Source organism: Acinetobacter pittii (assembly GCF_034064985.1).
In the GTDB taxonomy this organism is placed as follows: Bacteria; Pseudomonadota; Gammaproteobacteria; order Pseudomonadales; family Moraxellaceae; genus Acinetobacter; species Acinetobacter pittii_H.
This window is the reverse complement of the sequence record NZ_CP139249.1, coordinates 3,278,395-3,336,065: the sequence shown is the minus strand read 5'-3', so window position 1 is coordinate 3,336,065 and position 57,671 is coordinate 3,278,395. Positions and strand designations below refer to the sequence as shown.

General features: G+C 39.5%; 55 protein-coding genes (2 of these 55 only partly in view). 38 read left to right on the top strand and 17 right to left on the bottom strand.

Going from position 1 to position 57,671, the window contains the following annotated elements:
• From bamB to ffp, 22 genes are all read left to right on the top strand, one after another.
• Positions 1-1,102 carry the 3' portion of an outer membrane protein assembly factor BamB gene (bamB, locus tag SOI76_RS15995; protein WP_104080354.1) on the top strand. It extends 44 nt beyond the left edge of the window, so 1,102 of the gene's 1,146 nt are visible here — the last part of the coding sequence; the start codon falls outside the window, past its left edge; it ends in the stop codon at positions 1,100-1,102.
• 189 nt (positions 1,103-1,291) lie between these two features.
• Positions 1,292-2,701 (top strand): ribosome biogenesis GTPase Der, encoded by a 1,410-nt coding sequence (der, locus tag SOI76_RS15990; protein ID WP_104080355.1) that lies wholly within the window; start codon positions 1,292-1,294, stop codon positions 2,699-2,701.
• Between the two features lie 196 nt (positions 2,702-2,897).
• The gene (locus SOI76_RS15985; protein ID WP_104080356.1) at positions 2,898-3,512 is read left to right on the top strand and encodes a beta-ketoacyl synthase chain length factor; all 615 of its coding nucleotides are present in this window, start codon (positions 2,898-2,900) and stop codon (positions 3,510-3,512) included.
• Positions 3,497-4,300, top strand: a complete 804-nt coding sequence (locus SOI76_RS15980; RefSeq protein ID WP_104080357.1) for a lysophospholipid acyltransferase family protein — start codon at positions 3,497-3,499, stop codon at positions 4,298-4,300. The genes SOI76_RS15985 and SOI76_RS15980 overlap by 16 nt, the downstream gene beginning before the upstream one ends.
• Before the next feature lies 1 nt (position 4,301).
• On the top strand, positions 4,302-4,562 hold the full coding sequence (locus tag SOI76_RS15975) for a phosphopantetheine-binding protein (RefSeq protein WP_104075001.1): 261 nt from the start codon (positions 4,302-4,304) through the stop codon (positions 4,560-4,562).
• 5 nt (positions 4,563-4,567) lie between these two features.
• Positions 4,568-4,822, top strand: coding sequence for an acyl carrier protein (locus SOI76_RS15970; RefSeq protein WP_001987856.1), 255 nt, complete (start codon positions 4,568-4,570; stop codon positions 4,820-4,822).
• Entirely contained in the window at positions 4,819-5,373 is a 555-nt protein-coding gene (locus SOI76_RS15965; RefSeq protein WP_032054397.1) for a septation protein IspZ, read from the top strand. The genes SOI76_RS15970 and SOI76_RS15965 overlap by 4 nt, the downstream gene beginning before the upstream one ends.
• A gap of 9 nt (positions 5,374-5,382) precedes the next feature.
• Positions 5,383-7,041, top strand: coding sequence for an AMP-binding protein (gene vraA, locus SOI76_RS15960; protein ID WP_104080358.1), 1,659 nt, complete (start codon positions 5,383-5,385; stop codon positions 7,039-7,041).
• A gap of 2 nt (positions 7,042-7,043) precedes the next feature.
• On the top strand, positions 7,044-7,784 hold the full coding sequence (locus SOI76_RS15955) for a glycosyltransferase family 2 protein (protein WP_104080359.1): 741 nt from the start codon (positions 7,044-7,046) through the stop codon (positions 7,782-7,784).
• Between the two features lie 2 nt (positions 7,785-7,786).
• A complete protein-coding gene (locus SOI76_RS15950) occupies positions 7,787-8,713 on the top strand; it encodes an acyltransferase (RefSeq protein ID WP_104080360.1) in 927 nt (308 codons plus the stop codon).
• A 1-nt stretch (position 8,714) separates the two neighbouring features.
• Positions 8,715-10,250 (top strand): HAL/PAL/TAL family ammonia-lyase, encoded by a 1,536-nt coding sequence (locus SOI76_RS15945; RefSeq protein ID WP_104080361.1) that lies wholly within the window; start codon positions 8,715-8,717, stop codon positions 10,248-10,250.
• A 9-nt stretch (positions 10,251-10,259) separates the two neighbouring features.
• Positions 10,260-10,688 (top strand): acyl-CoA thioesterase, encoded by a 429-nt coding sequence (locus SOI76_RS15940; protein ID WP_000542808.1) that lies wholly within the window; start codon positions 10,260-10,262, stop codon positions 10,686-10,688.
• Positions 10,688-11,317, top strand: coding sequence for a LolA family protein (locus tag SOI76_RS15935; RefSeq protein ID WP_104080362.1), 630 nt, complete (start codon positions 10,688-10,690; stop codon positions 11,315-11,317). The genes SOI76_RS15940 and SOI76_RS15935 overlap by 1 nt, the downstream gene beginning before the upstream one ends.
• Positions 11,292-13,607, top strand: a complete 2,316-nt coding sequence (locus tag SOI76_RS15930) for an MMPL family transporter (RefSeq protein ID WP_250621814.1) — start codon at positions 11,292-11,294, stop codon at positions 13,605-13,607. Before SOI76_RS15935 ends, SOI76_RS15930 begins: the two co-directional genes overlap by 26 nt.
• Before the next feature lie 29 nt (positions 13,608-13,636).
• Entirely contained in the window at positions 13,637-14,932 is a 1,296-nt protein-coding gene (locus SOI76_RS15925) for an NAD(P)/FAD-dependent oxidoreductase (protein ID WP_104080363.1), read from the top strand.
• Positions 14,933-14,934: 2 nt separating this feature from the next.
• Positions 14,935-15,480: a DUF3261 domain-containing protein gene (locus SOI76_RS15920; protein WP_104080364.1), complete on the top strand. Its 546-nt coding sequence runs from the start codon at positions 14,935-14,937 to the stop codon at positions 15,478-15,480.
• The gene (gene oxsM, locus SOI76_RS15915) at positions 15,477-16,679 is read left to right on the top strand and encodes a beta-ketoacyl-[acyl-carrier-protein] synthase family protein (RefSeq protein ID WP_104080365.1); all 1,203 of its coding nucleotides are present in this window, start codon (positions 15,477-15,479) and stop codon (positions 16,677-16,679) included. The genes SOI76_RS15920 and oxsM overlap by 4 nt, the downstream gene beginning before the upstream one ends.
• On the top strand, positions 16,679-17,104 hold the full coding sequence (locus SOI76_RS15910; protein WP_104080366.1) for a 3-hydroxylacyl-ACP dehydratase: 426 nt from the start codon (positions 16,679-16,681) through the stop codon (positions 17,102-17,104). Before oxsM ends, SOI76_RS15910 begins: the two co-directional genes overlap by 1 nt.
• A 23-nt stretch (positions 17,105-17,127) precedes the next feature.
• On the top strand, positions 17,128-17,853 hold the full coding sequence (gene fabG / locus SOI76_RS15905) for a 3-ketoacyl-ACP reductase FabG2 (RefSeq protein ID WP_014208360.1): 726 nt from the start codon (positions 17,128-17,130) through the stop codon (positions 17,851-17,853).
• The gene (gene fabF, locus SOI76_RS15900) at positions 17,853-19,079 is read left to right on the top strand and encodes a beta-ketoacyl-ACP synthase (RefSeq protein WP_104080367.1); all 1,227 of its coding nucleotides are present in this window, start codon (positions 17,853-17,855) and stop codon (positions 19,077-19,079) included. The genes fabG and fabF overlap by 1 nt, the downstream gene beginning before the upstream one ends.
• Before the next feature lie 11 nt (positions 19,080-19,090).
• Positions 19,091-19,525 carry a hypothetical protein gene (locus SOI76_RS15895; RefSeq protein ID WP_016144319.1) on the top strand — a complete coding sequence of 145 codons (435 nt, stop codon included), beginning with the start codon at positions 19,091-19,093 and terminating at the stop codon, positions 19,523-19,525.
• A gap of 25 nt (positions 19,526-19,550) precedes the next feature.
• The gene (gene ffp, locus SOI76_RS15890; protein WP_104080368.1) at positions 19,551-20,207 is read left to right on the top strand and encodes a 4'-phosphopantetheinyl transferase family protein; all 657 of its coding nucleotides are present in this window, start codon (positions 19,551-19,553) and stop codon (positions 20,205-20,207) included.
• Between the two features lie 70 nt (positions 20,208-20,277).
• On the opposite strand, the gene secB is transcribed toward ffp, so the two are convergent.
• The 4 genes from secB to rsgA form a co-directional block, all read right to left on the bottom strand.
• Positions 20,278-20,736, bottom strand: a complete 459-nt coding sequence (gene secB, locus SOI76_RS15885) for a protein-export chaperone SecB (RefSeq protein ID WP_002115005.1) — start codon at positions 20,734-20,736, stop codon at positions 20,278-20,280.
• A 27-nt stretch (positions 20,737-20,763) separates the two neighbouring features.
• On the bottom strand, positions 20,764-21,021 hold the full coding sequence (gene grxC, locus SOI76_RS15880) for a glutaredoxin 3 (protein WP_002114715.1): 258 nt from the start codon (positions 21,019-21,021) through the stop codon (positions 20,764-20,766).
• An 11-nt stretch (positions 21,022-21,032) separates the two neighbouring features.
• Positions 21,033-21,449, bottom strand: coding sequence for a rhodanese-like domain-containing protein (gene yibN, locus SOI76_RS15875; RefSeq protein ID WP_000443006.1), 417 nt, complete (start codon positions 21,447-21,449; stop codon positions 21,033-21,035).
• 98 nt (positions 21,450-21,547) lie between these two features.
• Complete coding sequence (gene rsgA, locus SOI76_RS15870; RefSeq protein WP_104080369.1) at positions 21,548-22,609, bottom strand: ribosome small subunit-dependent GTPase A; 1,062 nt, start codon at positions 22,607-22,609, stop codon at positions 21,548-21,550.
• A 125-nt stretch (positions 22,610-22,734) separates the two neighbouring features.
• Between rsgA and orn the strand changes: the two genes are divergently transcribed.
• From orn to fabI, 3 genes are all read left to right on the top strand, one after another.
• A complete protein-coding gene (orn, locus tag SOI76_RS15865; protein WP_000099436.1) occupies positions 22,735-23,301 on the top strand; it encodes an oligoribonuclease in 567 nt (188 codons plus the stop codon).
• 154 nt (positions 23,302-23,455) lie between these two features.
• Positions 23,456-24,187, top strand: a complete 732-nt coding sequence (locus SOI76_RS15860; RefSeq protein WP_004794670.1) for a Bax inhibitor-1/YccA family membrane protein — start codon at positions 23,456-23,458, stop codon at positions 24,185-24,187.
• Between the two features lie 137 nt (positions 24,188-24,324).
• The gene (gene fabI / locus SOI76_RS15855) at positions 24,325-25,128 is read left to right on the top strand and encodes an enoyl-ACP reductase (protein WP_031944198.1); all 804 of its coding nucleotides are present in this window, start codon (positions 24,325-24,327) and stop codon (positions 25,126-25,128) included.
• 68 nt (positions 25,129-25,196) lie between these two features.
• Here the strand turns inward: fabI and cmeC are convergent, their stop codons facing one another.
• The 6 genes from cmeC to leuS form a co-directional block, all read right to left on the bottom strand.
• Positions 25,197-26,585: an efflux transporter outer membrane subunit gene (cmeC, locus tag SOI76_RS15850; protein WP_104080388.1), complete on the bottom strand. Its 1,389-nt coding sequence runs from the start codon at positions 26,583-26,585 to the stop codon at positions 25,197-25,199.
• Between the two features lie 22 nt (positions 26,586-26,607).
• Positions 26,608-28,602 carry a MacB family efflux pump subunit gene (gene macB, locus SOI76_RS15845; RefSeq protein ID WP_032054410.1) on the bottom strand — a complete coding sequence of 665 codons (1,995 nt, stop codon included), beginning with the start codon at positions 28,600-28,602 and terminating at the stop codon, positions 26,608-26,610.
• 2 nt (positions 28,603-28,604) lie between these two features.
• Positions 28,605-29,942: a MacA family efflux pump subunit gene (macA, locus tag SOI76_RS15840; protein WP_104080370.1), complete on the bottom strand. Its 1,338-nt coding sequence runs from the start codon at positions 29,940-29,942 to the stop codon at positions 28,605-28,607.
• Between the two features lie 107 nt (positions 29,943-30,049).
• Entirely contained in the window at positions 30,050-31,039 is a 990-nt protein-coding gene (gene holA, locus SOI76_RS15835; RefSeq protein WP_104080371.1) for a DNA polymerase III subunit delta, read from the bottom strand.
• Between the two features lie 18 nt (positions 31,040-31,057).
• Positions 31,058-31,567 (bottom strand): LPS assembly lipoprotein LptE, encoded by a 510-nt coding sequence (lptE, locus tag SOI76_RS15830; RefSeq protein ID WP_016142215.1) that lies wholly within the window; start codon positions 31,565-31,567, stop codon positions 31,058-31,060.
• Positions 31,568-31,594: 27 nt separating this feature from the next.
• Positions 31,595-34,219 carry a leucine--tRNA ligase gene (leuS, locus tag SOI76_RS15825; RefSeq protein WP_104080372.1) on the bottom strand — a complete coding sequence of 875 codons (2,625 nt, stop codon included), beginning with the start codon at positions 34,217-34,219 and terminating at the stop codon, positions 31,595-31,597.
• Positions 34,220-34,753: 534 nt separating this feature from the next.
• Here leuS and ilvI point away from each other — a divergent pair.
• From ilvI to SOI76_RS15805, 4 genes are all read left to right on the top strand, one after another.
• A complete protein-coding gene (gene ilvI / locus SOI76_RS15820; protein ID WP_016142213.1) occupies positions 34,754-36,478 on the top strand; it encodes an acetolactate synthase 3 large subunit in 1,725 nt (574 codons plus the stop codon).
• On the top strand, positions 36,478-36,969 hold the full coding sequence (ilvN, locus tag SOI76_RS15815) for an acetolactate synthase small subunit (RefSeq protein ID WP_001215920.1): 492 nt from the start codon (positions 36,478-36,480) through the stop codon (positions 36,967-36,969). Before ilvI ends, ilvN begins: the two co-directional genes overlap by 1 nt.
• A gap of 32 nt (positions 36,970-37,001) precedes the next feature.
• Entirely contained in the window at positions 37,002-38,018 is a 1,017-nt protein-coding gene (gene ilvC, locus SOI76_RS15810) for a ketol-acid reductoisomerase (protein WP_016142212.1), read from the top strand.
• A gap of 327 nt (positions 38,019-38,345) precedes the next feature.
• A complete protein-coding gene (locus tag SOI76_RS15805) occupies positions 38,346-40,400 on the top strand; it encodes a GGDEF domain-containing phosphodiesterase (protein WP_104080373.1) in 2,055 nt (684 codons plus the stop codon).
• A gap of 441 nt (positions 40,401-40,841) precedes the next feature.
• On the opposite strand, the gene SOI76_RS15800 is transcribed toward SOI76_RS15805, so the two are convergent.
• Positions 40,842-41,414 carry a TetR/AcrR family transcriptional regulator gene (locus tag SOI76_RS15800; RefSeq protein WP_104080374.1) on the bottom strand — a complete coding sequence of 191 codons (573 nt, stop codon included), beginning with the start codon at positions 41,412-41,414 and terminating at the stop codon, positions 40,842-40,844.
• A 326-nt stretch (positions 41,415-41,740) separates the two neighbouring features.
• Here SOI76_RS15800 and SOI76_RS15795 point away from each other — a divergent pair, with 326 nt between their 5' ends.
• From SOI76_RS15795 to SOI76_RS15765, 7 genes are all read left to right on the top strand, one after another.
• Positions 41,741-42,604, top strand: a complete 864-nt coding sequence (locus tag SOI76_RS15795; RefSeq protein WP_019767990.1) for a hypothetical protein — start codon at positions 41,741-41,743, stop codon at positions 42,602-42,604.
• A gap of 231 nt (positions 42,605-42,835) precedes the next feature.
• Entirely contained in the window at positions 42,836-44,428 is a 1,593-nt protein-coding gene (prfC, locus tag SOI76_RS15790; RefSeq protein ID WP_002117155.1) for a peptide chain release factor 3, read from the top strand.
• A gap of 69 nt (positions 44,429-44,497) precedes the next feature.
• Positions 44,498-45,340, top strand: coding sequence for a hypothetical protein (locus tag SOI76_RS15785; RefSeq protein ID WP_104080375.1), 843 nt, complete (start codon positions 44,498-44,500; stop codon positions 45,338-45,340).
• Between the two features lie 90 nt (positions 45,341-45,430).
• Complete coding sequence (locus SOI76_RS15780) at positions 45,431-46,372, top strand: RsiV family protein (RefSeq protein WP_104080376.1); 942 nt, start codon at positions 45,431-45,433, stop codon at positions 46,370-46,372.
• Positions 46,372-47,184: a TatD family hydrolase gene (locus SOI76_RS15775; RefSeq protein WP_057075701.1), complete on the top strand. Its 813-nt coding sequence runs from the start codon at positions 46,372-46,374 to the stop codon at positions 47,182-47,184. The genes SOI76_RS15780 and SOI76_RS15775 overlap by 1 nt, the downstream gene beginning before the upstream one ends.
• 124 nt (positions 47,185-47,308) lie before the next feature.
• A complete protein-coding gene (gene acnA / locus SOI76_RS15770; protein WP_104080377.1) occupies positions 47,309-50,065 on the top strand; it encodes an aconitate hydratase AcnA in 2,757 nt (918 codons plus the stop codon).
• A gap of 332 nt (positions 50,066-50,397) precedes the next feature.
• A complete protein-coding gene (locus SOI76_RS15765; protein WP_104080378.1) occupies positions 50,398-51,159 on the top strand; it encodes a ThiF family adenylyltransferase in 762 nt (253 codons plus the stop codon).
• A 64-nt stretch (positions 51,160-51,223) separates the two neighbouring features.
• Here the strand turns inward: SOI76_RS15765 and SOI76_RS15760 are convergent, their stop codons facing one another.
• Entirely contained in the window at positions 51,224-51,346 is a 123-nt protein-coding gene (locus SOI76_RS15760) for a hypothetical protein (RefSeq protein WP_104080379.1), read from the bottom strand.
• A 96-nt stretch (positions 51,347-51,442) separates the two neighbouring features.
• Here SOI76_RS15760 and SOI76_RS15755 point away from each other — a divergent pair, with 96 nt between their 5' ends.
• On the top strand, positions 51,443-52,354 hold the full coding sequence (locus SOI76_RS15755; protein WP_104080380.1) for a LysR family transcriptional regulator: 912 nt from the start codon (positions 51,443-51,445) through the stop codon (positions 52,352-52,354).
• On the opposite strand, the gene SOI76_RS15750 is transcribed toward SOI76_RS15755, so the two are convergent.
• Entirely contained in the window at positions 52,351-52,863 is a 513-nt protein-coding gene (locus SOI76_RS15750) for a hypothetical protein (protein ID WP_104080381.1), read from the bottom strand. The genes SOI76_RS15755 and SOI76_RS15750 overlap by 4 nt on opposite strands.
• A 333-nt stretch (positions 52,864-53,196) precedes the next feature.
• Positions 53,197-54,213 (bottom strand): tRNA dihydrouridine(20/20a) synthase DusA, encoded by a 1,017-nt coding sequence (gene dusA / locus SOI76_RS15745; protein ID WP_414017393.1) that lies wholly within the window; start codon positions 54,211-54,213, stop codon positions 53,197-53,199.
• 134 nt (positions 54,214-54,347) lie between these two features.
• Here dusA and SOI76_RS15740 point away from each other — a divergent pair, with 134 nt between their 5' ends.
• Positions 54,348-55,496 carry a tyrosine-type recombinase/integrase gene (locus SOI76_RS15740; protein WP_000534873.1) on the top strand — a complete coding sequence of 383 codons (1,149 nt, stop codon included), beginning with the start codon at positions 54,348-54,350 and terminating at the stop codon, positions 55,494-55,496.
• On the opposite strand, the gene SOI76_RS15735 is transcribed toward SOI76_RS15740, so the two are convergent.
• The 3 genes in view from SOI76_RS15735 to SOI76_RS15725 are tightly spaced (at most 18 nt apart) and all read right to left on the bottom strand, a layout consistent with a single transcriptional unit that may run on beyond the window.
• On the bottom strand, positions 55,480-55,752 hold the full coding sequence (locus SOI76_RS15735; protein WP_000500676.1) for a pyocin activator PrtN family protein: 273 nt from the start codon (positions 55,750-55,752) through the stop codon (positions 55,480-55,482). The genes SOI76_RS15740 and SOI76_RS15735 overlap by 17 nt on opposite strands.
• 18 nt (positions 55,753-55,770) lie before the next feature.
• Positions 55,771-56,751 carry a hypothetical protein gene (locus SOI76_RS15730; protein WP_000170392.1) on the bottom strand — a complete coding sequence of 327 codons (981 nt, stop codon included), beginning with the start codon at positions 56,749-56,751 and terminating at the stop codon, positions 55,771-55,773.
• Position 56,752: 1 nt separating this feature from the next.
• Positions 56,753-57,671, bottom strand: partial view of an inovirus-type Gp2 protein gene (locus SOI76_RS15725; protein ID WP_000834699.1) — the 3' portion only. 317 nt of this gene lie beyond the right edge of the window; only the last 919 of its 1,236 coding nucleotides appear in the window; the start codon falls outside the window, past its right edge — the gene reads right to left on this strand; the stop codon is at positions 56,753-56,755.

Here is a 57,671-nt window from a genome sequence, read left to right as displayed (position 1 = left end):
AGCTGTACTGGTGGGATGTTCTAGCAACAAAGTAAAAGAAGCAAAACCAAATCCACTACCGAAATTGACTGAGTCGAAAAAGACTCTAGTACCCGTGTTTTCGCGCAGTGTTTCTTCTACTGATAAGGCAGATCCGTTACGTTTGCAGCTTGATGCAAGTGAGGGCGTGGTCTTTACGCTTGACCCAAAAGGTGAAGTCGCTGCATATCGTGGCAAGCAACGCCTTTGGGAGAAAAAAGTCAGCAAATTAGGCTTAAGCTCTGGTGTTGAAGCTGCTGAAGGAATTGTTGTTGTTGGTAATAGTAAAGGTCAACTTTTTGCTTTAGATCAGGCAACAGGTGAACAAAAGTGGACTGCACAGTTATCTGGTGCACTATTAAGTCCTTCTTTAGTTCAGTCTGGACGTGTTATTACCATTGCGAATGATGGTACTGTATTTGCGCATGATGCTGCTTCAGGCCAACAGGTTTGGGCTTATAAATTACCAAATGTCCAATTTAGTTTACGTGGACAGGCGTCACCGGTGAGTCTTGACCCGCGTACCGTATTAATCGCATCTGCGAATGCGTATGTTTATGCAATTGATACGATTAGTGGTATTCCACGTTTCCAACGTCGTGTTGCGGTAAGTGAAGGTCGTTCTGATATTCAACGTTTGATTGATATCGATGGCGATCCTACTGTTGCTGGACAGTTTATGGTAACTACTAGTTTCCAAGGGCAAGTGACTGTAACTGATCTAGCTTCGCAACGTGTAGTTTGGAGTGAAGACTCAAGCAGCACCAAGCGTCCAGAAGTTTATGACAATAAAGTATTTGTTTCTTCTGCGGATGGCAAGTTAACTGCTTATGATTTAACGACAGGTGAACAAGTTTGGCAAAATGATAGTTTATTAAACCGTCATTTAAGTAACCCTGTTGTGTTGGGATCGGACCTTATTGTTGGTGATTTAGATGGCGTATTACATCTGGTTGATCCTGCAACAGGTAAGTTGATTGGTCGTTCAAAAACAAGTGGTGAGGTCAATACATTACGTGTTATTGAGAACCAACTTTACGTTTCGACCAGAAAAGGCGATTTAAGTATTTGGCAGAATCGTTAATTTCGTTTGCTTGTGCTAAAATAGCCGCTTAACAAATTACGCTGTTAAAAAAATATCGGGGTGTTTGAATTAAATCAGTTCAAAGCCCCGTCTTTTATTATGGTCATATCTGACCTTAAAATATATCTCCTGTATTGTTTCTAATGCTCATGCCATGAGATATGGCTGGTCTTGAATTAAGGTTATTGTATGAAACCCGTTATTGCGCTCATTGGTCGTCCGAATGTCGGAAAATCAACGTTATTTAACCAGATTACCAAGAGTCGTGATGCACTTGTAGCCGACTTCGCGGGTCTGACTCGTGACCGTAAATATGGTGATGCGACTTATCAAAATAAGTCTTTCATTGTTGTTGATACTGGTGGTATCGGTGAGGGCGAAGGCGGTATTGATAACTACATGGCCGAGCAGTCAAAAACAGCGATCAATGAAGCAGATATTATTATTTTTGTGGTTGATGCTCGTGCTGGATTGTTAGCTTCTGATGAGCAAATTGCTCGTGAACTACGTACTTTAGGCAAGAAAATTTATCTTGTTGCGAACAAGGTAGATGGTGTTCATGCTGAAGCAGCTTTAGTTGAGTTCTATAAACTTGGTATGGGTGAACCATTACAAGTTGCCGCTAGCCATGGTCGTGGCGTACAGCAAATGCTGGAAGATGTACTTGCGGAAGTTCCAGAAGATGAAAACCCTGAAGAACATGACAAAGATACTGGCTTACGTTTAGCAATTATTGGTCGTCCTAACGTTGGTAAGTCAACACTGGTCAACCGTTTGCTTGGTGAAGACCGTGTAGTGGCATTTGACCAACCAGGTACAACGCGTGACTCGATTTACATTCCTTTTGAGCGTGAAGGCCGTAAATACACCTTAATTGATACAGCAGGTGTGCGTCGTAAAGGTAAGGTTGATGAAATGATTGAGAAGTTCTCAATTGTTAAAACTTTGCAAGCAATGAAAGATGCACATGTTGTCGTAGTTGTAGTCGATGCGCGTGAAGGTATTGTTGAGCAAGACTTGCATTTAATTGGCTATGCGCTTGAAGCTGGTCGTGCCATGGTTATTGCCATCAATAAATGGGATAATATGTCTGAATATGACCGCAAGCAATGTAAGCTTGATGTTGAACGCCGTTTTGACTTTATTCCATGGGCAAAAATCCATTTAATTTCTGCTTTACATGGAACTGGGGTAGGTGATTTATATCCTTCTATCCACCGTGCTTATGAGTCTGCGAACTTAAAAGTATCACCAGCTAAATTGACTCAAATTTTGAGTGACGCGACAGAAGCTCATCAACCGCCAATGATTAGCGGTCGTCGTATTAAAATGCGTTATGCACATATGGGTGGACAGAACCCACCGACTATCGTCATCCATGGTAATAAAGTTGATAAGACACCTGCCGATTATCGCCGTTATTTAGAAAACGTGTTCCGTAAAGTGTATAAACTTGAAGGTACACCAGTTCGTATTGACTTTAAAACTTCTGAAAACCCGTTTGAAGGTCGTAAGAGTCAGGTTGATGAACGTACTGCTGCACGTCGCCGTCGTTATATTCAGAAATTTAAGAAAGCAGAGAAAAAATTTAACCGTTAAGTTTTTTACTGTTCAAAAACCCAAAGTTTTCTTTGGGTTTTTTTTGCAAATAAATGAGCTACTCCGAAGAGTTATGAAAAAGTGTGAGTGATAAACGTAATTTTTTGTAAATTTTATAACGAATGCTATAATCAGCATCTTTATAAAATAATTTATATTTCGACAGAATAACGCGGCTTAGGGTTCATTTTTTAGCATGGTAACATTACATCTTGCTCAGCTTATATTTACACATGCTCAGCCCTCCTATACGGCGCTCGACTGCATCCCAGCTATGCAGCGTAGACGTTTATCACCATTGGCTAAACTTGCTTTAAATAGTGCGATCGGCGCATTAGAAGGTAATAAGGCCGATTATATTGTTTGGGTATCAAAATATGGTGATGAGGCCAAAACATTAAATATCTTGCAAGATGTTTTAAATGATCAAACCCCATCGCCAACACAATTTTCAACGTCTGTTCATAATGCAATTTCTGGCCTCTATTCAATTTTATGTCAGGATGATACTCCCTCTACCAGCTTAAGCTGTTCATGGACTGAAGGTTTGATTGAGGCTTATGCACTTTTAAAGTCAATGCCTGAGAGTAAGCGGGTCTTAGTCGTCGCTTATGATGAGCCATTACCTAATATTTATGCTGAGGCAATTAATTTTCCTGCCTATGCGATGGCTGCTGTCGTTACTCTAGAGCAACCTAATTTACAAATTACTGCGTGGACGCATAGAGATGAAGCAGATGCTCCTGCTTTTGCTCATTTTTGGCAGGATGCTGACCAGTTAACATCTGCATTTGGGTGGAACAAATGCTAAATCTTAAAAATCTCAAGCAAAAAAGTAATTATTGCTGGCGTGTGGCTGCTACTGGCTTTAGTTTTGCCAGTTTTGGGCTGGGTGGTATGGCAATTGCTTCAGTGATTGCCCCCGTACTCAATGCAACCACTTCTGATCCGCAAAAGCGACAGCAACGTGCGCAAAATGTGATTAAACATAGTTTTAAAGGCTTTACCGACATGATGGTCAAACTCGGCATCATGACTTATTCGGTAGAGGGGCTGGAAAAACTACAAAATAGTCGCCAAGAGCTGGTGATTGCCAATCATCCGACTTTGATTGATGTTGTAGTACTAATTGGTATGATGCAGCAGGCTAATTGTGTCGTGAAGCAGTCTCTTTGGTCGAACCCATTTACCAAAGGACCCGTACAAAGCGCAGGTTATATTTTAAATGCAGGTTCTCAGCAGTTTGTTGAAGACTGTGTAAAGCGTCTAAAAGAAAATAATGCGGCTTCTCTTTTAATTTTTCCGGAAGGAACGCGCACTGAAAAAGGGATGGCCCTAAACGAGTTTCAGCGAGGCGCAGCCAATATTGCCATTCGTGCAAATGTACCAATTCGCCCAGTAATTATTACTTGTACACCATCAACTTTAACCAAAAATGAAAAATGGTACCACGTACCATCTCAACCATTTCATATCGAGGTCAAGGTATTAGATGCTGTGCAAGTATCAGATCTGTTAGATGATTTAACAGTAGGACCTAAACAAGTTCGTCAGTTAAGTCGTAGTTTTTATAAAATTTTTGAAGAAGAGTTATCTTGAAATGAGCAATCTTGCTGATGAACTAAAGCAAATGATTATTGATGTTCTAGCACTAGAAGATATTACTATTGCCGATATTGATACAGAAGCTCCATTATTTGGAGAAGGTCTAGGATTGGACTCGATTGATGCACTTGAGTTGGGACTGGCTTTGAAAAAGCGTTACAACATTCATTTAAATGCAGAATCGGATGAAACCAAACAGTATTTTAAGTCAATCCAGAGCTTGGTTGCTTTAGTTGAAGCACAACAGAAGTCATAAGGAGCGTGATGATGTTATCTCAAGAGCAAGTACTAACTAAACTCCGCGAATGGATGGAAGATTTGTTTGAAATTGAACCAGAGACTGTTCAACTCGATTCGAACCTTTATTCTGATCTTGATGTAGACAGTATTGATGCGGTCGATTTAGTTGTAAAAATTAAAGAGTTAACAGGCAAGCAAGTAAAGCCTGAAGACTTTAAAAATGTGAGAACCGTACTTGATGTGGTGACGGTTATTCAGAACATGACTGCTGAATGAAGTTTATTCTTAAAGGGATAATGACGGCACTTTTTGTGCTGTATCCCTTTATTGTGGGCTGGAGTTTGACTCACGGCCAATTTGTCTGGGTGAGTGCTTTACTCATCGGGTTAGGTGTGATCAGACTTTTTAGCAAAGGCAACTCGTTATTATGGCCATTAACGGGTTTTGCCATCGTTTGCGGTAGCCTGAGTTTATTGTCACATGACCATGCTTGGCTAAAGCTATATCCAGTGGGTATGAGTTTAGGTGCATTAATTATTTTTGCGCTGACACTGATTAAGCCGCCGTCTATGATTGAGCGCTTTGCCCGACTTGTTGAACCTGATTTACCTGCTTCTGGCGTACAGTGGACCAGACAGGTCACCAAAGTTTGGTGTGTTTTCTTTTTTTGTAATGCACTGATTGCTTTAAGCACAGTGTTTTTTACCTCAACTCAGGTTTGGGTCATTTATAATGGCTTTATTTCTTATGTGCTGATGGGCATTTTGTTCCTTGGTGAATTTATTTTGCGTAAACGACATCAGCGTTTACATTCTTCAAATCATTAATTAAAAACTATGTATTGCCATTTTCAGAAATTCATCGATTCAGCTCAGCCACTTTGTATAGACGGTACTCTAAACTCGACCAGTTTTAATCAATTTTGGCAAGATGTGGCATTACAAGCTGCTGCAATTGCTCAAATGGAAAATCTAACTTGGGCTTTATGGGAAGCAGATAGTTATGAATTTCTGGTTTTATTCTTTGCTGCCTTGTTAGCGAAAAAGCAAATACTTTTGCCACCCAGTCGAGTGCGTGAATTAGAACAGGATTTTGCCGCACAACAGATTTATTTTTTAAAGCGTCAAGAAATTGGAGAAGTTGTTCCTTTATCTTTAACCTTAGATGATACTTTTTTAGAGCAGGCTCAACTCTATTTTTATACGTCGGGTTCAACTGGGGAACCTAAAAAAATTCCAAGAACACTTAGACAATTACTTAACGAAGTCCAAGGGTTGAGTCAGAGTTTTAGTTTTGATGAACATGCAACTGCGATTGCAACAGTTAGTCATCAACATATTTATGGATTACTGTTTAAATTATTACTACCACTTGCTACAGGTCGAAGTTTTTATAATCCTCAAATGGCATTCCCTGAAGATGTGGTACAAGCCCAAAAACAATTAGAAACAATGGGGTTAAGCAATTATTTGATCTCAAGTCCTGCTTTATTAAAACGTTGGACAACCGATGTTGTTTTACAACACTGCCAGATGGTGTTTAGTTCCGGGGGCAAACTAGAAAGTGGTGTTCGCCCTTTACTAAATCGTCCGATTATTGAAGTTTTGGGAAGTTCGGAAACTGGTGGTATTGCCCATCGTGCTAAAGATGAAGATGCTTGGACTGCATTTAGTAATGTGGCTATTCGTATTGAAGACCAACAGCTTATGGTCAAGAGTAATCATGCCTATCAGGATGATTGGATTACCACAGGTGATGGTGCGGCATGGACAGATGCAACATGTCAGACCTTTAAGCTGATGGGGCGTACAGATCGAATTGTAAAACTTGAAGAAAAGCGTTTAAGCCTAGATGCGATCGAGCAAAGCATTCAAGCTTTAGATGTCGTAAAGCAATGTCATGTATTGGTACTTGAACATGAGCAACGTCAAATATTGGGTTGTATTGTTGTTCTGAAAGAACAAGCTCGTGAGCAATTACAACAGCAAGGTAAGTCCGCTTTTGTCAGCCATTTAAAACAACAATTAAAAGACAGCTTGGAAACGATCGCAATTCCACGTCAGTGGCGTTTCCTCAGTCAGCTACCACAAAATACTCAGTCCAAACTCAATAAAAACTATTTGAAAACTCTATTTAAGCCTATGTTACAACCCGTGGTGCTGTCACAGTCTCAAAATTCAGATGACTACATTTGGGAGTTGGAATTTCCACCCGAGTTAGCTTGTTTTAAAGGGCATTTCCCAACACAACCGATTTATCCTGGGGTTGGGCAAATAGGTTTTTTACAACATTTTGCTAAATCAATTTGGTCTGATTTGAGCTGGTGTCAGGGGTATGAGCAGTTAAAATTTCAAAACCTGATTCGTCCGTATGCCGTGGTACAACTCAAGCTTGCTCGAAAAGAGCATAAAGTGAGTTTTGAACTACGTAATTCAGAACAGATTCTGGCTTCAGGGCGACTATTATTTGCCTTGCAAACAGAAGTAGAGGATTAAAAATGCAGTCCAATTACGGCTTTGTTGTTCCGGTTTATAATCATCCACATTATTTAGCAGATTTGATTTCTTATCTGGACAGTCTTCATCTACCGATTGTGTTGGTCAATGATGGTAGTGATGATGCGTGTAGCCAAATTTTAAAAGCATTGGCCGAGCAATATTCCCAAATTCACTTAATTGAACATGAGGTGAATAAAGGTAAGGGACAAGCCGTAATGACTGGTTTACGTGCAGCTTATGAGCTTAGTTTAAGCCATGCATTACAAATCGATTCAGATGGACAGCACTGCTGGGATGACATTCCAAAATTTATTGAGCAGTCTCGACAACATCCAGATGCAATGGTGATTGGGCAGCCATACTTTGATGCCTCTATTCCTAAAAAGCGCTTATATGGCCGTTACATTACTCATTTTTGGGTGTGGTTAAATAGCTTATCTTTTGAAATTAAAGATAGCATGTGTGGTTTTCGCATATATCCGCTCGAGAGCACAATCAAGGTATTGAATAGTGCTAAATTTCAGCCACGTATGGGTTTTGATAGTGAAATTTTAGTACGTTTAAAATGGGAAAATACGCCTTTTATTAATGTACCAACACCTGTGGTTTATCCAGAGCAGGGTATTTCTCATTTTCATGCTTGGCGAGATAACTTAGGGCTAAGCAAAGCGCATGCAACTTTGTTTATGGGCATGCTGATTCGCTTACCGAAGCTATTAAAACAAAAGCTGCAAGGTTGACTATGACAGATTCAGCTTCACCAAAATGGAACGATATTAAAGAGCGAGGAGGAATGCTGCCCCTCATGCTGATGTTGTGGTTTTACCGTTTTGGTGGACGTTGGTTATGCAAGTTTGTGATGTATTTCGTCATTATGTGGTACTGGTTATTTGCTGCCGCAGCAAGACAAGCCTCCTTGCTTTATTTACAAAAACTGCATCATTTTGCTGGATCGCAGTCTCCCTTTAGCCATCAACCAAATTGGACAAATAGCTATGCGCATTTCATGCAATTTGGTGAATGTATTTTAGATAAGATTGAGGGCTGGCTAGGTAATATTCCCGAGCAGGAACTGCAAGTTTTTGGACATGAAAACTTCTCTCAGCATTATCAAAAAGGTGCTCTGATTATTGTCTCTCACTTTGGCAATATTGAATTGCTACGCGCCATTAAGTCAGAGCATCCGCAGAAAATTAATGTGCTGGTTTACCAAAAGCACGCGACAAAATTTAATGAGTTTTTGAAAAAAATAAATGATAAGGCGGATGTGTGTCTTTTATCAGTTGATGAGCTGGGTATTGAAACTGCCATGCTATTGCAAGACAAAATGCAGCAAGGTGAGTGGGTCATTGTGGCGGCAGACCGAGTGCCTGTGCAGTCAGATCGTGTACAGCATGTTGATTTTTTAGGGGAGTCAGCAGCGTTCCCACAAGGTGCATGGATTTTAGCAAATTTACTCAAAGTGCCTGTTATTGCAGTGTTTTGCTATCGGGTGCAGCAGCAGTTTCAAGTGCATATTCATTCAATTGCCGAGCAGATAAATTTACCTCGCGCTAACCGTATTGAAAGTATGCAAACCATCACTAAAACATACGTTGCCGTCCTAGAACAGCATTGTCTGCGTGCGCCTTATCAATGGTTTAATTTTTATAATTTTTGGACGAAATAACATGCGTGTGTTAACCGTAGGTGAACAGCCACTGAGTATTGAAGATATCGTTTCTGTAGCAAGAGGCGAATGTCAGGTTGCTTTACCAGAAACGTCTGAGTGGCGTGAACTGATTCAAAAAGGTGCTGATTTTCTTGATCAGCTCCTTGAAGAGGAAGGGGTGATCTACGGTGTGACTACGGGTTATGGCGACTCATGTTTAGTTGAAGTGCCATTACATCAGGTTAATGAGTTGCCGCTGCATCTTTCACGTTTTCATGGTTGTGGTTTGGGTGAAAACCTGGATCTCATCACAGCACGTGCAGTGGTTGTAACGCGTCTATGTTCATTGGCACGAGGCTATTCAGGTGTGTCGTTGGCATTACTTGAGCGTTTGGTTTGGTTGCTGAACGAAAATGTAACTCCAGTCATTCCCTCTGAAGGCTCGGTAGGGGCAAGTGGTGACTTAACGCCGTTGTCTTACATCGCGGGAACTTTAGTCGGTGAGCGTGATGTTTATGTCGATGGACAAATTGTTCCAGTTGCTCAGGTGTATGCTGAAAAAGGGTTACAGCCTTTAACGCTCAGACCTAAAGAAGGTTTGGCGCTTATGAACGGTACTGCGGTGATGACGGCAATTGCTTGTCTGAACTATAAAAAAGCAGAGCAAATTGCACTTGCTAGTACTTTAATTACTGCTCTAAATGTTTTGGCCTTGGAAGGTAATCCTAGTCATTTTGACGAAGTATTGTTTGCACAGAAACCTCATCCGGGACAGCAACAGATTGCCAAGCAATTACGTGACTGGCTGAACAGTGAAGTACAAACAGCACATCAAAGCCCACGTTTGCAAGACCGTTATTCGCTTCGTTGTGCACCGCATATTATTGGTGTATTTGAAGACTCAAAAGTATGGTTGCGTCAGTTTATTGAGAATGAGCTGAATTCAAGTAATGACAATCCACTGATTGATCCAGTCGGTATGCGTGTATTACATGGCGGTCATTTTTACGGTGGACACATTGCACAGGCAATGGATAGCTTAAAAATTATGATTGCTAATATTGCTGACTTGATGGACAGACAGATTGCACAGCTAGTCGACCATAAAATGAATCATGGTTTACCGCGTAATTTAACAGGTGCAACGGCTGAACGTTTGCCACTGAATCATGGTTTTAAAGCGGTACAAATCGGAGTATCAGCGTGGACAGCTGAAGCTTTGAAAAATACTTTAGCAGCTTCAATTTTTTCACGTTCAACCGAATGCCATAACCAAGACAAAGTCAGTATGGGGACCATTGCTGCGCGTGATGCGAGCCGTGTGATTACCTTGACACAGCAAGTCATTGCAGCACTTTGCTGCGCCAGTGTACAGGCGATTCATTTAAAAGGTTTAACGGCACAGTTAAGTCCAACATTGCAAACGTTTATGCAATGGACCTTACAAGGCTTTGCATTTGTCGAAGAAGACCGACCATTACAAACCGAATTACAACAGATTGTTGATCGTTTAGACCAACTTGAATTGTTTAATCAACCAGAATTTATGGGATAAGGTGAGCCAATGCATGCAGATGTAATCATTGAAATTCCATTTCATGATGTCGATACCATGAATGTGGTTTGGCATGGACATTATTTAAAATACTTTGAGATTGCGCGCTGCAAATTACTCGATCAATTTCATTACAACTATATGCAGATGAAAGAATCAGGCTATGCATGGCCTGTGATTGAAAGCCATGTTCGCTATGCATACGGTATTGAATTTGAACAAAAGATTCGGGTTCGTGCCATTTTAAAAGAATGGGAAAACCGCTTAAAAATTGATTATTTGATTTTTGATGCTGAGTCTGGGAAACGTTTAACCAAGGGTTATACCACACAGGTGGCTGTGAATATTGAAGCTCGTGAAATGTGTTTCCAGTCGCCTCAAGTATTGTTTGATCGCTTAAATGCATGGTCTGAGTTTCAACCGAAGAGGAATGCGTGATGTCTAAATTCATCAAAACTTTAGGTTTAGGTACTGCAATCTGGATGGGTAGTTTAAGTGCAGTCTATGCAGCGCCAGCACAGATCACTCAAATTTTTCAGCAATTGTCACAGTCTCCTACGGTTCGTGCTGATTTCGAACAGCAAAAAAAATTGCCATCGTTAAATAAAACTTTTGTATCGAACGGCTCTTTATTGTTCTCAAAATCTTATGGTGTAGCGTGGCAAATCAAACGACCTGTGCAAGCAGATTTGATCGTTACCCCAACCAAATTGGTACAGAAAACGCAGCGTACATTTAGCCAAATACAAGTTGATCAATCGCCATATAGTTCGGTCGCGACTTTATTCTTACAGCTCATGTCTGGTAATGAACAGGCTTTGGCAAAGAATTTTAATGTGGTAAGTGCGAATTATAGTCCAGTGGGTTGGAGCATGAGCTTAACTCCGAAAAGTAGCTTGTTTAAAAAGTTATTTGTGCGTGTTGATGCTCAAGGTCAACAGTACGTTAACCAAATCGTGATTACCGAGAAAGCGAATAATTTAACGACCATTCGCTTTAGTCACCAGACTTCTCAACCGACGACTCTAACGGCTGCTGAGCATGCGATTTTCCAACTGGCAAAATAAGTTCACCGCGCTTTGGTTAATTGCTCTGCTGCTGATCGCGGTGGGGCTTGGCGTAACGTGGCTGAATAAAGATATTCATATTCAGACCAATATTTTTGCGTTATTGCCTAAAGTTCAGCAAGACCCAAAACTTGCACGTACTCAGCAGTACATGAATGAGCAACTCAACAATAAAGTATTTGTGGTGGTAGATGCCAAAGATGAAGCTGCGATACAACAAGCGACTCATTTCTTAATAGCGCAGGCCAAGCAAAGCCAGTTGTGGCAACCGCTGAAACCACAACTTGATTTTGATCAATTTGCAAAACAGTTGTATCAACATCGCGCAGGCTTGTTGAGTACTCAAGATCAAGCCTTATTGCAAAAAAAGGACTATGCTGCGCTGACTGAACAAAGTCTGATGCAGATGATGAGTCCAGGTATGCCTGTCACTGCTGAGTCACTTAAGCAAGATCCGCTATTATTGTTCCCTCGTTATGCCATGCAGTTGGCAACCCCGTCACAGCAAGATATTGAAATGGAGCAGGGCTTTGCCACAATTCATCATGAGCAAGGCATTTCTCGGCTTTTCGTATTACAGCTAACGCAAAGTCCATACAATATTGATTACCAAGAACAGACCTCTACTTGGATTGAACAAACTAAGCAAAAGCTAGCGGCAATGGGATTAAAATCTCATTGGACTGGAACTATTTTATTTTCAAATTTTGGTACGCAATCGGCTAAACAGGAAATCTCAACCATTGGTGTTGGCTCAACATTAGGCTTAATTTTTCTGGTTTGGTTCGGCTTTCGCTCACTGCGACCTTTGGCAACCGAGTTTATTGCAGTTTCGACTGGAAGCTTTGTGGCGTTTGCGGTCACACATTGGGTGTTTGGTGAAATTCACCTGATGACATTGGTCTTTGGTGCAAGTCTGATTGGTGTCTGTGTCGACTTTTCATTTTATTTTATGGCGATGCAATCGCAGCATAGAAAGCTTGGTGGTTTTCAAATTTTAAAACCCCTATTACCAAGTTTGTTTATGGGCTTAATGACCACATTGGTTGCTTACATCTTTTTGAGTTTTACTCCGTTTCCTGGGTTCAAGCAGATTGCGGTCTTTTCAATTGTAGGATTAACTGCGGCGTGGATCAGTAGTGTACTGCTATTACCAAGATTACCTGCGCTCAATGCTCAGCCAGCAATAAAAGCTTTATCGTGGATTGGACAAGCACGCTTATGGTTTCAACAGCGTGCCAAAGTTCGTTATGGCTTGATTGCAGTCATTTTAGCAGTAGGTACTTCGAGTCTTTTCTATCTTAAAAGTAACGATGATATTCGTAATTTACAAGGTATGGACGCGAGCTTAAAACAGCAGGACCAAGCGGTTCGTAAGCAATTTGGCCAGCAGCAAAGTAGTGATTATTTTGTGGTGCGTGCAGCATCTGCAAATGAAATGCAGCAACAAGAGCAGCAACTGATAAGGCAATTACAACAGTTGCAAACAAACGGAAAAATCAGTGCATTTCAAGCTTTAGGTCAATGGATTCCACCATTGGCAGAGCAGCAAAATAATCTACAACTATTAAGAAATATTCCAAAAGCGACTTTGCAGCAATATGCACAAAGTATGGGCTTAAATGTCACTGACGTATTGCAATGGCAACAGCAACTGGCGACACAACCGTTATTAGATTTTTCTATATTTAAGGATCACCCTTTAGCTTTTTTACAACCTCAAGCCAACGAGCGATTAGTCATGGTGACAAGGGCAAAACAGCCTGAGGCATTAAAGCAGCTTCAGAATGATCACATACATTTTCAGCAACCGATTACCGAAATGTCGCAAATGTTTACTGAACATCGAGTGCAGGCTCAGCATCTTCTGATTTATGCCTTAATTGGTCTGGCGGTTGGTTTGGCGCTTATTTATGGACTAAGTTCGATTGTGCCTTTGGTCCTGCCAGTAAGTTTGGCATTACTGAGTACTTTTGCTGTTCAGGCATGGTTAGGTGTCGAAATTAACCTGTTTAGTATTATGGCGACTTTTCTGATTATAGGGATTGGTGTCGACTATGCAATTTTCTACCGACATGGACATGATCACCCACAAGTAGTTGGAATGGCGTTATTTTTATGTATGATGTCGACCTTACTCGGCTTCGGATTACTTTCATTTAGCCATACTTACGCAATTCACTGTTTTGGGTTAACGGTTTTATTCGGGGTTATTTTCTCGTTTATCTATGCGACTTTGTTAACGCCCGCAGATGAAAAACATATCGTGAATTTACAAGACCATTCATAATTTGAATAAATTAAAAAGGAAGTTGTGCTATGAGCACTATAGAAAAAATTGACGTCGTGATTATTGGGGCTGGGCCATCAGGTAGTTCTGCTGCTGCACTTCTTCGAAAAAAGGGCTATACCGTTACGGTCATTGAAAAACAGCATTTCCCTCGTTTTTCGATTGGTGAGTCATTGCTACCGCAGTCTATGGCATTTTTAGAAGAGGCTGGTTTATTAGAAACAGTCCGTGAGCATGTTGAACAATATGCTTTTCAATTTAAAAACGGGGCGGCTTTTTTACGTGGCAAACAGCGTAGCTTCTATGACTTTACAGAAAAATTTACGGATGGACCAGGAACGACTTGGCAAGTTCGCCGTGCAGATTTTGACAACTTACTAGCAAAACAGGCTCAAGCTTATGGTGCGGATATTCGCTTTGGGCATGAGGTTTTAGATGTTGATGTTGCATCTGAACAGCCTGTACTTACAGTAATTGATGAAGAACAACAGCGTTATCAGATTCAAACTAAATTCTTGTTAGATGCGAGTGGCTTTGGACGAATTTTGCCAAAGTTATTAGATCTAGAAAGTCCATCAAATTTTCCGGTAAGACGTGCGCTGTTTACCCATATTGAAGACGGAATTACAGATGACCCAGAGTTTGATCGTAATAAAATTTTAATTACTGTTCATGAAAAAGATCATCGTGCATGGTATTGGCTGATTCCATTTGCAGATGGACGAGCTTCTTTTGGTGTTGTTGCAGAACAAGATTTTTTTGACAAATACATGGTCGAAAATGCTTCGGATAATGAACCTGAAGCAATGTTCAAACGTATTTTGGCTGATGAGCTAAGCTTGTCACATGTATTGCGCCGTGCAAAGTTTGATACACCAGTGCGGACCTTGGTGGGCTACTCAGCGAATGTAAAACACTTGGCAGACCGCAATTATGCTCTATTAGGTAATGCGGGTGAGTTTCTTGATCCAGTCTTTTCCTCAGGTGTGACAATTGCTCTTAAATCTTCAAGTTTGGCGGTTCCTTTAGTTGAACGAGTTTTACAAGGTGTGCAAGTCGACTGGTTAGAAGAATATGAAAAACCATTACGCCGCGGTATTCAGGTATTTCGTGCCTATGTTGAGTCATGGTACGAAGGCGAGTTCCAAGATGTGGTGTTTTCGCAAAATCAGAATGAAGGCATTCGCCGTATGATTTCTTCACTGTTGGCGGGTTATGCGTGGGATGAACAAAACCCGATCCATAAAAATGCTAAACGTAGACTCAGCACTTTGGCAGAATATTGTCGTGAAGGCTTGACGCAAGAACAGGTACTTGAGGGATAACCATGCAACACAAATGGGCAACGATATTACTCAGTAGCTTGATATTTTTAAATGGTTGTCAGGTCATACCACATGCCAAAGGACTGCAAAGTCCACTATGGCAGGCTCAGACTTATCAAAGGCAAGATCAGGTTGAGGTTCAGTGGAAGCAGCAAAGTTTTAGCTTCTTGTTATATCAACAGCAAAAGGGTGCTGTACTGGATATGGTCGCTTTAAGCCTGACAGGCCAGCAATTATTTAAGTTACAGTTTGATGGGCATCGGGTTCATGTTGAACAGTGTATTGATCAAATGCGTTTATTGCCTTTTGAGTTTGTGGTGCGTGACCTTTTGTTTGCGACATACCCTCAATTTTCGCATTTAGGGCAGCAAGCTGTAGAGATGAAACAACAAGCAGACAAGCAGATTGTCTATATCGAAAAGCAGCCTGTGTTACAGCTTAAACAGGGACAAGGAAGCATTGAATTGATTAATGAACAAGTCCCTTATACCATGACGCTGAGTTCGATTGAGAACACCTTGCAGACAGAAGAAAGTTCTACGCCATGAAACATTTACCTTCAGCAAATGCAGCTCCAATGGCAGTAGGCATACAATTTAGTGTTGGTTTGTCAGCTTTAGGCAGTGAACTTAATCAAATCAAACAAGCATTACAACAGCCACAGCAAACTTTGAGTTTGCGAGATGATTTAATTGCTGATCGTGATGTTTGGGTGGGGCAATATACGCATCCATTATGTTCGAGCGTACCTGATGCTTTGCGCTATGTAGATTCACGTAATCTACGTTTTGCATTAACCGCATTATCTAAAATCGAAATAGAGTTAAAAGCTTATACCGCATCCTTTGAAAATAAACGTTTGGCCATTGTGGTGGGCACATCTACCTCTGGTATTGCAGATAATGAACTCTTACTTAAGCAATATTTTCAAGGAAAAACAGATCTATCGATATCACACTATCCTCAAGAAATGAGCTGTTTAGCGAAAGCATTACAGCAGTACTTAGGATGGGAAGGGCCTGCATATACGATTTCGACAGCTTGTTCTTCAAGCGCTAAAGCATTAGCCGCAGGGCAGCGATTACTTCACGCAGATTTAGCCGATGTTGTGCTGGTTGGTGGCGTTGATACCTTGTGTAAGTTGACCCTAAATGGATTTAATAGTCTAGAAAGTTTATCTGGACATATTTGCCAACCCTGCGGTGTAAACCGTGATGGTATTAATATTGGTGAAGCCGCTGCGTTTTTTGTACTAAGTAAAGAACAAGCACCTGTCATGTTAATGGGGGCGGGTGAGTCCATGGATGCATGGCACATTTCAGCCCCGCATCCTGAAGGTAAAGGTGCCGCTTTAGCTATGCAACGTGCATTAGATATGGCAAATATTTCCGCTCAAGAGGTGGGCTATATCAACTTGCATGGAACAGCAACTCCACAAAATGATGCGATGGAAATTAAGGCTGTAAGGCAAGTTTTTGGTGATTACCAAGTTGCTTTAAGTAGTACAAAACATAAAACTGGACATTGTCTTGGTGCAGCGGGTGCCATCGAAGCTTTTATTTGTGAGCAAGTTTTAAAAGATCAAAGTTGGTTGCCTTTACATCAAAGTGTTGAGATTGATCCAAATTTGGCTGACCAAAACTATGTGCAAAATGCCGAACTAAAACAGCCCATCCGCTATGTGATGAGTAATTCTTTCGCTTTTGGGGGAAGTAATATTAGTCTTGTTTTTGGAGTGAAGCCCTGATGAAACTAGATGCAATTCAATATATTCCTCATGAGCAACCGATGGTATTTATTGACCATTTAACGGATGTTGCTGAAGGGCGGGCACAAGCAGAACTCACGATTACACCAGAGCTCATGTTTTGTGAAGCGGAAGGATTGCCGACATGGGCAAGCATTGAAATTATGGCACAAACAATTAGTGCTTATTCAGGCTGGCAAGGTCAGCAGTCAAAACAAGCACCAAAAGTCGGTTTTTTATTGGGAACACGTAAATTAAATTTACCCATCCCTTATTTCTCCTTAGGTTCACGATTGATCATCCAAATAGAGCAACAATATTTTTATGAAGGACTTGGGCAATTTTCCTGTGAAATTCAATATGCTGAGCACTGCATTCAGGCAACGTTAAGTGTATTTGAACCTACAGAAACACCATTTGAATAACCACAAAGAATTAGGAATACATTGTGACAAGACGAATTTTAGTAACGGGTTCAAGCCGAGGAATTGGGAAAGCGATTGCATTACAGCTGGCAAAGGCTGGTTTTGATGTAACTGTACATGCACGTTCTCGTCAGGCAGAGGCTGAGCAAGTCGTACAAGAGATTCAAGCCTTAGGTCAAAATAGCCATTATTTAATGTTTGATGTAAATGAGCGCCAGACGGTTCAACAAATTCTAGAACAAGACGTAGAGCAGCATGGCGCTTTTTATGGGGTTGTATTAAATGCAGGTCTTACTCATGATGGTGCTTTTCCTGCGTTAACAGATCAAGATTGGGATGAAGTAATTTCGACTTCCTTAGACGGTTTCTATAATGTTTTAAAACCACTTATCATGCCAATGATTCACTTACGCAAAGGTGGCCGTATTGTCACTTTATCTTCTGTGTCTGGAATTATGGGTAATCGTGGACAGGTCAACTACAGTGCTGCAAAAGCAGGTCTAATTGGTGCGACCAAGGCTTTGGCACTCGAATTGGCGAAGCGAAAAATTACTGTGAACTGTGTAGCCCCTGGACTGATCGAAACCGAAATGGTGACAGATGAAGTCAAAGAACATGCACTTAAAATGATTCCGTTGCAACGCATGGGGCAGGTCGATGAAGTGGCGAGCGTAGTGAAATTCTTGTGTTCAGATGAAGCCTCTTATGTAACCCGACAGGTGATCTCTGTAAATGGAGGACTCATCTGATGAAACGTGTAGTTGTGACAGGAATGGCAGGAATTACCTCTTTGGGTGAAACTGCCGATGATATCTTTACGCGATTTGAAGCTGCTAAAAGTGGCATTCGCTACATGCCGGAGTGGGAGCAATATGTTGACCTTCGGACCAAGCTTGCTGGGCCTGTTGAAACATTTCATGTTCCAAAACATTTTAACCGTAAGGTTACCCGTGGTATGGGGCGTGTAGCACTCATGTCTGTGGTTTGTGCCGAAACTGCGTTACAAAATGCTGGTTTGCTTGGACATGAAATTTTGTCTAGCGGCGAAGCGGGTGTTGCCTTTGGGTCTTCTGCGGGTAGCGTAGATGCTGTGGGTGAGTTTGCAAGTATGTTGCTTCACCAGAGCATGAGTAAGATTAATGCCACCACTTATATTCGCATGATGGCCCACACCAGTGCGGTGAACATGACCGTATATTTTGGCCTAAAAGGATTAACTTTACCTACCTCAAGCGCATGTACCTCTGGTTCCATGGCAATTGGGCAAGCGTATGAAGCAATCAAATATGGCAAACAACAGGTCATGATTGCGGGTGGTGCCGAGGAACTCAGTGCGGCAGGGGCAGCAGTTTTTGATGTATTGTTCGCGACCAGTGGCATGAATGATCAACCTGAAAAAACACCACGTCCATTTGATGCTAAACGAGATGGATTGGTGATTGGTGAAGGCGCAGGCTGTTTAATTCTCGAAGAATATGAACATGCCAAAGCCCGAGGTGCTCATATTTATGCAGAAGTGATTGGTTATGGTAGCAATACCGATGGTCAACATGTCACTCGTCCTGAATCAGAAATGATGGGGCGTTGTATGGAGTTAGCACTTAAAGATGCATCTGTAGAAGCTAAAGATATTGCTTATGTAAATGCACATGGTACTTCAACTGATCAGGGGGATGTGGCGGAGAGCCAAGCCACTGCAAAAGTTTTAGGCTATAAACCAATTAGCTCTTTAAAGAGTTATTTTGGACATACGCTGGGGGCGTGTGGGGCTATTGAAGCTTGGTTAAGCATCGAAATGATGAATCGTGGCCGTTTTATTCCAACTTTAAATCTAGATGAAATCGACCCACTATGTGGTGAACTAGATTATATCGTTCAGCAGCCGAGAAATTTGGATGCTGACATTATTATGAGCAATAACTTTGCTTTTGGCGGAATTAATACTTCGCTTATTTTTAAACTTGTTAAACAATAAGGAACACAACAATGTTAAATAAAAAACTTTTATTTGTAGCAATGCTAAGTGCGGGTTTTACTGCCACTGTTCAGGCTGGAGATGAAGTACATCAATTAAATTTTAAAGAAGCTGTAGACCGTGCAGTTGCCGATGGGACTCTGGATGGTTCTGTAAAGTTTTATTTAAAGGGGACAAAGTCTGGTGGTAAAGTTATTCAAAAAGATGCTGTGACCAATAAAAAGACCAATGGTTTTGGTAAGTCGGCAGCAACGTCTTGTGACTGGGTTTTACGTTCAGCACTGATCCAAATGCAAAACAATGCTAAAGCACAAGGGGCAAACGCCGTTACCAATATTGTGAGCTATTTTAAAGCCAATGAAACAACGAGTACGACAACTTACGATTGCTATAAAGGCACCATGATGGCGGGTGTGGCATTAAAAGGCGACGTGGTTAAATTCTAATTAATTATTTAGTAAGGTTGAGATAATGTCTAAGCGCAAAATTGAAGTCTATACGCAGGCATTATCTCAGCTTCTTTTAAAGTCTAAACAAGATTTTCCCGACTTCCGTACATTTAATTATTATAAAAAACAACAAATACAGAGTGTCAGAAATAGACTAATCGCAGAGAAACTACAACTCAATTCAACGGAATTGGAGTTTGCCAAGCATGAACATGGTAAACCTTATTTGTTAAATCATACTTTGCATTTTAATCACTCACATAGCCAACAATTCTACGCTTTAGCCATGAGTGAACATGTTAAAGATATTGGTGTAGATGTTGAGGAACTTGATCGAAATGTACGCTTAGATGCATTAGCAAAACATGCTTTTCATCCCGATGAATATGCAATGTGGCTAAGTTTGGACCAAGATAGAGAATATTGGTTCAAAGTCTGGACCATTAAAGAAGCGGTTTTAAAAGCCTCAGGACTAGGCATACGTTTAGATTTAAATACGTTAAATACTCAGGCACATCCTACTGATCATGGTGGAGTCTGTTCTCATCCACTTAATGGGACATTTGCTTATCAGAATTTTATTGTTGGCAATATGATATTAACCGTGGCATGGCGTTCAGAGTTATCTTGCCGTGGTTTTCAGTTTCCATCTATTCAGCTTCACTCACTTGATCATTAATAATATAAATAACAAATATAAAAAAACCGCGTATTACGCGGTTTTTTATTAAAAGGGAAAGCTTAAAATATTAAGCTTGACCTTCAACAGCAGCAGCTTGAGCACGTTGCATGTTAGCTTCGAACTCTGCATCAAAGTTGATTGGAGTAAGAAGTAACTGTGGGAAGCTACCTTTAGTTACTAAATCATTTACAGCTTCACGTAAGAACGGGAACAAAATATTTGGGCAGTATGCGCCTAAAATATAAGGTAAACGCTCTTCTTCAATGTTGTCGATCAAGAAAATACCTGATTGAGTTACATCTACAATGAACGCTGTTTCGTTGTCGTTATCGGCTTGTACCACAACTTTTAGAGAAACTTCAAAGTGAGTTGGGTCAATCTTTTCTGCAGCAGAAGAAAGATTGATATTAAGTTCAGGTTGCCATTGTTTAGTAAAAACCTGCGCCCCAGGAACCTCAAAAGAAATATCTTTTGTATAAATACGCTCTAAAGCTAATTGTGGTTGAACTTGTTGTTCTTCGCTCATTGTTTTTTCCTTAATATGGATGCGATGTTAAGCCAATAATTCGTCGAGTTTACCTTCACGCTCTAAAGCATAAAGTTGGTCAAAACCACCAATAAACTGATCGTTAATGAAAATTTGTGGGACAGTACGATGATTTGTGCGTTGCATTAATTCAACACGTACTTCGGGTGCTTCAACAGAAAGATTTACTTCTTTATAAGCAACACCTTTACGCTCAAGTAACTGTTTAGCACGAACGCAATACGGGCATACAGAAGTTGAGTAAACAATGACGTTTGCAGCCATGATAATTCTCCTTAAGCTTTTGGTTTGCTTTTAACAAGAGGTAAGCCTTGTGCTTTCCAGTTACTGATACCACCATCAAGACGATAGCTATCGTGGTGAGCAACTTTTTGCAAAGCACTTCCAGCAACTTGCCCCAAGTTGCAAATAAATACCAATGGACGGTCACTTGCTTTTAATTCGTCAGCATGACTTGCGATTTGGCTATACGGAATATTGCGACTGCCACTAATGTGACCTTCGCGGAAATCTTTGCTATCGCGTAAGTCAATCAAAAGAGCATTTTTCGCTTTCACTAAAATACCAAGCGACTGTGGAGAAATTTTACGACCATTACGTTGACCTTCAAAAATGAAGAACAACACGATCAAGACTCCGAGCGTACCAAACAAAATGGGGTGATTCCCCATAAACTCTAACCAGCGTTCCACAAGTCACCTAAAAAAATTAAAAAACAAAATTGACCTAGAGTATAGCGTATATAGATGGTGATCAAAATCACCACTTCAAGGGCAAATAGGGCAGAAAATCAGTTTTTTTGCTGTGCTTCTTGAATCTCGTCGATTAAACGCAAAAAGCTATCAAGACGTCGTGGCAAAATTTCACCCGCTTCAACGGCCTGTTTAAGCCCACAATTCTTTTCATGAGTATGTGTGCAATTACGGAATTGGCAAGATCCTAAATGTGCTGCAATGTCTGGAAAGCCCATACGAATTTTTTCTAAATCGAGATGCCAAAGCCCAAACTCACGAATTCCCGGAGAATCAATTAAGGCACCATTTTTACCGAAGTTGATTAAGCGCGTAGAGGTTGTCGTGTGTTGTCCAAGTGCAGAATTTTCAGAAATAACATTAGTTTTTTGCTCTGCATCTGGAATGAGCACATTAATTAAAGAGCTTTTTCCTACGCCTGATTGCCCTACAAATGCTACGGTTTCACCATCTAAACGCTCAGATAAAGCAGAGATGTCTCCCTTCTTGGACTGACAAATCATCACTTCATAACCCAAGGTTTTATATTCTTCTAATAGTGTGAGAATTGGGTCATTTTCAGTGAGTAAATCAGACTTATTGAGGACCAAAAGAGCAGGAATGTTAGCGTCTGCACAAGCAACTAAATATCGATCAATTAACGTTGGAGCTGGTTCAGGAAGCGGTGAAAATACAATCACAATCAAACTGATATTTGCTGCCACTGGTTTAACTTTGTGATAGCGGTCAGGGCGGGTAAGTAAAGATGTACGTGGATGAATGGCTGTAATAATGCCTAAACCCGTATTTGGGTCTGCCTGCCATTTAACACGATCACCAGTTACAAGTAACTCAAGATTAGTTCGAGTATGGCAACGCCAAACACTATTAAGCTCGATCGGCTTCCAGAATGGTTCTGGTTCTCCTTCGGCAACTTGTGGTTTTTCTGGGTGATGCTCAGGTACAGAGAGAGCTTGTACTTCAAGTTGACGGCCATAATGTTGTACAACGAGTCCGTCTAGATCATGTGAAGTATCGATCTCTTCTTGGCGAGTTTTATGCTGTTTTTCAATACGACGTTGCTGCTGTTCAGTTAAACGACGCTTACGAATTAAAGCCATTCATATCCCAAAAAAACCATTGTTTGAAGACCGCAAAAATAGCATGAAGCAGCTATAGAATTACAGCGCGGAAGCAAGAAATTTGCTACTATTGATGTTTTTACGGCATTTTAGAACGTACATTCATGAGCAGTACTTTAAATACACGATTAATTTGGATTGATCTGGAAATGACCGGATTAGATACCGATAATGACCAAATTATTGAAATCGCAACAATTATTACAGATGATCATTTAAATGTACTTGCCGAAGGTCCAGTTTTGGCTATTCATCAACCTGATCGTATTTTAAATGCAATGGATGAATGGAACACTCGTCAACATGGGCAGTCTGGTCTGATTGAACGAGTTCGTCGTAGTAAGTTAACAGCCCGTGATGCTGAGTTACAAACTTTAGAATTCCTAAAAAAATGGGTAAATCCAAAAGTTTCACCAATGTGCGGTAACTCAATCTGTCAGGATCGCCGTTTCTTACACCGTCTTATGCCTGAACTTGAGCAGTATTTCCATTATCGTAATCTTGATGTATCTACGGTAAAAGAGCTTTCAAAACGCTGGCGCCCTGAAATTATGAGTGGCTTGAAAAAGAATGCATCACATTTGGCAATGGATGATATTCGTGACTCAATTTCAGAGTTGAAATATTACCGCGAATATTTCTTTATCATGAATACTGATGGTAAAGATTAATAATGTTTTAGATTTGATATGAAAGGGAGGCTATTGCCTCCTTTTTTATTGCATAAAGGACATTGTTACAATAATGCCGATTGCTTAATTTGGCTTTCATATTCATTTTGCTTAAAATGATGTTTTAAATTTTTATTATAAAAAGAGAGCATTTATGCAAAGTAATAACCCGATACTGACGCGTGTTGAAACGGTCAGTGACTATAGTCAACCGATGACTGTGCAAGGTGCGATTCAAAAATCTGTTATGTTGACGGTCATTGCAGCTGCGGTGGGTGTCGCTTTATTTTTCTATGCAGCCTTTACTGCAAATGTTGGTATTGCTTACGCGGCTTCAATTGTGGGTGCAATTGGTGGCTTGGTTTTAGCTTTAATTACAACGTTTAAACCAACGACCGCGCCAACATTAGCAATTCCGTATGCCTTATTTGAAGGGGCTTTTTTAGGTGGTATTTCGTTTACTTTCCAGTTGAAATACCCAGGTGTTCCACTTCAGGCTTTATTAGCGACCTTTGTCACCACCTTGGTGATGTTTGGTCTATATAAATTCCAAATTATCCGCGCTACTGAAAAGTTCAAGTCAGTTGTAATCTCTGCATCTTTAGCGATATTTATTGTATTTATTGTGCAGATGGTCATGCGTTTAGCATTTGGTTCAAGCGTTCCTTATATTTTTGAAAGTAACTGGTTAGGTATTGGTTTTGCTGCATTTGTAGCGGTAATCGCTTCACTTAATCTGATTTTAGATTTTGATTTAATTGAAACCAACGCAGCGTATCGTGCACCAAAATTCATGGAATGGTTGTGTGGTATTGCGCTACTTGCAACTTTAGTATGGATGTATATTTCTTTCTTACGCTTACTTGGCTTATTGTCTGACGACTAAGATTGAATTCATCTAGAAGTCGCTCCTCATCAGGAGCGATTTTTTTTCGTGCGATTTTTGAAAAAAGATGCATTATGCAATTTCGAAAACCGCCGAATATTGGCATTATGCTTGAAATTGTTTTGAGTGAGATCGGCATGACACAAGGACTTTTAGCAGGTAAGCGCTTTTTGATTGCAGGCGTTGCTAGTAAATTATCAATTGCTTTTGGTATTGCCCAAGCATTACACCGTGAAGGTGCAGAGCTTGCGTTTACTTATCCAAACGAAAAATTAAAAAAACGTGTGGATGAATTTGCTGAGCAATTCGGTTCTAAGCTTGTGTTTCCATGTGATGTTGCTGTTGATGCTGAAATTGATAATGCATTTGCAGAACTTGCAAAACATTGGGATGGTGTAGACGGTGTTGTACATTCAATTGGCTTTGCACCTGCACATACACTTGACGGTGACTTCACTGACGTGACTGACCGTGAAGGTTTTAAAGTTGCTCATGACATCAGTGCATACAGCTTTGTTGCAATGGCACGTGCTGCAAAACCTCTATTACAAGCTCGTCAAGGTTGTTTATTAACTTTGACTTACCAAGGTTCTGAACGCGTTATGCCTAACTACAACGTAATGGGTATGGCAAAAGCTTCTTTAGAAGCTGGTGTTCGCTATTTAGCATCAAGCTTAGGTGTTGATGGTATTCGCGTAAATGCGATTTCTGCGGGTCCAATCCGTACTTTAGCTGCTTCTGGTATTAAATCTTTCCGTAAAATGTTAGATGCCAATGAAAAAGTTGCGCCGTTAAAGCGTAATGTAACTATTGAAGAAGTAGGTAACGCAGCATTATTCCTATGCTCACCTTGGGCTTCGGGTATTACTGGTGAAATTCTATATGTAGATGCTGGTTTCAATACTGTAGGTATGAGCCAATCTATGATGGATGACGAATAAGTTTTAAAATTTATTCAGCTATAAAAAAGCCGTAGTTGAAGGACTACGGCTTTTTTAATTGGTACAAGTTATTGCGGCAGTTCTTTTACAGGGGAACCACCTAAAGCTTGCATGAGGGTGACATACGCGTTGTATTGGCTTTGCTTGGTTTCAACGAGGCTTAAGCGAGCAGTACGTGTGGTTTGTTGTGCATCGAGAAGAGTCTTTAATGCAACAGCACCATAACGGTAGCGGACTTCAGTTAAACGTTCGGTTTTTTCTGCAAGTTCAACATTACGTTCTTGTAATGCTACTTGTTTGTCGAGTTCTGTACGACTCGATAAAGCATTTTCGACATCAGCAAAAGCCTGATATAGCGTTTGACGATATTGAATAATCGCTTTTTCATAATCTAGATTGCTAATCGCGATATCTTTTTTCATATCGTTATATTGCAAAAACGGTAAGCTTAAACTTGCACCAAGCGTCAGGGCAGGGTTGCGTAACAACTCCGTTAACGATGTGCTGCTTGAGCCTAAACTACTGGTTAAGCTAATTGATGGGTAGTAGCTTGCTTTGGTTGCATCTTTAGTTGCTAATGCTTTTCTTAAGCGGAGCTCACTTGCTTGCAAATCAGGCCGGCGCGATAAAATATCGGCAGGTAAACCAGCACCAATCACAGGTAGAGCAGTGCGTGGTAAACGCTTTGGCTCTTGAATGTTTAGTTGCTGTAATGGCTCATGCAATAACACTGCAATGGCTGTGCGTGTTTCAACCAGTTGTTGTTCAATCTGGCTTAAGCTTGCTTTTTGGCTTTGCACCGATTGTTCTGCTTGAGTCAGATCTACACCTGAAACGGCACCAGCTTTATATTGAATCTGAACCAAGTCATAAAGCTTTTGAGAGGTCGCTAGGCTTTGCTGAGCAGTCGCATAACGTTCATTTAAATAACCCAGTTGCCAATAGAGTTTGGCAGTGGTTGCAATTAAACTTTGTCCAGTAGCTTGTAAATCTTGTTCAGTTGCTAAAGCTTCCCATTTACTTGCTTCGGTTTGGCGTGCAAGCTTGCCAAATAAATCAAGCTCATAGCTTACTCCAGCGCTCATTGAAAGACCTTTAGCGCTGTCATCTCCCGAATTTAAATCGAAAGAATGTCCTGTAGAAACACTAGAACTGGTTCGTAAGCCTTGTTTGTTTGCAGTTAGATCAGCTTGTAGACGAGCTTGCTTTAAGGCAATACCTGCAACTGCTAAATCACTGTTACGCTCTAATACATTGCTTACGAGCTGATTAAGCTGCGCATCGTTAAAAAGCATCCACCAACGGTCAGAGTATTGATCGGCAGACATAGCTTTTGCTGTGTCATATTGAAAACTACCTGGAACTTGTACCGCAGGTGTTTCATAAGGGGTTTTTACTACAGCTGCGCATCCTACAAGAGAACTCGTGAGGAGAAGTGCTGTGCTGAGTTTAGTCATAGAGAAAGACATGCAATTTTCCTTATTCTCGAGATAGTGCGGCAACAGGGTCAAGTTTTGCGGCATTCTTGGCTGGTAAGAAACCAAAAACGACACCAATCAGTGTTGAACAGACAAAGGCTGCAATAATTGATGTGCTTGAATAAGCTACGCTAAAGTTACCTCCAGCAAATTTATTAATAAGTTGCCCAAGGCCAAGCGACAATAAGACGCCAAGCACACCACCAATTAAACACACTAAAATTGCTTCAATCAGGAATTGTTGCAAAATATCACTTTGACGAGCACCTACGGCCATACGTACACCAATTTCTTGAGTACGTTCAGTTACCGAAACCAACATAATATTCATTACCCCGATACCACCGACGACCAAAGAAATTACGGCAATTGCTGAAACCAGAAGCGTCATTGTGCTGGTTGTTTTCTCAATGGTTTGACGGATACTGTCACTGTTCATGGTGAAAATATCTTGTGCACCATGTCGCTGGGTTAATAAGTTAACGATGGCATTTTCTGCGGCAGCAGTTGAATATTTATCATTAATACGAACCACGATATTACGGACATTCGATTGACCCAACATACGGCTCATTACGGTTGTATAAGGCATATAGACATTTAGAGTGTCATCTGAGCCCATACCGCTTGTTTGCGGTTCTACCACACCAATAATACGCGCAGGTACACTACCGAGCAGTACCACTTGACCAATTGGGTTGGTACCGTCACTAAAGAATTGTTTTTGAGTATTGGTATCAATGACTACATCTTGTGAGCGGTCACGAACACTACGTTGGTCAAAAGTTTGCCCATCTTTAAAGACTAAACCTTTTACGTCGAAATAATCGTTACTCACACCATTAATGGTCGCATTTGCTTCATTTTGTTGGTAACGCATAGTTTTGGATGTACTGACCATTGGACTGACCGCACTGACATAAGGCTGAGTCATTAACGCATCAGCATCGGCAGGAACCAAAGTCTTAAAACTTGCAGTTTTGGAGTTGTCACCAAAACCACGGCCCTGAAATACCGTAATTGTATTTGTTCCGAGACTACTAATATTGCTTAAAATTTGCTGTTGAGAGCCTTTACCTAGAGCGACCACCGTAACAACAGATGCAATACCAATAATGATCCCCAGCATGGTTAAAAAAGTACGCATGCGGTGGGCATTCATAGACAGTAAAGCCATTTGGAAGGCTTCAGATAAACGGTCTAAAGTAGAACGCCATGCAGAAATACTTTTGCCTTTCTTCTGTTTACCTTGTAAAGCAGGAGCGGCATCAGGATCAGATTTGATCGGTTCGGCTGCATGATCTGGAACGTTAGGACGGTCACTAATAATTTCTCCGTCACTAATCTCGATAATACGAGTCGCATTTTTTGCAACTTGCATATCATGAGTGACTAAAATAATAGTGTGACCTGCGGCATTGAGTTCACGCAAAATACGCATCACCTCAACACCACTATGAGAGTCGAGTGCCCCCGTCGGTTCATCTGCCAGAATGACGTCACCGCCATTCATGAGCGCACGGGCAATAGAAACACGTTGCTGCTGACCACCAGAAAGTTGGCTTGGCCTATTGAGTGTTTTCGTGCCCAATCCTAATTCGGTCAGTAGAGCCGTTGCGCGTTGTTTACGCTCAGAAGGGGTAACCCCTGCATAAACAGCGGGAACTTCAACGTTACCTTCAGCAGATAAGTCACCAAGTAAATGGTAGCGCTGGAAAATAAAACCAAAATATTCACGGCGAAGTCGAGCGAGCTGATCGGGCTCAAGTTTACCCGTTTCTTGCCCATTAACCTTATAACTACCACTCGTAGGTCGGTCCAAACAACCCAAAATATTCATGAGGGTCGATTTACCAGAACCAGACTGGCCGACAATGGCAACCAGTTCACCTTCATAGATGGTTAGGTCTATGCCTTTTAAAATTTGTATTGTGCTTTCGCCAGCAGGGAATTCCCGGACCAGATTGCTGACTTCAAGCAATGCTTGTTTTGTCATGCTTACATTCCCATTGGGCCACGGCGACGGTTATTACCACTATTTGCAGAAGCAGCAGAAGTATCTGAACTATCTGCAATTACAACTTGGTCACCTTGTTTTAATCCAGCAAGAACTTGCGCATTTACACGGTTATTAATACCCACCAAAATTTGAGTCGGTTTGGTTGTACCATCTGCTTGTAAAATACGTACTACGTTTAGCGTTGCTTTACCTTGTTCAACCAGTTGTTTTTGTTCAGCAGTTAAATTTAAGCGTTCTAAACGAGCACCATTACCTTGATGTTTGCGTTCTGTACTTGGGGTAGAACTTGCTTTCTCAGATGACTGACCTGATTTTCTTTGACCAGAAAATTGTTTACTACTTAAAGCAGAAGATGGAACCAATAAAGCATTTTTAGCTGAGTTTAATACGATATAAACTTGTGCAGTCATATCAATACGCAATTTACCATCGGTATTTGGCACATCGAATAAAGCATTATAGTAGACAGCCGAACTGGTCGTTGAACTTGTATTACTTGTTGATTCGCTCGAAATTGAGTCAGGAGCTGGTTCAATTTGACGTAAAGTTGCATAGCGCTTGGTTTCATCACCTAAAGTTGTAAAGTAAACCTGTTGTCCTTTTTCAACTTTCATAATGTCAGCTTCACTGACTTGCGCCTTAATCGTCATGTTTTGTAATTTTGCAATTTTGACAATTGTTGGCGCGCTTTGGTTCGCGTTTACGGTTTGACCTTCTTCAGTCACAATCGCGACAACCGTACCATCAGTTGGAGCAACAATACGTGTATAACCAATATTGGTTTGCGCGGTAGATTTTGTCACTTTGGCAGATTCAATTTGTGCATCTAATGCTTTAATTTGCGCCTGAGCTGTTTTATAGCTTGCCTCAGCCGATTCTAAATCTGCACGCGGCGTTGCATCTTGTGCATACATTTGTTGTTGACGGCGGTACTCAAGTTGTTTTTCATTTAATGAAGCAACTTGTTGAAGACGTTGTGCTTCTAAATTTTTAATATTCGCATCAGAAGTTTTTAAGCTGTTTTCTTGGGTTGTTGAGTCAATTTGTGCAATAAGTTGACCTTGCTTAACCTGATCGCCCAACTGTACATACATCTTTTTAACCTGACCAGATACCTGCGCACCCACACTAATGAGTTTGGTTGCATCAAGTGTACCTGTCGCAAGTACATTATTTTCAATATCCCCACGTGTCACTTCAGCAGTAATATATTGAGGCTGCTGCTGTTTAGGTTTTAAAAACTTCCAAGCTAATACAGCAATAATTGCTATACAGACGATGATAATAACGAGTTTGATTGGCTTTATTTTTGGCATGGTGAGAGGTCGAAAAGTTTAAAATTTAATTTAGTATAAAAGCGAAATGAGGATAAAACGTGAATTTTTATGATAATTCAAGAATGAAGAAAAATGATTCCGCCGAATTATTGTATAAATAGCGTTTTCCCACATAATTCAGCAATCGCCTGCTGCATCAAATGTTGGGCATTTTCGTTCGACATACCTTTAATTGCTGCATCAACTTGCAATAGAAGGGTAGACCATCCTAAAAATTGTTGAGGATTTAATCTTCTTAATGCTTGTTGATATAAACTGACTTTAGTTTTCCAGATGCCAAGTTGTAATGCATTATGAGGCTGCTCAAATAATTGCATCAATAAACGCATTTCTTTACTTAAAGTCCATAAAATCAGACTTTCTGGTTCGCCAGCAGCAATTAAATATTGAAAAATTTTAATGGATTGAGCGAGATTACCTTCTAATAGCGCGTCGCTTAAATCGTAAGTGGTGTAACGAGATTGATCTTGTAAACAAGCATATAACTGTTCAATTTGAATCAGTTGTTGGTCTGGAAAAGTGTCTCTTACACGCATCAAGCTATTTTTAGCTGCAAGCAAATTGTGCTCATGATGTTGCATGAGCCAGTGCCAAGCGTCATTGTCGAGTTGAATTTCAAGTTTTTCTGCTTCAGCAGATAAAATTCTTTGACGGTCTTGCGGATAGTTCGCTGTTAGGGCAACGACAACACCATTTGCTTCCACAACTTGGAAAAAAGCAGACTTTAAACTACTACTATCTTGCTTAGGTAAAACAATTAAAAGTAGGTTAGTTTCATTATGCTGAATATAACTTTTAAGTTGTTTTAATCCATTTGCATCAGGTTTTATATTGCCATGTACTTCAATGGCGAGCTGCTGAGAAAATAAAGATAAGCTGTTAAGTGCATTAAAAACATTTTTCCAGTCGCTCACGCTACTAATATCGTAGCGTTGTCTTTCAACTTCTTGTTGTTGCCAACTTTTACGAAAAGCATCTAATAAATTTTGTTCCAGCAAAGGTTCTTGGCCGTGTAAAATCCACGCACCCCGTGCTTCCGGAATGCGTTTTAAGGCTTGTAAATAGTCAATTTTCATTGCTGGTAAAAATAAAGATTAAGGCTGAGCTTTTGGTAAACGGTTTGCTGAAATCTGACGAGTAATTTGCTGTGCAATGTCATCAATCACAATACGTTGTAAATAAGATTCTTGCTGATTTTCGGTATTAACCGTTGCAAGATCATATTGATAACTACGAGATGCAGTTAACGAACGTGGTTCTGTAATTTTATTACCCTGACGGTCTTCAATCTGGAAGGTTACAGTTAAACGTAATAATACTTCCGTTAATTTTCCGTTTAAAAGCTGACGACGTGGACTGTACTCTAAAACACGGAGTACGTAGGCATCGTTATCATTGCTGAGTTGAACACCATTTGCAGCTAAATATACTTTTAACTGCGTTTCCAAGTCATCAGTTTTTGCTGGTAACTCAAGGCTTAATTTTTTATAAACAAGCGGAGTTGCAGTCGGGTTGCTTCCTTTTAAATGAAAGCCACACCCGACTAAGCCTGCACTAAGGCCTAAGGTCAAAACAACAGCGGCTAAACGTTTGGCAAAGTGCATGCTTGATCCTCTCATTAATAACTTTAATTAAACCACGAGGTTAACTAATTTATTTGGAACCACAATTTCTTTCTTTGTTGGTCCTGTTAAGAATTGTTGAACTTCTGGTAAAGCTTTAGCTTGAGCTAATAGATCTTCTTTAGAAATATCAACAGAAACTTCAAGTTTACCGCGAAGTTTACCGTTAACCTGTACAACAATCGTTTGGGTATTACGAGTTAATGCAGAAGCATCGACTTCAGGGAATGTTGCCTCTGTCACATCTGTACCAAACTGAGCCAATAATGTTTGACTTAAATGTGGTGCAAATGGCGCAAGTAAAGTTAATAGTGTGGTAATCGCTTCACGTTCTACAGCAACGTCGTTGTCGTCTTTTGCTTCAAACTTATTGCTTGCATTTAACAATTCCATCAAAGCAGCAATTGCAGTATTGAATGCATGGCGACGTTCAATGTCATCACTTACTTTTTGAATAGTTTCGTGAGTCTTACGACGTAAATCTTGAGCATCTTTAGACAAGTTAGCTGCATCAATCGTAGAGGCTTGGTTACCTTTTTCAAGGAAGCTTGCTACAAGACGCCATACACGTTTCAAGAAACGATTTGCACCTTCAACACCTGCATCAGACCATTCTAAAGATTGATCTGGTGGAGCAGCAAACATCATGAATACACGTGCTGTATCTGCGCCGTATTGATCAATAATCGCTTGTGGGTCAATACCGTTATTTTTCGACTTAGACATTTTTTCTTGTCCGCCGATAATCACTTCTTGACCGTCACCTGAATATTTCGCAGAAATGATGCGACCTTTTTCGTCACGCTCTAATTCGATGTCAGCAGGGTTAAACCAAGTTTTCTTACCATTTTCTGCTTCACGGTAGAATGTATCTGCAAGCACCATGCCTTGAGTTAACAAGTTGGTAAATGGTTCATTACCTTGTACCACGCCTTCATCACGCATTAATTTGTGGAAGAAACGTGCATAAAGTAAGTGAAGAATCGCGTGCTCAACACCACCAATGTATTGGTTTACAGGAAGCCAGTTTTGAGCTGCTTCAGGTTTAACCATACCACCAGTAAAGTCTGGAGAAGCATAGCGTGCGTAGTACCAAGATGACTCTACAAATGTATCTAAAGTATCTGTTTCACGGCGTGCATCGCCACCACAACAAGGACATTTAGTTTCATAGAATTCAGGCATTTTATTTAATGGGTTACCTGAACCATCTGGAACAACGTCAGTTGGTAATACAACCGGAAGCTGGTTTTCTGGAACTGTGACTTGACCACAAGTATCACAGTTAATCATTGGAATTGGACAACCCCAGTAACGTTGACGAGAAACACCCCAGTCACGTAAACGGAATTGAACTTTAGAATTTGCTAAACCTTGTGGTTCTAATTTTGCAAGGAATGCATCGAAAGCAGCTTGGAACTCTAAACCGTCAAACTCACCAGAATTAACAAGTTTACCTTCTTTAGAACCGTACCATTCTTGCCATTCAGTTGCAGAATAGTCCGCATCGTCAGTACCTTTGGCATCAATCACTTGTTTAATTGGCAAATTGAATTTGTTGGCAAATTCAAAATCACGTTCATCATGTGCCGGTACAGCCATGACTGCGCCAGAACCATAAGACATTAATACGTAGTTTGCGATCCAGACAGGAAGCTCTTCACCAGTTACAGGGTGCTTTACAAACAAACCTGTTGCCATACCTTTTTTCTCGGCTGTTGCCAAGTCCGCTTCTGCAACTGAACCCATGCGGCATTCTTCAATAAATGCAGCCAATTCAGGGTTATTTTCAGCAGCTTTAAGCGCAAGAGGGTGTTCTGCTGCAACGGCAACATATGTCACGCCCATAAGCGTGTCAGCACGTGTTGTATAAACAGTTAAGCCATCAGCATAAATATCGGTATTGGCAGATGGGAAAGTAATTTCCATGCCTGTAGAACGACCAATCCAGTTACGTTGCATGGTCAACACTTGTTGAGGCCAGCCGTCTTGTAGGGTGTCTAGGTCGTCTAATAATTCTTGTGCATAGTCCGTAATACGGAAGTAGTACATTGGAATATCGCGTTTTTCAACCAATGCACCAGAACGCCATCCGCGACCATTTTCAACTTGTTCGTTTGCCAAAACTGTTTGGTCAACCGGATCCCAGTTTACTGTTGAAAGTTTACGGTAGATCAGACCTTTTTTATAAAGCTGAACAAATAACCATTGTTCCCAGTGATAATACTCTGGTGTACAAGTTGCAAATTCACGATCCCAATCTACAGATAGACCTAATTTTTTTAATTGGTCACGCATGTACGCAATGTTTTCAAATGTCCATTTTGCCGGAGCAACTTTATGGGCAATTGCTGCGTTTTCCGCAGGTAAACCGAATGCATCCCAACCCATAGGTTGTAATACAGTTTCACCTTTTAAACGGTAAAAACGGCTAATCACATCGCCAATTGTATAGTTACGCACATGCCCCATATGCAGCTTGCCGCTTGGGTAAGGAAACATTGACAGGATGTAACGATGTTTACCTTCGACAGTGTCGGCAACTTTAAAGACTTTACGATTTTCCCAATCTTGTTGAACTGATGGTTCAATCGTGTTTGCTTGATATTCGGGGTCAATGTGAGAAATAGTCATAGACGTAAGCTATACAACAAAAATTGATATTAAAGATTGTTGCACAGCATAGCGCAAAATCGACAAAAATGCAGTTTTGGGATGGATTTATTTTCCGTTAAAAATTAAACAGGAATAAACCTGAAAAAAGTGGGACAGACATAAAAAAAGAAAAGTGGAAAAATCAAATAAGATGAAAAAATAGTCAGTTAAAAAATAATCATAGAAAAGTGTTTCTTTAATCTTGACTTTAGTGAATTAAACAACAAAAATGCTTCCTTTAGTTTTATATGCGATTATTTGATCACCCTTCGAATAACCGTCATGTTTTGTAATAGACATTCTCTCTAGCCGAGAGATTGATTTTACTTAAAGTATGTATATCCAGACATGCTTTATTAATGTTAAAAAAGCTTATACGGCTGAAAAACAGAAATTTTTCTATTGCAACGAAAACTAGACAATATGTGTGCTATAACAGTGCAGACAATTCAATGAATGAAACACTATTTGTGCCTTCCATAAATAGTGATAAAGATTTTAGGGTGAATCACGTTGGAACTTTTATCTGGTGGTGAAATGCTCGTTCGTGCTCTTGCGGACGAAGGCGTTGAACATGTTTTTGGTTATCCAGGCGGCGCTGTATTACATATTTATGATGCGCTATTTCAACAAGACAAAATTAATCATTACCTCGTACGTCATGAACAAGCTGCTGGTCATATGGCAGATGCTTACTCGCGTGCTACAGGTAAGACTGGCGTAGTACTGGTCACTTCTGGACCTGGCGCAACTAATACTGTGACTCCAATTGCAACAGCTTATATGGACTCAATCCCAATGGTGATTTTGTCTGGCCAGGTTGCATCACATCTTATTGGTGAAGACGCTTTCCAAGAAACTGATATGGTGGGTATTTCACGTCCGATCGTGAAACACAGTTTCCAAGTTCGTCACGCAAGTGAAATTCCTGCAATTATCAAAAAAGCATTTTATATCGCATCAAGTGGTCGCCCTGGCCCAGTTGTTGTCGATATTCCTAAAGATGCGACTAATCCTGCAGAAAAATTTGCGTACGAATATCCTGAAAAAGTGAAGATGCGTTCTTATCAGCCACCTTCACGTGGTCATTCTGGTCAAATTCGTAAAGCGATTGATGAGCTTTTAAGTGCAAAACGTCCAGTAATTTATACGGGTGGTGGTGTTGTTCAAGGTAATGCATCAGCATTATTGACTGAACTTGCTCATTTACTCGGTTACCCAGTGACTAACACACTTATGGGCCTTGGTGGCTTCCCTGGCGATGATCCCCAGTTCATTGGCATGTTAGGTATGCATGGGACTTATGAAGCAAATATGACCATGCATAATGCTGATGTCATTCTTGCGGTAGGTGCTCGTTTTGATGACCGAGTAACTAATAACCCTGCAAAATTCTGTTTGAATGCCAAAGTTATTCATATTGATATTGATCCGGCGAGCATTTCAAAAACAATTATGGCGCACATTCCAATTGTAGGGGCAGTTGAGCCTGTACTTCAGGAAATGTTGACGCAATTGAAACAATTGAATGTGTCTAAGCCAAACCCTGAAGCAATTGCTGCATGGTGGGATCAAATTAATGAATGGCGTAAAGTTCATGGCTTGAAGTTCGAAACACCGACTGATGGCACAATGAAGCCACAGCAAGTTGTTGAAGCTTTATATAAAGCGACCAATGGTGATGCCATCATTACTTCAGATGTGGGTCAACACCAAATGTTTGGTGCGTTGTACTACAAATACAAACGTCCTCGTCAATGGATTAACTCAGGTGGATTGGGCACCATGGGCGTAGGTTTACCTTATGCAATGGCTGCGAAGCTCGCTTTCCCTGATCAACAAGTTGTTTGTATTACTGGTGAAGCTTCAATACAAATGTGTATTCAAGAGCTTTCAACCTGTAAGCAATACGGTATGAACGTGAAGATCTTATGCTTGAATAACCGTGCATTAGGTATGGTTAAACAATGGCAAGATATGAACTATGAAGGCCGTCACTCAAGCTCATATGTTGAATCATTGCCTGATTTCGGTAAGTTGATGGAAGCTTATGGTCATGTAGGTATTCAGATTGATCATGCTGATGAACTAGAGTCAAAGCTTGCTGAAGCAATGGCGATTAATGATAAATGTGTATTCATTAATGTCATGGTTGATCGCACGGAACATGTTTATCCAATGCTGATCGCAGGCCAGTCTATGAAGGATATGTGGTTAGGTAAAGGGGAGCGTACATAATGAGACATATTATTTCTGTACTCGTTGAAAACGAAGCTGGTGCGCTTTCTCGTTTGGTGGGTTTATTCAGTCAACGTAACTACAACATTGAGACGTTGAATGTAGCTCCAACCGAAGACCCTACGTTATCGCGTTTGACGTTAACTACTTATGGCGATGACCATAAGATTGAACAGATTACAAAGCAGCTCAACAAACTTGTTGAAGTTGTAAAAGTAGTAGATTTATCAGAAGGTTCGCACATTGAGCGTGAACTGATGTTGATTAAAGTAAAAGCGTTAGGTGCTTCACGTGCAGAAATTAAGCGTACAGCGGATATTTTTCGTGCGCAAATTGTAGACGTGACACCAACTACCTATACCATTCAAATAGCAGGGACAACTGAAAAATTAGATGGTTTTATCGATGCACTTGCGGAAAACACTATTCTAGAAGTCGTCCGTTCAGGTGTATCTGGTATCGCCCGTGGCGAAAAAGTATTAGCCATTTAATTTTTTAAAAAGTATTTTAGCGGAGAACACAAATGCAAATTTTTTACGATAAAGACTGTGACTTATCAATCATCCAAGGCAAGAAAGTAGCGATTATTGGTTACGGTTCTCAAGGTCATGCTCATGCACTTAACCTTAAAGACTCAGGCGTAGACGTAACTGTAGGTTTACGTGCAGATTCAGCTTCTTGGAAGAAAGCTGAAAATGCAGGTCTTAAAGTTGCAGAAGTTCCTGCTGCAGTTAAGCAAGCTGACCTCGTAATGATTTTGACTCCAGATGAATTCCAATCACAACTTTACCGTGACGTGATTGAGCCAAACATCAAAGAAGGTGCAACTTTAGCATTTGCTCATGGTTTCTCAATTCTTTATAACCAAGTTGTTCCACGTAAAGATTTAGATGTAATCATGGTTGCTCCTAAAGCACCTGGTCACACAGTTCGTTCTGAATACCAACGTGGTTCAGGTGTTCCTGATCTAATCGCAATTCATCAAGATGCTTCTGGTAATGCACGTAACGTTGCTCTTTCTTATGCTTCTGGCGTAGGTGGCGGCCGTACAGGTATTATCGAAACTTCATTCCGTGAAGAAACTGAAACTGACTTATTCGGTGAGCAAGCAGTTCTTTGTGGTGGTGCAGTTGAACTCGTGAAAATGGGCTTCGAAACTTTAGTTGAAGCTGGTTATGCACCTGAAATGGCTTACTTCGAATGTTTACACGAGCTTAAATTGATCGTTGACTTAATGTTCGAAGGCGGTATCGCTGACATGAACTACTCAGTATCTAACAATGCTGAGTACGGTGAATATGTAACGGGTACTGAAGTAATTAACGAGCAGTCTCGTGAAGCGATGCGTAATGCATTAAAACGTATTCAATCTGGTGAATACGCGAAGATGTTCATTCAAGAGGGTGCATTAAACTACCCATCTATGACTGCTCGTCGTCGTCAAAATGCTGCACATGGTATTGAAGTAACTGGTAATAAGTTACGTGCAATGATGCCTTGGATTCAAGCGAACAAAATCGTAGACAAAGAAAAGAACTAATCTTCTTTTCTAAAGCTTCAAAAGAACCTTGCTTAGTGCAGGGTTCTTTTTTTATACTATTTTTTATTTGAATGCGAAAATTGCGATTAGGTCGACTTGAATAGATTAAATAAATTCTATATTTTTCATATAATTGGCTGCTTAGTTTTTATTTACTTTATTGATTTATAAAGTAAAAAATACTTGACCAAAAGATAGATAATGTTATTGTTTATAACTGACTGAATAAGTCAAATTTACTAAAATTTCTTTAACATGTTTAATTGTATTTTGGGCAATGAGTTGAACAAAATAAAAAAAAGTATTGAATAATCATGGAAGTCCAATATGGGTCATGTTGATTACGATAGCACATTGATCGTCGGCTCTTTTATTGCAGCTGGCCTCATATGCTATATTGTAATTTCCATGGAGCAGCTAATATTCAAACAGGTCTATAAGAAGTTTGAATCCTTAATTTTATTTATTAATGGATTGCTACTCGCTTTAGCAATTAGCATTGTCCATATTGTTGGCATACAAGCTTATCATCTATTTGATACAGCCAACTCGAATATTCCTTTAATCGTCATTTCTTATGCCATTAGTGCATTGTTGTCTTGCATTGCGATGTGGTTGACTTCGCGTTTTACACTTCCTTTATTTAGACTCATTTTGAGTTCGATTATTATGGGAATTGGAATTTCAGCTTCATATTACATTAGCATGTTGGGCTGGAATATTAATGTTTATAAAAAAGATTACACTTCGTTCTTACTCTTATTTTCTGTATTAATTGCGATGAGTGGTTCAGGGTTAGCGTTTTTACTCGCCTATAAATTAAAAGATACAGAACGATATCGCTTAACTTTAAAAATCGCATTTTCGGTAATGATGACCTTAAGTATTATGGGGATGCACTATACCGCTCTTATTGCGACAAATATTACTGATAAATTTATTAGCCAATATCAGGCTGAACATGACTTATTACTATTTACAATTATTCTAGTCACCTGTTTGGTACTCGTAGCAAGCTTTATTGTTGCGATGTTAGAGCAACGCCTTACGCAACAAAATTTAGAATTACGCAAGGCTAATAAAGAATTAGCTAACTTATCTATACAAGACAATTTAACTAAACTACCAAATCGCCTTTATTTGGTTGATTATGCTGAAATATTACTTTCAGATCATCGATATAAAGACCAGAAAATTGCTTTTTTATATATTGATTTAGACCGTTTTAAATCGGTGAATGATGCTTTTGGGCATCATGTGGGTGACCAATTACTCATTCAAATGGCGAACCGTTTACACTGGCAACTTAATGAGAAATGTAAACTGCTTAGAATTGGTGGCGATGAGTTTTTACTTATTGCAGAAAATACCAATGCAGAAGAAGCGGTTGTGTTGGCCGAGAAAGTTTTACAGCTGATTCAGGAAAGTTATCAAATTTCGGGTAAAGAAATTAATATTTCTGCGAGTTTAGGAGTAGCACTCTTTCCTGAGCATGGACAAAATGTTCAGGATTTACTCATGAACGCTGATGCCGCGATGCTCATGTCTAAAGAGCAGGGCCGGAATACTTATACCATTTTCAGTTATTCAACCCATCAACAAGAAACAAGAAGTCAGTCAAAACTGATCAATGACCTTTATAAAGCTGTAGAAGAAAAGCAGTTCATCTTATATTACCAACCAAAATTTAATACCAATCTTGAAGTGTGCGGTGTCGAAGCATTAATTCGTTGGAATCATCCAGCTTTAGGAATACTCACTCCCCATATGTTCATAGAGGGTGCAGAAAAAACAGGTTTGATCATTCCAATGGGATATTGGGCACTTGAGCAAGCCTGCTCGCAAATTCAGGAGTGGGAGCGTAGTAATACCCCATTTTATCCAGTCGCAGTGAATTTATCGGCCTTACAGTTTGAAAATAAAAAATTATTTAGTACGCTCGAAGCATTGTTAAAAAAATATCAAATTCAACCCCATCACTTAATTGTTGAGATTACTGAGTCAACAGCAATGCGGCATATTGATTTAAGTATTCGAGCTTGTGAGCGCCTACGTGATATGGGCATTCGAGTTGCAATTGACGATTTTGGAACAGGGCATTCGAGTTTCTTGTATTTAAAAGATTTACCAGTAGATGAGTTGAAAATTGATCGCGGCTTTATTGTCGATTTAAAGCCTGGTTCTAAAGAAGAAGTGATTCTGGAAAGTATTATACATTTAGCTAAAAAGTTGGGTTTAACCGTAACAGCGGAAGGAGTAGAAACTCAGCAGCAGGTTGAGATTCTGACTCGATTAGGCTGTCAGCAATTTCAGGGTTATTTATTAGGTATGCCTGTACAGGTTGATCAGCTCATTGAGACTCAAGGCGCCCATTTCGCTTAGTTTTTTCTATATTGATTTTTAAAACTAATATTTCCTTTTAACTTTTTCTTTAAATAACAATTAATTAAAATAAATTTATCTTTTAAAACCCACCTAGATATTGGTAGTAATGAATAGCAGCAGTTTCTTAGTTAGTTGAGTATTTTACATATAATAATTTATGAATATATACTGCAAGTATAAAGTAATACTAACAAATTAATGTTTGTATTTTATAAAACATAAGAGGTGAAAAGGATTATTATAAAGTATTGTGAAGTTTATATAATAATTAGAATTAATAAAGATGGAACTAAATGAAAATATTAATTTTTATAAAATATAAATACATTAATCTTTAGGGGTTGAATAGATTTTTGGTGGAGTTGGAGAGTAGACTCCACCAAATTAAAAAATATTTTCTATCTTTATTAAAATATAAATATTTAATTAATTTATAAATTAAATAGTTGCACACTCTTGAACTGTTTCTAATTCAATAATTTTGTTTATATAAGACCACGTTTGTTCTGGATTAATCTTTCCTTTATTTATAGTGCCATCAATAATGATTCCATCTACAATGTTAAGAAAGAGCCCTGTTAAGATTTTTGTGTTTTCTACTTCTAACTCCGAAAGAGCTGAGAAAACTAATGAGTAAATCCACTCCCGATACTCATTAATTTGATGCTTAATAGAAGGGTACAATTGCATGACTTCTATTGTCGCTTTTTTAAATAAGCAGCCATTAAAGTCATCTCTATTAATCCAATCGATATACCAATTAAATATCTTTTTTAATTTAATCAAAGGGTTGTTGGTATTCTTTATTTTTTCCAATATTGAATATTGGATCTCTAAATTTCTTTTATAAAGACATTCTTCAATTAAGGCTTCTTTAGAAGAAAAGTATTTATAAAAAGTCATTTTTGCAACATTTGACTCAGCAATAATGCGATCAACACCAATAGAAGTATAGCTTTTTTGGTTAAAGAGGGATGTTGCTGTTGTTATAATAGTTTCTCTTTTTGTCATCGGGTTCCCCGTTGCGGATATTTTTTGATTAACTTTGCTATTGTAAAGTGTATAAGCTTAAATAAAACTTATTTTATAGTATTTAAAAAATTATATTTATTCAATAGCTTGGTTGATTTAAAAAACAACATATTATATATTTAATTGGCAATAGTTTACTTTTTTAAATATTATTAATTAATCCGTTGATTTGTTGAGATAATACACATAGTATCAACTTGTTAAGTATGGGTGTGCGGAATTTATTTTAGCAATTGAATGCAAAATTGTAATAAAGAGAGAGCCTGTAACTTAACTATAAGAAAAACTTTTTACAGAGAATCATTATGTTAAAAAAATTTGAAGACTTTAATAATCCAAGAGAAAAAGCATTGCAGGGGATGAGAAATAGTATTCCTGCAAAACAATGGGATGAAAATTTACAATTTCTTAAACAGTTAAGAAAAACGATTGCAGAGTTACCAGTTTGTAATCATCCTGCTATTGAGCTGTTAAACGGTGGATATCTTGATAAACAACGTTTGACTCTTATTCATTTAGAATATCGTCATGCGATTGTACAAATTTTTACTGATGCTTTATTAAAGGCTCAATTTTTAACAAAACAATTGGAACCTAAACTCCACTCTGGAGCGAAGATGTATCCACGGGTATTATTAAGTTTAAATATACTTGATGAGTTTGGTTTTCGCCCTGGTTTAGATAAAGATAATTACTATTTGGGTAATCCTGAATATGCTCATTATCCTTTATATGAAGATTTACTTAATGATTATGGTTTAACGGAGCTTGACCGTCGTAATTATAAACCATCAAAATTTGCAGATCAGGTTAGATCATTTTTAGAATCTTCTTATGATAGTTATATTAATGTCGTGGCATTATTGGCTGTTGCAGAAGAGGAAGTCATTCTTTTTAGTCCACCATTACGTCAAGCAACCAAATTCGTAAATATTGATGTTGAAGGTGGTGGTTACTACCATGTACATGGGGTATCTACGGATGAAACATCTGAGGCCGCTGATGACGATCATGAAGATGACTTGTGGTTTGCATTAGCACAAGCAATTACAAAAGATGATTATGAAAGCTTAACCAAGCTATGTATTGATTACTGTGCTTTATGGAATGAGTTCTGGGATGCACAAATTGCCGATGTTCAATTCATTGAAGAAAAGAAATTGGCGTAAAGATTCTATTAAGTCTTAATTAAGCCCCATCTTAAACAGGTGGGCTTTTTTAATTGTAAAATTTCTAAGGAGCTAAACTACATTCTCAAAAAAGATCTAAAAAGTTTGTGAATAACTCATGGCTTATCAACAATCATTAAACAGTTCTATAAATCTGCTACAATTACGCCAATTTTTATTTTGATCGACTTTAGGTCTTTGGCACTGCAATCTCCGCAGTAGGTGTATTTCATGAGTTTTAAAGATGAGTTAGCGGCACAGGTTGCTCAACGCCGCACATTTGCCATCATTTCCCACCCCGATGCCGGTAAAACGACCATGACAGAGAAATTACTGTTATGGGGTAAAGCAATTCAGGTTGCAGGGATGGTAAAAAGCCGTAAATCTGACCGCGCAGCTACATCTGACTGGATGGAAATGGAAAAAGAGCGTGGAATTTCCATTACTACTTCTGTTATGCAGTTCCCTTATAAAGGTCACACTATTAACTTACTTGATACACCGGGACATGAAGACTTCTCTGAAGATACTTATCGTACCCTAACTGCAGTTGACTCTGCATTAATGGTGATTGATGGGGCAAAAGGTGTCGAAGAACGTACCATCAAATTGATGGAAGTTTGTCGTATGCGTGATACTCCGATCATTTCATTTGTAAACAAGATGGACCGTGAGATTCGTGAACCACTTGAGTTACTGGATGAAATTGAGAATGTCCTCAATATTCGCTGTGTACCAATTACATGGCCATTAGGGATGGGGCGTGATTTTGCGGGTGTATACAACATTCTTGAAAACAAATTGTATGTCTATAAAGCAGGCTTTGGCTCAACTATTACAGATATTGAAGTACGCGAAGGTTATGACCATGCAGATATCCGTGAAAAAGTAGGTGAGTTGGCTTGGGCGTCTTTTGAAGAGTCACTTGAGCTCGTACAAATGGCGAATGAACCTTTAGACCGCGAATTATTTTTACAAGGTAAACAAACTCCAGTTCTATTTGGTACAGCATTAGGTAACTTTGGTGTTGACCACGTGTTAGACGCATTTATGAATTGGGCACCAGAACCTAAAGCGCATCCAACACAAGAGCGTGTTGTCGACGCGAAAGAAGAAGGTTTTTCTGGTTTCGTCTTTAAAATTCAAGCCAACATGGATCCGAAACACCGTGACCGTATTGCCTTTATGCGTATCTGTTCAGGCAAATACGAGAAAGGTTTGAAAATGAATCATGTACGTATTGGTAAAGATGTTCGTATTAGTGATGCATTGACATTCCTTGCGGGTGAGCGTGAACATCTAGAAGAAGCGTGGCCAGGTGATATTATTGGTTTGCATAACCACGGCACAATTCAAATTGGTGATACTTTCACAAGTGGTGAAAATCTACATTTCACAGGTATTCCTCACTTCGCACCAGAGATGTTCCGTCGTGTGCGTTTGAAAGATCCTTTAAAGTCAAAACAATTGCAAAAAGGTTTGAAAGAGTTGTCTGAAGAAGGTGCAACTCAGGTATTTATGCCACAAATTAGCAATGATTTGATTGTAGGTGCAGTAGGTGTGCTTCAGTTTGACGTTGTTGCTTACCGTCTGAAAGAGGAATATAAAGTTGACTGCGTGTATGAGCCTGTAAGTGTTAATACAGTTCGTTGGATTCATTGTGATGATGACAAGATTCTCAATGAATTTAAGAAAAAAGCACATGATCAGCTTTCTATCGATGGTGGCGGTCACTTAACTTATCTTGCACCAAGTCGTGTCAACTTGCAGATTATGCAAGAGCGTTGGCCTGATATTCAGTTCCGTAACACGCGTGAACACTAATCTTTAAGATTTGACAGACAGCTTCGAACAGAAGCTGTTTTGTTTTGAAAAATAAGAAAGGATGATGAAATGAATTTGAATAGAAAGACAGTTATTGCACTTTTAGTTGCGGTAATCATATTAATTTTGGCAATTGGTCTTTTTGTCTGGAAAAGCTCTCAACCTTCATCATCTTCTCAAATGAAATCAGCTTCTACCCAAAATCAAAATATAGAGAAAGCTGAAGTACTCCCATTTCTAAACTTGCAACAAGTAAAAGCTGATTATGCTTTGCCATTTTGTGAGAAGAAAAATTGTATTGATGTCGATATTCAAACAATAAAAACTCAAGATGTATGGCTAAATGACTGGATCGCGAAAAGTCAGGCTAAGGTAATCCAAGATCAAATTGATTTGAAAAAAGACTTGAGTTTGCAGCAGGCTATTAATGCCTATGTTAAAAAGTCTGATGAATGGCAAGATAAATATTCAAAGAATCGTGCTTATGAATTGCATCTTCATACCCGTATTGCATCGCAGCGTAACCAATACGTTTTATTACAATTAGGACTTGATACCAAGCAAGAAGAGCTCACAATTAAAGATCGTTATTACTTTTTTGTGGCCGACCGAAAACTGCATAAGAGCTTAACTTTGTTAGATGTTTTAAAAAAAGATCAACAAACTACTGTGCATCAAATGGTGCAGGTGGCCTATCAAGACTGGTTAAAAAAGCAGACTGCTGAAATTAAAAAAGAAGCACCAAAAACTTTATATTGGGGACAGGCAGACTGGTTCTTTGATGGTGAAGGCGTTGGTTTACATTATCAGGCCAACCAGATTACTAAAGAAGCGCCACAGCTCGATATTTATTTATCTAAAGAACAGACCAAAAAAATATTACAACCCGAGGTTTATGAACAAATGTTTTAAGATGGTAGCAGAATTTGCAACCTCTATTTATATGCGCTAATTTCTTAGAAAGGCATAGCGTAATCTCCTTAGAATAAAAGGCAAAATATGATGTTATCTTCTAAAGCTTCACTGCGATTAACTTTGCTTGCTTCTGCTATCTTTTTGGTAGCATGCCAACCTAAAGCTGATCCTAAGGATTCTCAAGAGCAGCAAAAATCCGCTGTTCAAGAACAAAAGCCAGTAGAGTTGACTTTGAAAGGTGAAACAATTCCTAGTAAGGTGGTTTTACCTGATTGTGATGGTAAAACTTGTCCGGAATTTACGGTAGAACGTCTACAGAGTAATTTTCCTTTTATTGACAAAATTATAGATCAGCAAATCTTAAATACATTAAATCAAATTTTAGAAATTGCTGAACCTGATGCTAAGAGCACACAAACGGAACAAAAAACAGAAGCTTCGGCGGCTGCAGGTGCAGAGCAAAAAAATAGCTTTGATGCGCAGGTGCAACGTTATGCAAATTCATTTATCGATCTAGATAATGAGCTAAAAGCTTTAAGTAGTAATCATCAGATCAACCTCTTAGTTAAACCTAAGATTTTGCAAGCTCAAGGCAAAGTTGTCACTGTGGTCCTTAATAGTAGTAGCTATTTAGGTGGGGCTCATGGCTCTGCTGCACAGCATTACTATAATTTCGATTTAAAAGAGCAAAAACAGATTGAGCTTGAAGATTTGTTGCGCCCACAGAAAAAAGCTGCATTGGAAAAGTTAGCACATGAAGCTTTTAAGACCTGGGTAACTGATTCCAAACTTGCTGATAATGTTGCTGACTATGAACAAGCATGGCCATTTAAATTATCTAATAACTTCTTGTTGGGTGAGCAAGGTTTAATCCTTCAATACGGTGAGTATGAAATTGGACCATACGTAGTTGGACTCCCTCGATTAGTCATTCCTTATGACCAATTGCAAGATGTGTTGAAAGAAGAATATTTGCCACCGCCTAAAGCCAAACCTGCTTCGGCACCAGTTGCAAAAAGTGCTGGCTAATGCATTTGTTTGATACCCATACCCATTTCGATGTTGCCGATTTTGATAAAGATCGGCAGCAGCTAGCACTCGAGGCAAAAAAAGTGGGTGTAGATGCTTTGGTTTTAATTGGCTTTTTACAGTCCCGCTTTGATGAGTTGGTGCAGACTCATCATCAGTTAAAAAGTTGGGAAAATGTGCCTACTTCTTATTTAGCACCAGGCTTACACCCGTTTTATATTGAGGAGCATCAACCAGAGCATCTGGCTCATCTTGAACATATCTTGCAGCAACATGACTGCGTGGCTGTAGGTGAAATTGGCTTGGATACTTTCTTAAAAGAACATAAGCAGCCAGATGTATATGCAAAGCAAAAACAATATTTTGCAGATCAGTTAGAGCTGGCAACCCAATACCAAAAACCAGTGTTACTCCACATTCGAAAAGCGCACGGTGATGTGCTTGCTATATTAAAAGCTCAAAAATTTAAATTGGGTGGCATTGCTCATGCATTTAGTGGCGGGGTAGAAGAGGCAAAGGGTCTTATTAAGCTTGGTTTTAAAATTGGTGTGACGGGGCAGATTACCAACCCGAATGCAAAAAAACTTCATACCGTTGTGCAGGCTATAGGTGCAGAGCACTTGGTGATTGAAACAGATTGTCCAGATATGACACCGCTTTGCTGTCAAACCTCAACAGAACAGCGGACTCGTAATACCCCTGTTAATTTGCCCTATGTTTTACAAAGTTTGGCTGAAAATTTAAATATGTCAGAGCCGGATTTGGCTGAGTTGCTGTGGAAAAACTCTCTCACTGCATTGAAATTATCGTAATAAAAATCAAAGATTAAAAATATTAACTAAAACAAAACACAGCGATTAAAAAAGAAGCTTAAAGTAAGAAAAGAACATGTAAAAACGTGAAAAATAACATTGCCAGACATGGGAGGATAACCCAATGGCTAAGTATAGCAATATCAATAGTTTTAATGCTTTACAGACGCTAACAGTAGGTTCCAGCAATTATCAGATTTTTAGCTTAGCCCAAGCAGAGAAAACGCTAGGGGATATTGCCAAACTGCCGAAATCTTTAAAAGTATTATTGGAAAACTTATTACGGTTTGAAGATCAGCACAGCGTTAAAACTGAACACATCCATGCGTTAGCAGAATGGCTAAAAACCCGCACCTCAGATCAAGAAATTCAATATCGTCCGGCACGGGTTTTAATGCAAGATTTTACGGGTGTGCCTGCAGTGGTTGATTTAGCAGCAATGCGAGCAGCGATGGCGCAAGCGGGTGGCGACCCTGAAAAAATTAACCCACTATCTCCTGTTGATTTGGTGATTGACCACTCTGTAATGGTTGATTATTTTGCCGATGATCAGGCTTTTGAAGAAAACGTACAAATTGAGATGCAGCGTAATGGTGAGCGATATCAATTTTTACGTTGGGGACAATCTGCATTTAATAACTTTAGTGTAGTGCCACCAGGTACGGGTATTTGCCATCAGGTCAATTTAGAATATTTGGCTCAAGCGGTGTGGCTAGGTGAAGATAACGGTCAGACTTTTGCTTTCCCAGATACTTTAGTGGGTACAGATTCACATACCACCATGATTAATGGTTTAGGTGTTTTAGGTTGGGGTGTAGGCGGAATTGAGGCCGAAGCGGCTATGTTGGGCCAACCGATTTCGATGCTCATTCCTGAAGTCATTGGTTTTAAATTAACAGGAAAACTACCAGAAGGAATTACTGCAACTGATTTAGTGCTGACTATTACTCAAATGCTTCGTCAAAAAGGAGTTGTGGGTAAATTTGTAGAATTCTATGGTGATGGTTTAGCTGATTTACCACTGGCTGACCGAGCGACCATTGCCAACATGGCACCAGAATATGGTGCGACTTGTGGTTTCTTCCCGATTGATGAGGTGACTTTGGGTTATTTGAAATTAACTGGTCGTCAAAGTGATCGTATTGAATTGGTCGAAGCGTATAGCAAAGCGCAAGGTTTATGGCGTAATGCGGGTGATGAACCTGTCTTTACAGATACTTTAAGTCTTGATATGAGTACGGTTCAGGCAAGTCTAGCAGGACCAAAACGTCCACAAGATCGAGTGCTTTTATCAGAGGTGCCGAAAACCTTTAATGCGCTCATGGAGTTAACTTTAAAACCAGCCAAAGAAGCTAAAGAGCGTTTAGAAAATGAAGGCGGTGGCGGCACTGCTGTCGAGGCAAAAAAAGCAAATATCCAACATGAAAGTCCTTCTTGTGTGATTGAAGGACAAACTTATCCATTAAATCATGGTGATGTTGTTATTTCAGCCATCACATCTTGTACCAATACTTCTAACCCGAGTGTAATGCTGGCGGCGGGTTTACTTGCAAAAAAAGCCATTGAAAAAGGTTTGCAGCGTAAACCGTGGGTGAAAAGCTCTCTTGCACCGGGTTCTAAAGTTGTGACTGACTATTTGCTGGCTGCTGGGCTTACGCCGTATTTAGATGAGTTGGGCTATAACTTGGTGGGATATGGTTGTACGACTTGTATTGGTAACTCAGGTCCACTACCTGAGCCAGTCGAAGACGCAATTCAATGCCATGATTTAAACGTAGCATCAGTACTTTCTGGTAACCGTAACTTTGAAGGCCGAGTACATCCATTAGTCAAAACAAACTGGCTTGCTTCACCACCTTTGGTGGTTGCATATGGTTTAGTTGGTAATATTCGTACCGATTTGACTACGCAACCTATTGGGCAAGGTAAAGATGGACAACCTGTTTACTTAAAAGATATCTGGCCAAGTCAGGCAGAAATTGATGCTGTCTTACAGAAAGTAAATACAGAGATGTTCCATAAAGAATATGCTGCGGTGTTTGATGGTGATGAAAGCTGGCAATCCATTCAGATTCCAAAAAGTAAAACTTATGAATGGGCGGATGATTCGACTTATATCCGTCATCCGCCATTCTTTGAAGGAATTGGTGAGCCACCAAAACCAATCAAGAATATTGAACAGGCACGTATTTTGGCAGTGCTTGGTGACTCGGTAACAACCGACCATATTTCACCAGCGGGTAATATCAAAAAAGACAGTCCGGCAGGTCGATATTTACAAGAGCAAGGTGTTGAGCCAAAAGACTTCAACTCTTATGGTTCACGACGTGGTAACCATGAAGTCATGATGCGAGGCACCTTTGCTAATATTCGTATTAAAAACGAAATGCTCGGCGGCGAAGAAGGCGGTAATACCCTACATGTGCCAAGTGGTGAGAAGCTTGCCATTTATGATGCGGCAATGCGTTACCAACAAGAACATACACCGCTTGTGATTATTGCTGGTAAAGAATACGGAACAGGTTCTTCACGTGACTGGGCTGCCAAAGGAACGAACTTATTAGGTGTAAAAGCTGTCATTGCTGAAAGTTTTGAACGTATTCACCGTTCAAACTTGGTGGGTATGGGCGTGTTGCCATTACAGTTTGTTGATGGACAAACCAGACAGTCCCTCAACTTAACGGGTCATGAAGTCATTTCGATTCGTGGTTTATCGGATGGTATTCAGCCTCATGAAATTCTTGAGGTTGATGTGAAAGGGTCAAATGGGGTAGCAAGTCATTTTAATGTGTTATGTCGAATTGATACGTTAAATGAGGTCGAGTACTTTAAAGCGGGTGGTATTTTGCATTATGTACTTCGGAATTTGATTGCTGGTTAATTTGGCTAAGTTTGCATAGCCTTGTAATGAGGGCGCTTTGGCTAATGTTGACTATATAGGCGTATCCTTACTTTTTAAGGATAAAAAGTAACAAAAATCCTTTGTCGGGCTGACGGTATATCCTTATACCGCAGCCCAACTGAGCGGCATCCATGCCGCCTGTCACATTAGTAAATAATAGTTTAAATCTTAAGCTGTATAATTTGATTAATAATCATAAGACTTATCGTGAGTTTAAACATTACAGTCTCAAGTTTTCTTTGATCTAAAATACACTTTCTTCTGAAAAGCAGTAAAATACTCTCCGTGTTTTATATCCCCAAAGAGTAGCAATGACCGATCTCCAACAAGATGAATATGACCGCCGTTTTGCAGGTGTAGCCAAAGTTTATGGTGATTCATCGTTCCAGCACTATGAAAAAAGTCATGTGATGGTGATTGGTATTGGTGGGGTCGGTAGTTGGGCGGTAGAAGCTCTAGCACGTACAGGTATTGGTGAGTTGACTCTGGTGGATATGGACGTGGTTGCAGCATCAAATGTAAACCGTCAGTTACCTGCGATGACATCAACTCTGGGCTGTGAAAAAGTTGAGATTATGGCGGAGCGTTGTCGCCAAATTAACCCACGTATTAAAGTTAATATTATTGATGACTTTTTAACACCTGAGAATGTCACAGAACTTTTAAATCCTGTACCCGATATTATCTTGGACTGTATTGATGATGTTAAAGCAAAACTGGCTTTAATGCTTCATTGCCGTTTTAATAAAATTCCTTTGATTGTTTCAGGCGGAGCAGGTGGTAAGCTTGATCCACTTAAAATTCGTGTGGCGGATTTATCAAAAACAGAACAAGATCCGATGTTAGCGAAGCTACGGAGTCAACTTCGTGCTCGCGGCATCTGTAAAAAGCCAAAGGAGAAATTTGGTATTACCTGTATTTACTCAATCGATAATCCATTTTCTAGTGCAGATGTTTGCCCATCGGCGGGCTTACGCTGTGGTGGTTATGGTTCAGCGGTAGTGGTGACTTCAAGCTTTGCTATGATTGCTGTAGCTGAAGTTTTGAAAAAGCTTGATTTAAAGAAAGCCTAATTTAAATATTAAAAAGGCATGTGCTTATGTGAGTGCATGCCTTTTTATTTTTGAGAGAAACTATTTAATCATACAGCTCTATGTTGTCTTGCTGGGGTTGTGTGGGTAACTGCTGATCATAAAATTTAAAGCACCATAAAATTAGAAAAACAACGGTGAAAATGACAAACCCTTTTAAATACTTCATGAATAATTCAATCAAGTGAATGGTCTTGATAAAATTCTAGCTAAGGCTATCTATCTAATCTAATATAGAAAATAGACCTAATGATCTAATTTTGAGATGGTTATGCTCACATTAAAACAATTTCAATATTTTATAAAAATTGTTGAAGAAGGGAGCTTTACCGCTGCTTCAGAGAAACTATTTATTGCTCAGTCTGCTTTAAGTCGGCAAATGAAGCTATTAGAGGAAGAAATTGATTTTCAGTTATTTGATCGTACTGATAAGAAAGTAAAACTCACGGCGGCAGGAGAAGTCTTCTATAAAAAAATAAAAGATAATATGCATTATTTAAATGAGATCATTGGAGTTTCTAAGAATATTGCAGAAGGAAAAAATCGCCAGATTAAAATTGCTCACTCGAGCAGTATTGTTCTGGATGATAAAAAGGTTCAAATATTAAAAGAAATGAGTTTAAAGCAAAAAATTAACTTTGAGATAAACACGTTGTCATCTGAGCATCAAGTTTTGGCTTTACTGAATGGGGAGATTGATATTGGTTTAATTAGACCGCCAGTTCGGCATACACTAGATGACGTCAATGTTATTAAATTATATGAAGAACCTTTAATGATGGCCGTGCACATTGATCATGCTAAATTTGCAAATAAAGAGAAGGTCGAAGTCAAAGATTTAAAAGAAGAATACTTTGTTTCTACACCCCATTCTAAAAGAGGTGGATTAAGCTATTTGGTCTCAAATCTATGTTTAGTCGCAGGATTTACCCCACAAAAAGCTCCAATCCAGTCGCGTAAGATTTCACAGTTACAACTTGTGGCAGCAAATATTGGTGTAAGTATTGTGCCTAAAGAATTTCAGCAGATCTTGCCTGCTCAGGTAAAACTATTGCCTTTAACCGATCAGCTATCACTTTCGGAAGTAGTTTTGGTCTATAGAAAAGATCATGATGAAATAATTCAGCATTGTGCCGAACGCATCCATCAAGTTTTTCAACTTGAGGAAATTGATTAGGCAGCTAATCTATAGTAAGTATAAGTAACGTTATCTTCTTTATAAACGTCATAACTACTTTGTTTGAAGTCAGAGACCCATTCACTTCCTGTATATCCTGCGATGTGTCCATAAACGTGGTTGCGGGTTCTGTGAATGATGTAAATGTCACCTTCTTGAGGTTCATCAAAGGCTGGATCAATTTGTTTATAGCCAATCTTTTTGAGAGTATCGCCCCAATCTGAAGCTGCGATTGGATGGTTTTCAACATTAGCACCAGCAGATTCGAGTGCAAGACGGATACTACGTGCGCATCTAGCTTTACTGCGTCTAGAAGTAACGCTTTCTAATTTTTCTACAAACTTTTCTACATCGATGGGTGGGTTGGTTGAAGTTTGAGTTTGATGATTATTGGGTTTCATGGTGAAAGGATAAGGGAGGCTTGGTGTGCTGTGCGATACAACAATGGCTGCCTGATTTGAATCCTGATACATGTAATTATCAGCTACTTGTCCGTCATAAATAATCATCGTGAAATCTCTACCGTGCTACCCATGTCCATATTAAAAAATCACCACCTACCTGTGGCGTTCAGAGATACTAATAGGCGTATCTTAAAAGTTTTGTGTATGTTATGTAATAACGTATCTTTTTTCCAGAGGTGCCTGCTTTGGAGCGAAAATATACTTATCAAAAGAGGTGGTCAAAAATTGTGAAATTTAAATTATTGATATCATTATAAATAAATAACTAATCAGAGCTTAAATTTGAATATTTTTTCCAACATTTGCGAATATACTCAAAATCTAAGTCTCTGATTTAAAATGCCACATTTTCTTACAATTTAAGAAATCGTCGCCAACTTAAACCTGCTGCTCTTTTACATACTCTTCAGTGCGAATCATAGCTGCTCGCATGTTCTGAATTGCATTTTCAACATCGGCTAAAGTTTTTGCGTTTCCGCCACTTAGCGCCTGACGCCATTTACGAGCACCCGGTAAGTTTTGGAATAAACCTAAAATATGACGTGTAATGATTGAAAGGGGAGCACCTTCAGCCATGCGTTGCTCAATATAAGGCAGCATTTGTTCCATAATATCGAATCGATCTGGTGCTTCTAAATTCCAAAGTTGGCCGAGCTCAGCAAGTAGGTAAGGGTTATGGTAGGCTTCACGGCCAATCATGACACCATCAACATGTTGTAAATGAGCTTGAGTTTCGGCAAAAGTTTTAATTCCGCCGTTAATTTCAATGGTTAGGTGCGGACGTTCTTGCTTTAAGCGGTATACATCTTCGTAGCGTAAAGGAGGAACTTCTCGATTTTCTTTTGGAGACAAACCTTTCAAAATAGCAATACGGGCATGCACAACGAAATAAGTACAACCTGTTGCAGCGACAGTATCTACGAAATGTAGCATTTCTTCGTAAGACTGCATGTCATCAATACCAATACGATGTTTTACCGTTACTGGAATCTTTACTGCCTTTTGCATGGTATGAATGCATTCAGCAACCAAGTCTGGCTCTGCCATTAAACACGCGCCGATTTTATTGTTCTGTACGCGGTCACTTGGGCAGCCTACATTCAGGTTGACTTCGTCGTAGCCCCAGTCTTCAGCCATTTTTGTGCAGGTAGCAAGCTCTTGCGGATTTGAGCCACCAAGTTGTAATACGATAGGGTGTTCTTGAGCGTTATAGTCCAAATGGCGTTTTGCATCGCCAAATAGGATTGCACCCGTAGTCACCATTTCTGTATAAAGCACAACGTTCGGGTTAAACAACCGTGCAAAGAATCGGTAATCCTTCGTTGTCCAGTCCATCATTGGGGCTACACTGATTCTTGGAGATTTAATAGTTTCAATGGTTTTGTTAATAGTCATTAAAAATCATACCTTTAATCAGTGTTTTGCAACCTGTTTGAATCTGTGGGAACTCATGTTTAGCTGCGTTAATCGGTTTGCATTTACACCAGAATTTACACCATAATGAAAAAAATGGTTCATGGTGTAAAATTATGGGGTCAATTACTGCCAGAAAAAGTGCAGATGGAAGTGTTAGTTACCGAGCTGCTATCCGGATCAACAAAAAAGGTTATCCTGCTTATTCTGAAAGCAAAACATTTTATTCAAAAAAAGTGGCAGAAAACTGGCTTAAAAAAAGAGAAGTTGAGATTCAAGAAAATCCAGACATTTTACTTGGCAAAGAACAACTGATTGATCTAACTTTGTCAGATGCCATAGATAAATATTTGGATGAAGTTGGGAGCGAGTACGGCAGGACGAAACGCTATTCTCTACTCTTAATTAAGAAGTTGCCAATTGCGCGCAATATTATCACAAAAATACATTCGATACATTTGGCTGAGCATGTGGCTCTAAGACGAAGAGGCGTGCCTAATCTTGGTTTAGAACCTATTGCAACAAGTACACAGCAGCATGAGCTTTTACATATTAGAGGTGTTCTATCTCATGCATCTGTTATGTGGGGTATGGAAGTTGATTTAAGTAACTTCGATAAAGCTACAGCACAGCTTAGAAAAACTCGTCAAATCTCGTCTAGTAAAGTGAGAGATAGGCTTCCTACAAAGGAAGAGTTAATTGCTTTAACAAAACTTTTTGCTGAGCGTTGGAAGTTAAATAAATACGGTACTAAGTATCCAATGCATTTAATTATTTGGTTCGCAATTTTTTCATGTAGACGTGAAGCAGAGTTAACACGCTTATGGCTGCAAGATTATGATTCTTACAACTCTTCATGGAAAGTTCATGATTTGAAAAATCCGAACGGTTCTAAAGGTAATCACAAGTCTTTTGATGTGTTGGAACCTTGTAAAACAATAATTGAACTTTTATTAGATAATGAAGTGCGGAGTCGTATGCTTCGATTAGGATATGATGAACAACTCTTATTACCTTTGAATCCCAAAAGCATAGGAAAAGAGTTTCGCGAAGCATGTAAAATATTGGGAATAGAGGATTTACATTTTCATGATTTGAGACATGAAGGTTGTACGAGACTTGCAGAACAAAGTTTTACTATTCCTGAAATTCAGAAAGTAAGTTTGCATGATTCTTGGGGGAGCTTACAGCGGTATGTTTCTGTGAAGTCAAGGCGAAATGTAATTCAATTGGAAGAGGTGCTACGCCTCATTGATGAAACGTAGCAAAGTCTTTAGCAGCTTCAGAATACTTCTTATCTAAGATATCAGCCAAGTCTTTAACGTGCACCAGAAATGGTGCGCGTTTGCTTGAATCTATTTTAAAGACAGAGAAAGGAAACTCTTGATTATTTGCCTTTCTCAGCGCCTCTGCCTTGCTTAAGTGAGGATAGTAGTCTTGTACTATGCTCATTAATTCGACAGTCATAGAGCGATATTTCATAAATAGGTAATCAGCGGTGTTTAACTGGAATGCACCCATTGTGAAATAGCCTCTTAACTAGTTAGTTTTAAACTTTGAATACAACACATCAAAATTGGACTGTGTATCCCAAATTCGAAGGACTGCATCACTGCCTATCAGGTACGTTTTGAGCAGCTTAATAAGATCTTTGCACCTTGGATCACTTTTAAAAAAATGATTAGTTTGCATAAACCCGTTTAATGGCATAGATACAGGATATGCTTTGCAATTAAATAGGCCTTCCAGATTACCTCGTAAGGCAATGAAAGCATTTTCATCAGAAGAACCAACAGGATCATCTATGAACTGGCGTTCCAGTAAAAACACCAGCCTAAGTGCTAATTGTCCTTGGGGTGTAAGTTCCCATTTCGAAAATACGGCAATAATTTCATTATTTCCACCTTCATTAAGGAAAATGGCGATCATCTCTTTTTTCTGCTGATCTAAATATTGTTGTTTCGAATACATTGGAGTATTCGCTGAAAGCGTAAATAGCATTGGCAAATATAGCTCATGTGTTTCGAAGCCTGCGTAGTCTCTGAATAGAACCTTCATTGTCGAATCAAATAACTCTTCAGCACGACTTTGTTCTGTATTCCAAGCTGTTAAATCCTCACTAAACTGCCTAGTGTTGAGCATATATTGGTAGCCCGTAATTTGATTAGAAAAATACTGATCGTGGCAGTAAATCCCCCCATTAAGCATAGGCCCCATATGTTTAATAAACTGAATAAACAATTCGTTCTCTGGCTTTAGTCGAACAGATAACATCCCATTAGTGACAGGGGAGCCTGTCACTAATGGATATGCTGATCTAATCAACTCAACAGGTTTACTGAGAGATAATGCCTGATTACTATTTTGAGAATTTTGTTTTGCAAACATGCTCGTAGTTTTTGATCTCCCAAGAGCTTTTGCTGACTTCTCAGAACCAATCAGATCGTAAGCCCAAATAGGTTGAATGCTGCATGACGAATGTGTAGCTGCAAGTAAAGCATCTGATGCGTACTTAGTCATGTTACTGTCCTCCTACTTGAGCATCATCTGATTGATCAGAGTCTAGAAGGTTAAGTTGTTCGAACTTACGTGGGCGTCCAAGTTTAGTATCAGGTACTTTGGGTATTTGGCTTGTTCGGAAGCTCCGAATTTGTTCTCCATTAGTAAAGGCGAAGTACTGATCATTTTTGCATATGTAGTCAAACGTAGCCTTGAGATTTTTAAGCATTTCATGGTCGGTATACTCCAAAATGCCTAAGGCACGATAGCGGTACTCATCTTTCTTCATATTGCAGATAAAAGCAGTCCCAAGATTGTTTGTAGCAACCTTCCATTTCTCAGCAATATATTGTCCCCACGTGATGTCCTCACGATGGTCATTGGCATTGAAGAAGTAATAAAGATGTCCATGAAATCCCTTAGTCGGGGTGTGTTCAATACGCAGGATATACCCGAGCGCATGCTTAAGCTGATTATGCTTAGATGCATCATAGAACCGAATAAAAGACTCTTGTATAAACCCACTATCATGTTCAACCTGAGCAAAATTAGGTGAGATAGCAAGCTGTTGAAGCTTAGCTGGATCGCGTATTAATCCTAGGTCTACTCGAACAACAAGGATTCGAGAATGGATCTTGAGTAGCGTATCAACAAGCTGAACACAACGTTCTTTAGAACGGCGTCGATTACTAGCACGATTTGAAAGCTGTTTACGAATTGAGGTACTCTGTATTCTTACTGCAAACAACTTCTGAAATTTAATCAAAGCCCTAACATAAGCCTGAGCTTGTTCAGATGTGTAACACTGATTGATTAGAGCAAACTCATAAAGGGCATATTGTTCTTCCTTTGTTAGTTCTGAGAATGTGTCCTCAAAAGCTTGTAACTCAATGCCCATTTTATAATTGCCAGAGCGAGCAGACACAAAGATTGTTGTAAGC

What these genes read in the sequence shown, in the direction of transcription:
- macB (WP_032054410.1), bottom strand. Translation starts at nt 28,602, where the DNA reads ATGACAAAACAAGCATTGCTTGAAGTCAGCAATCTGGTCCGGGAATTC.
- SOI76_RS15940 (WP_000542808.1), top strand. Translation starts at nt 10,260, where the DNA reads ATGCATGCAGATGTAATCATTGAAATTCCATTTCATGATGTCGATACC.
- vraA (WP_104080358.1), top strand. Translation starts at nt 5,383, where the DNA reads ATGTATTGCCATTTTCAGAAATTCATCGATTCAGCTCAGCCACTTTGT.
- SOI76_RS15800 (WP_104080374.1), bottom strand. Translation starts at nt 41,414, where the DNA reads ATGACAAAAAGAGAAACTATTATAACAACAGCAACATCCCTCTTTAAC.
- grxC (WP_002114715.1), bottom strand. Translation starts at nt 21,021, where the DNA reads ATGGCTGCAAACGTCATTGTTTACTCAACTTCTGTATGCCCGTATTGC.
- orn (WP_000099436.1), top strand. Translation starts at nt 22,735, where the DNA reads ATGAGCAGTACTTTAAATACACGATTAATTTGGATTGATCTGGAAATG.
- SOI76_RS15795 (WP_019767990.1), top strand. Translation starts at nt 41,741, where the DNA reads ATGTTAAAAAAATTTGAAGACTTTAATAATCCAAGAGAAAAAGCATTG.
- SOI76_RS15895 (WP_016144319.1), top strand. Translation starts at nt 19,091, where the DNA reads ATGTTAAATAAAAAACTTTTATTTGTAGCAATGCTAAGTGCGGGTTTT.
- SOI76_RS15740 (WP_000534873.1), top strand. Translation starts at nt 54,348, where the DNA reads ATGGGGTCAATTACTGCCAGAAAAAGTGCAGATGGAAGTGTTAGTTAC.
- fabF (WP_104080367.1), top strand. Translation starts at nt 17,853, where the DNA reads ATGAAACGTGTAGTTGTGACAGGAATGGCAGGAATTACCTCTTTGGGT.
- SOI76_RS15955 (WP_104080359.1), top strand. Translation starts at nt 7,044, where the DNA reads ATGCAGTCCAATTACGGCTTTGTTGTTCCGGTTTATAATCATCCACAT.
- secB (WP_002115005.1), bottom strand. Translation starts at nt 20,736, where the DNA reads ATGAGCGAAGAACAACAAGTTCAACCACAATTAGCTTTAGAGCGTATT.
- SOI76_RS15935 (WP_104080362.1), top strand. Translation starts at nt 10,688, where the DNA reads ATGTCTAAATTCATCAAAACTTTAGGTTTAGGTACTGCAATCTGGATG.
- SOI76_RS15765 (WP_104080378.1), top strand. Translation starts at nt 50,398, where the DNA reads ATGACCGATCTCCAACAAGATGAATATGACCGCCGTTTTGCAGGTGTA.
- SOI76_RS15805 (WP_104080373.1), top strand. Translation starts at nt 38,346, where the DNA reads ATGGGTCATGTTGATTACGATAGCACATTGATCGTCGGCTCTTTTATT.
- ilvN (WP_001215920.1), top strand. Translation starts at nt 36,478, where the DNA reads ATGAGACATATTATTTCTGTACTCGTTGAAAACGAAGCTGGTGCGCTT.
- oxsM (WP_104080365.1), top strand. Translation starts at nt 15,477, where the DNA reads ATGAAACATTTACCTTCAGCAAATGCAGCTCCAATGGCAGTAGGCATA.
- ffp (WP_104080368.1), top strand. Translation starts at nt 19,551, where the DNA reads ATGTCTAAGCGCAAAATTGAAGTCTATACGCAGGCATTATCTCAGCTT.
- SOI76_RS15975 (WP_104075001.1), top strand. Translation starts at nt 4,302, where the DNA reads ATGAGCAATCTTGCTGATGAACTAAAGCAAATGATTATTGATGTTCTA.
- SOI76_RS15925 (WP_104080363.1), top strand. Translation starts at nt 13,637, where the DNA reads ATGAGCACTATAGAAAAAATTGACGTCGTGATTATTGGGGCTGGGCCA.
- der (WP_104080355.1), top strand. Translation starts at nt 1,292, where the DNA reads ATGAAACCCGTTATTGCGCTCATTGGTCGTCCGAATGTCGGAAAATCA.
- SOI76_RS15735 (WP_000500676.1), bottom strand. Translation starts at nt 55,752, where the DNA reads ATGGGTGCATTCCAGTTAAACACCGCTGATTACCTATTTATGAAATAT.
- prfC (WP_002117155.1), top strand. Translation starts at nt 42,836, where the DNA reads ATGAGTTTTAAAGATGAGTTAGCGGCACAGGTTGCTCAACGCCGCACA.
- holA (WP_104080371.1), bottom strand. Translation starts at nt 31,039, where the DNA reads ATGAAAATTGACTATTTACAAGCCTTAAAACGCATTCCGGAAGCACGG.
- leuS (WP_104080372.1), bottom strand. Translation starts at nt 34,219, where the DNA reads ATGACTATTTCTCACATTGACCCCGAATATCAAGCAAACACGATTGAA.
- SOI76_RS15950 (WP_104080360.1), top strand. Translation starts at nt 7,787, where the DNA reads ATGACAGATTCAGCTTCACCAAAATGGAACGATATTAAAGAGCGAGGA.
- fabI (WP_031944198.1), top strand. Translation starts at nt 24,325, where the DNA reads ATGACACAAGGACTTTTAGCAGGTAAGCGCTTTTTGATTGCAGGCGTT.
- SOI76_RS15985 (WP_104080356.1), top strand. Translation starts at nt 2,898, where the DNA reads ATGGTAACATTACATCTTGCTCAGCTTATATTTACACATGCTCAGCCC.
- SOI76_RS15910 (WP_104080366.1), top strand. Translation starts at nt 16,679, where the DNA reads ATGAAACTAGATGCAATTCAATATATTCCTCATGAGCAACCGATGGTA.
- SOI76_RS15945 (WP_104080361.1), top strand. Translation starts at nt 8,715, where the DNA reads ATGCGTGTGTTAACCGTAGGTGAACAGCCACTGAGTATTGAAGATATC.
- SOI76_RS15750 (WP_104080381.1), bottom strand. Translation starts at nt 52,863, where the DNA reads ATGATTATTTATGACGGACAAGTAGCTGATAATTACATGTATCAGGAT.
- SOI76_RS15785 (WP_104080375.1), top strand. Translation starts at nt 44,498, where the DNA reads ATGAATTTGAATAGAAAGACAGTTATTGCACTTTTAGTTGCGGTAATC.
- ilvC (WP_016142212.1), top strand. Translation starts at nt 37,002, where the DNA reads ATGCAAATTTTTTACGATAAAGACTGTGACTTATCAATCATCCAAGGC.
- dusA (WP_414017393.1), bottom strand. Translation starts at nt 54,213, where the DNA reads ATGACTATTAACAAAACCATTGAAACTATTAAATCTCCAAGAATCAGT.
- macA (WP_104080370.1), bottom strand. Translation starts at nt 29,942, where the DNA reads ATGCCAAAAATAAAGCCAATCAAACTCGTTATTATCATCGTCTGTATA.
- lptE (WP_016142215.1), bottom strand. Translation starts at nt 31,567, where the DNA reads ATGCACTTTGCCAAACGTTTAGCCGCTGTTGTTTTGACCTTAGGCCTT.
- rsgA (WP_104080369.1), bottom strand. Translation starts at nt 22,609, where the DNA reads ATGGCTTTAATTCGTAAGCGTCGTTTAACTGAACAGCAGCAACGTCGT.
- SOI76_RS15755 (WP_104080380.1), top strand. Translation starts at nt 51,443, where the DNA reads ATGGTTATGCTCACATTAAAACAATTTCAATATTTTATAAAAATTGTT.
- SOI76_RS15965 (WP_032054397.1), top strand. Translation starts at nt 4,819, where the DNA reads ATGAAGTTTATTCTTAAAGGGATAATGACGGCACTTTTTGTGCTGTAT.
- SOI76_RS15930 (WP_250621814.1), top strand. Translation starts at nt 11,292, where the DNA reads ATGCGATTTTCCAACTGGCAAAATAAGTTCACCGCGCTTTGGTTAATT.
- SOI76_RS15920 (WP_104080364.1), top strand. Translation starts at nt 14,935, where the DNA reads ATGCAACACAAATGGGCAACGATATTACTCAGTAGCTTGATATTTTTA.
- SOI76_RS15775 (WP_057075701.1), top strand. Translation starts at nt 46,372, where the DNA reads ATGCATTTGTTTGATACCCATACCCATTTCGATGTTGCCGATTTTGAT.
- SOI76_RS15760 (WP_104080379.1), bottom strand. Translation starts at nt 51,346, where the DNA reads ATGAAGTATTTAAAAGGGTTTGTCATTTTCACCGTTGTTTTTCTAATT.
- SOI76_RS15730 (WP_000170392.1), bottom strand. Translation starts at nt 56,751, where the DNA reads ATGACTAAGTACGCATCAGATGCTTTACTTGCAGCTACACATTCGTCA.
- acnA (WP_104080377.1), top strand. Translation starts at nt 47,309, where the DNA reads ATGGCTAAGTATAGCAATATCAATAGTTTTAATGCTTTACAGACGCTA.
- SOI76_RS15860 (WP_004794670.1), top strand. Translation starts at nt 23,456, where the DNA reads ATGCAAAGTAATAACCCGATACTGACGCGTGTTGAAACGGTCAGTGAC.
- SOI76_RS15780 (WP_104080376.1), top strand. Translation starts at nt 45,431, where the DNA reads ATGTTATCTTCTAAAGCTTCACTGCGATTAACTTTGCTTGCTTCTGCT.
- cmeC (WP_104080388.1), bottom strand. Translation starts at nt 26,585, where the DNA reads ATGACTAAACTCAGCACAGCACTTCTCCTCACGAGTTCTCTTGTAGGA.